Source organism: Halorubellus salinus (assembly GCF_020567525.1).
In the GTDB taxonomy this organism is placed as follows: Archaea; Halobacteriota; Halobacteria; order Halobacteriales; family Natrialbaceae; genus Halorubellus; species Halorubellus salinus.
Map to the genome: position 1 here is coordinate 388,452 of NZ_JAJCVI010000004.1, position 55,601 is coordinate 444,052.

Below are 55,601 nucleotides of genomic sequence, written 5' to 3' on the forward strand. Positions count from 1 at the left end.
GAAGCTGTTCACGGCTTCGCCCCCGACGGCGAGACTGCCGCCGTCGAGGTAGACGAGCGTCTTCCCGACGGCGAGCGCGAGGTTCACCGCGAGGACGAGTGCGCCCATGCGTCGCATCGTCGTCGCGTCGCTCATCACATCGGGCTACGGCGTGGGGTGTCAAGGGCGTGTCGACTCCACTGCCCGCACGAGCATACGGCCGCCGGCAGGCGGTCGTTTCGGGGGGAAGTTGCCCGCACGAGCATACGGCTGCCGGCAGGCGGTCGTTTCGGGGGAAAGTTGCCCGCACGAGCATACGGCTGCCGGCAGGCGGTCGTTGCTTGGTTGATCCGACCGCACGAGAGTACGCCGGTGGGGGGTGCGGTTTGGCGTGTTAGAACTGGATGGCGCCGTTGTCGGTGGTGGTGGCGTCGTCCTGGTCGCTGAAGGCGTCGTGGAGGCGGTCGTAGGTGTCGGTGACGGCTTCGACGATGACCTTGGTGTCGGAGATGACTGGCATGAAGTTGGTGTCGCCGGTCCAGCGTGGGACGAGATGCGTGTGGAGGTGGTCGCCGATGCTGCCGCCGGCGGCGCTCCCGCCGAGGTTCTCGCCGGTGTTGTAGCCGTCGGGCGCGAACGCGGTATCCATGGCGTCGATGGTGCGTTGCTTGAGGCGGGCGTGCGCGAGGAGTTGGTCGTCGTCGAGTGCGCGCCAGTCGCCTTCGTGCGCGGTCGGGATGACCATCGTGTGCCCGGGGTTGTAGGGGTAGTTGTTGAGCATGACGACGGCGTGGTCGTTGCGCGCGAGCACGAGGTTGCTGCGGGCGTCCTCGCGGTCGGGGAACTCGCAGAACACGCAGTCGACGTCCGGGTTCTTGTCGTCGCGTTCCACCCACTCGATGCGCCACGGCGCGAACACCTGGTCCATACCGCTTCGAGGTGTGGCGTTGATTTGAAAGCACGGCTTCATACGTGTGGGAATCTCGACAGTAACTATCTGGAAATTTGCTGGTAATCATTGACAACCGATTGAAACGCTATCCACAAACACTGGAAAAACGCCTCAGAAGTGGTTTTAGACGATTTAGGACTACCTCAGGCGCTGGAATGGTTTCATTGGCTCCTCGTCGGGTATTTTTCGCCCCCGCCCCCCGAAAACTGACGAATCGATTTATTACCAACCAGGGTAACATGTGGTCTGTAGATGGCAACGACTGACAACTCCTTCGACGGCCTGACGGAGCACTGCACCGACTGTGACACCGACACGCTGCACCAGGTGTCCGTGCAGATCCGTACTGAAAGTCTGAAGGAGGAAAATGCGGAGTTCTCGCGCGAACCCTACCGCGTGGCCGAATGCCAACGCTGTGGGAACCGCTCGAGCCAACGCATGAACAACGCTTAGACGCACAGGTGGGCACGGGGGTGTCCAAACCAATCAACTCGCCGCCGGCACTGGGGTGACGGCGGCACGCAGTTTCTTTGGGACTACGGACTAGAGAGCATACGCCGACCGCCAGGTCGGCGTTTCTGCTGTGTACTGATTAGAGAGCGTACGCCGACCGCCAGGTCGGCGTTTCTGCTGTGTACTGATTAGAGAGCGTACGCCGACCGCCAGGTCGGCGTTTCTGCGTTCTGGGGGGTCGTTATCGTGATCGGGTGGTGATCTCGCAGCCGTCTTCGGTGACGATGATGGTGTGTTCGCGTTGGCTGACGAGGCAGCCGTCTTCTTCTTTGAGGACGGGGTAGCCGTGGACGATGTCGTTCATTTTGAGGCGGCGGAGTGCCATCTCGGGGCGGGGGACGTCCAGCCAGCGGGTGGCGAACGGGAGGGTCTTGAAGTCCTCGGTGATCTGTTCGAGGGCCTGGCGTGCGGAGCGGTCGCGGACGCTGGCTTCGCGTTCGAGCGAGTAGATCTCTTCTTGTTGGCCTTCGGAGACTTTCCCGGAGCCGTCGGTCGCGAACGGTTCGATGGCGACGACGTCGCCGACCTCGAGGGTGGTGCCCTGGGAGACGCCGCGGTTCGGGATGTTCGGTGCGGTGTGTTGCTCCCAGTGCCCGAGGCCGTGTCCGGTGAGGTTCACGACCGGATTGTAGCCGTACGCCTCGATGACGTCCTCTATCTCCGCGCCGATCGTGCCGGTGTCGACGCCCGCTTCGACGACGTCGAGCGCGGCGTCGAGGGCTTCTTCGGCGGCTTCGACGAGGTCCTGGTTCCCGGAGAAGTCGACGGTGACGGCGGTGTCGGCGAGCCAGCCGTCGATGTGGACGCCGATGTCGAGTTTCACCATCTCCTCGCCGACGACGCGGTCGTCGTCGGGGCCGGCGGCGCCGTGTGCGGCTTCCTCGTCGACGCTGACGTTCACGGGGAACGCGGGCGTCCCGCCGAGTTCGCGGATGCGGTCCTCGGCCCACTCGCTTATCTCGAGGTAGCTCGTTCCGACCTCGAGGCGGTCGGCGGCCTCGTCGCGGACCTGCGCGAGTATCTCGCCGGCCTCCCGGTGCTTCTCGTACTTCTCGGCGTCGAGGTCGACGTCTGTCATACCCCATCGTTGACCCGTCCGCGAGAAAGAGGTTGCGTCTCCTCGCGTGCGTCTCTCCGCGTGCGTTCGCGGCCACGACCACGGACCGCGCACCCACGCCACCAGCCGCATGCTACTCGTTGACGAACACATTCTACATAGCTCCATAGAGTCGTCATAGCAACGCTTTACGTGCGTTCCCGATCATATAGGTCAAGACCGTGACAGCCGACCGATTCGACTTCGACGACACCGAGGGTGCCTGGCATCGACGCATCGACCTCGACGACTGGGACGACGTCTACGTCGTCGGGGACGTCCACGGCTGCTTCGACGCGATGAAGCGCCTGCTCGCGACGCTCGAGGTCACCACCGACGACCTCGTCGTGTTCGTCGGCGACCTCGTCCGGAAGGGCCCGGACTCGAAGGCGGTCGTGCAGACCGTCCGCGAGGCGGACAACATGCTCTCCATCCGCGGGAACAACGAGGAGAAGCTCCTGCGCGGCGAGAAGGAACTCCCCGAACTCTCCGCCGTCGACGTGGACTACATCCGGTCGATGCCGGTCGTCATCTCCTGGGACGACGGTGTCGTCGTTCACGGCGGCATCGACCCGCGCAAGCCCCTCGCCGAGCACGACGTCGACGACGTCCAGAACACGCGCTCGCTCACCGACGACTCCTACGGCCGGCCGTTCTGGTGGGACGAGTACGCCGGCGATCGCCGCGCGTTCTTCGGGCACACCGTCCTCTCCAGTCCCGTCGTCCGCGAGCACGCCATCGGCCTCGACACCGGCTGCGTGTACGGCGGCGACCTCACCGCGTACGACGTCCGGAACGACGAGGTCGTCGCGGTCGAACTCGACCGCGACGGCCTCTCCCGGAGCGACGACTCCATCGTCGACACTCGCGAACGGGTCGTCGCCTGAGTGACTCGCTTCTCGACCTCCGACGACGAAACCACCGAGAGCGAGCCAGGCACCAGCACGGACGACGAAGCCACCGAGAGCGAGCGTGTCGTCGGCAGCGACGATGCAAATAAACCCGAGGGCGACGAAACGATTGGCATGACTGCGGACGACGACGCGGCCACGACGACCCCTCGCTTCGAGTGCGCGTGCGGGTACGCGGCCGAGAGCCGGAAGTCCCTGACGTCCCACATCGGTGGGTCCGGCGGGACGAGCGAGTCCCATCACGTCGTCGACGCGCCCGCGGACGCGGACGTCGCGTCGCTCGACGCACCAGCGGACGTCGACGCGGAGGCGGGAAGCGGTGCGCGCGCCGACGGCGACGGCTCGGCCGCCCGAGCACCGGAACGACCCACCGACGACCCGGACGTCGTCGACCTCGACGACGACGCGCTCTACCTGAACCGCGAGCTGAGCGAGCTCGCGTTCCAGCGCAGGGTCCTCCACGAAGCCGTCGACGACCGCAACCCGACCCTCGAGCGCGCGAAGTTCCTGTCGCTGTTCACGTCGAACCTCGACGAGTTCTTCATGAAGCGCATCGGCGGCCTGAAACAGCAGATCGACGCGGGCGTCACCGAGCTCACGCCCGACGGCCGGACGCCGCGCGAACAGTGGCGCGAAGCCATCGAGCGCGCCGAAGCGCTGTTCGAGCGTCAATCGCGCTGCTATCGCGAGAGCGTCGAGCCCGCGCTCGCCGACGCCGGCATCCACGTCCTCGACCACGACGAGCTCGCCGCGGACCAGCGCGAATCCCTCCGCGAGTACTTCGAAGCGCAGGTGCTTCCGACGCTCACGCCGCTCACGTTCGACCCCGCGCACCCGTTCCCGTTCATCTCGAACCTCAGCCTCTCGATGGCCATCCTCACGCGGAAGTCACCGGACGCGGACGTGAAGTTCTCGCGCGTGAAGATCCCGCAGAACCGCCCGCGGCTCGTGCGCGTCGACGACAAGGACGCGGGCGACGACCACGCGGAGTTCGTGCCCCTCGAGCAGGTGATCGGCGCGAACCTCGACCTCCTGTTCCCCGACACCGCGGTCGAGGAGTGGTCGACGTTCCGCGTCACGCGCAACGCCGAGGTCCGTCGGAACGAGGAGGTCGCCGAGGACCTCATCGACATGATCGAGGAGGTGCTCCGCGAACGCCGGTTCGCGACCGTCGTCCGGCTGGAACTCGCGAGTGGGACGCCCGACCGCGTCCGCGACCTCCTCGTCGAGCACCTCGACGTCGACGAGCGCGAGGTGTTCGTCCGCGACCCGCCACTGGATTACCGCGACCTCATGCGACTGCACGGGCTCGACCGACCGGCGCTGAAGTACGAGGACTGGACGCCGAAACCGCACCCGCGGTTCACGCGCGTCCACGAGGACGAGGACCGGACGATCTTCGACGAGGTCCGCGACGGCGACATCCTCGTCCATCACCCGTATCACTCGTTCACGGGCACCGTCCACGAGTTCATCCACGAGGCCGCGCACGACCCGGACGTCCTCGCGATCAAGGCCGCGATCTACCGGACGGCGAAGGACTCGAACGTCATCCAGAGCCTCATCGAGGCGGCCCAGAACGGGAAGGAGGTCGCGGTGATGGTCGAGCTGAAGGCGCGGTTCGACGAGGAGAACAACCTCCGGTGGGTGAATCGACTGGAGGAGGAGGGCATCCACGTCGCGTACGGCACGCCGGGATTGAAGACGCACACGAAGACGACGCTCGTCGTCCGCCAGGAGGACGAGGACGTCCGCCTCTACAGTCACGTCGGCACGGGGAACTATCACTCGGAGACCGCGAAGACGTACGAGGACCTCGGGCTCCTGACCGCGGACCGGGACGTCGGTCAGGACCTCGTGAAGCTGTTCAACTTCTTCACGGGGCACTCGATGCACGACGACTACCGGCGCCTGCTCATCGCGCCGACGAACATGCGCGAGGCGTTCCTCGACCGCATCCGCCACGAGACCGCGGTCGCGCGCGACGGCGGAGACGCACGCATCATCGCGAAGATGAATCGCCTTGAGCACCCGGAGGTCATCAGGGCGCTGTACGAGGCGTCGATGGCGGGCGTCGAGTGCAAGCTGATCGTGCGTGACATCTGTCGGCTCCGCCCCGGTCTCGAGGGCGTGAGCGAGAACGTCGAGGTGCACAGTATCGTCGGGCGGTTCCTCGAGCACTCGCGAGTGTTCTACTTCGAGAACGACGACCCGGGGTTCTACATCGGGTCGGCGGACTGGATGGTGCGGAACCTCGACAACCGCGTGGAGGCGAACGCACCCGTGGAGGACCCGCGGTTGCAGCGCGAGCTGGCGCGCGTGCTCGAACTGAACCTCGACGACAATCGTCGTCGCTGGCGGATGCACGCCGACGGGTCGTACGAGCAGGTGCGGCCCGCGGCGGACGAACCGGTGCGGGACCTGCACGAGCGCATGATGGAGCGGGCGGAGGACGGCCTGGACGTGTGGGACGGGCCAGTGACGTTGTTCGACTGACGACGGCGACGACGGTGGTGCGGGCGCGTTCTTCCGTGAGCGGTGTCGTCAGTCGTCGTCGGCGATCCACGCGCAGTCCGGGCACGCGTCGACGCCCTGGACGTTGATCGTCTTCGTGCCGCACTCGGGGCAGGCCGCGCGGCGGTGCTGTGTCTGTTCGAGCATACGACCATAGTCGTCATCGACGATGATAAAGATAGGGTACGACACGCGTCGAAAACCGGTTCTGTGGCGTCGCAGTCGTGTGGTTTTCACCGTCTCGGTCGTTCTGGCGGCGACGCGACGGGACGGGACCGGTGCCGTCGGTCGAGGACGGCGACGACGATGCCTGGGCCGAGGACGGCGACGGCGAGCAGGGCGAGGAGTGCGGACTCCCGGACTGGCGAGTCGAGGAACAGGACGTTGTACCGCGCGAACCCTCCGGGTGCGGCGAACAGGATGCCGGCGAGTGCGAGGCAACCCGGCCACGCGAGGACCACCCAGCGCCGTCCGGTGCGACCGGGGAGCCCGTCGGCGTGGGCGGCGACGAGCCAGCCGACGGCAAGCGGTGCGGCCGCGAGCACGACCACGACCGCTGCGACGACGCTAGCGGCGAGGAAGCCGCCGAGGACGAGGAGCGCACCGACGGCCACCGTCGTCGGCACCGCCACCAGAATCCCGGCGACACGGTCGACGCGGGCGTCAGCGAGCCGTTCGACGGCGACGGCGATCACGGCGACGACGGGTGCAGCGAGCACGACCACGACCCCGGTCAGGATCGCCAGGAGCGGGAACCACTCGTACACGCCCACCAGTACGCGCGCTCGAACCATCAACCCGCCGCGGGACTGCGCTGGTCACTCGACGACGACGGCGGTCTGCATGAGCTCGGAGTTGTACGCACTGCCGGCGTTCCCGTCGGCGTCGAGGACGATGACGCCCGCCTGCGAGCCCGTGAGTTCGCCGAACTCGTCGATGGCGAGCGCGGCGGCGTCGTCGGCGTCCCGACCGGATTCGACGTGGCGGACGGCGCGGCGCGCGAGCGTGACGCGAGCGATGTCCTCGCCCGCGCCAGTGGCGCTCGCACCGCCGGCTGGCGCGCAGTAGAACCCGTTCCCGAGCTGGGGGACGTCCCCGACGCGCCCGGCGAGCGCGAACCACCGACCGCCCGTCGACGTCGCCGCAGCGATGCGATCGCCGTCGCGCGCCACCGCACCGACGGTGTCGTGGTCGGTGTGGTCGGCCCCGCTCTCGCTGGCGTGGTCGGTGTGATCGTCACCGGCGCGGTCGTCGGACTCGGGGTCGGCGTTCGCCGCGCCACCCCGCCCAAACCGGTCCGCGAGCCACGCGAGGTGCTCGCTCGGCGATCCCGTCGGCGGGTCCGCGTTCGCGTACTTCTCGCGCGTTCGGTCGGTGAAGAGGTCGCCGTCGGTGTCGACGCCGTAGTCGTCGGCGAGCGAGACGGCGTGCTCGCCGGAGACGAGGACGTGCGGGGTCTCCTCGAGGACGACGCGTGCCGCCGAGACGGCGTGCTCGACGCCCGGCATCGAGCACGCGGCGCCCGCGTCGCGGTCGCTCGTCATGACGCCGGCGTCGGTGCGGACGACGCCGTCGGACTGGACGGCACCGCCGATACCGGCGTTGAACCGGGGCGACGATTCGAGGACGTGGAGGGCTGCTTCCACCGCGTCCAGCGGTGTCGCTGCGTTCGCACCTTCGTTCGCGGCGTCGTCGAGTATCGCCTGTCGGCTCTCGGGTTCGTCCGGCGCACTCCCTGCGCCGCCGTGCACGATGACCTGCATGGCTTGGGACGCGGCCCCCCGGCGCTTAACGCTTGCCGACCTGGGTCCTGGCTGGAGGGCACGCGCACGGCCAGCTCCATCGCCTCCAGGACAGCGAGCGTGTCGCGGTCTCCCATGGTACCTGGCCCCAAAGTACTTGTGCCGTGCTAACTCTTGACTAAGACGTGATGCGGACAATACGCTTGCGACGACCGTGACGTCGTCCGCGCGACCACCGACGCAGCGGGCGGCACCTACGAACGCACCGACGACCGCCGACCGATGGGCCTCCGACACGCGATGCCCGCGGTGAACTGCCTGCACCGCGGTCACTCGAACCGTACCCGAACCGGCGCTTCCGCGACTCCCGCGGCGAATCACCTGCGCCGCGGCCGCCCGAACCGAACGCGAACGACCTCGAACCGAACGCGAACCAGACCGGTCACGCCCGCGGTGAACTGCCTACACCGCGGCCGACCCGCACCGCCCGCGACGAACGCCCGCACCGGACGCACCGATCACTCGAACCACACGCGACCCCGCGGTGGACTGCCCGCACCGCGGCCGACCCGCACCGCACGCCGACTGCCCCACGACGGAGACACAGACGTCGTGGCCGACGACGCACGTACCGTGCTGTCGCGGCGCAGGCCACGCCGCGACCGACCGGCACCGATCCGCGATCACGTACCGCGAGCCAACCCGAACCGCACGCACACCACCTTCCTGCTGCCGCCGGCAGAACCCTCGCAGCAGCCTCGCCGCGCCGACCCGTCGTGCTGAGTCCGTTGCCGCCGCGCCGACCCGTCGCCGTGCGCTGACCTCGTAGCCGTGCGCTGACCTCGTCGTCGCGCCGAGTTCGCCGTCGTCGTGCCGACCCGTCGCCGTGCGCTGACCTCGTCGTCGAACGTTGACCTCGTCGCAACGCCGAGTCCGCTGTCGTCGCGTCGAAACCGCTGTCGTCGCGCCGATTCCTCCTTGCGCTTCGCACCGTCAGCCCCGCAGTCGCCGTCCTCGTGCTTTCGCGCGAGCCGGTGCGCCGCCAGCGGAACCACGAACACGGTGGCAAAACTTTCGTCCCGACCACGTCGAGAACGCCCGCAAACACGCCGACGTCGCGGGTCTCGCAGCCAAATGATAGGCCTTTTAGGCGGGTGTTCCGACCATCTAGCCGAGTATGAGTCACGAGTACGAGAAGGTCGACGTGCCGTCGGACGGCGAGGCGATCGAAGTTGTCGACGAGGACGCTGACGAGCTGGACATCCCCGAGAACCCCATCATCCCCATCATTCACGGGGACGGCATCGGGAAGGACGTCGGACCGGCCGCGCAGAAGGTCCTGACCGCCGCCGCCGAGGCAACCGGACGCAACATCGAGTGGATGCGCGTCTACGCCGGCGAGTCCGCTCGCGAGAAGTACGACGAGAACCTCCCCGAGGACACCGTTCGCGCGATCGACGAGTTCCGCGTCGCGATCAAGGGGCCGCTCACGACACCCGTCGGCGCTGGCTTCCGGAGCCTGAACGTCGCCCTCCGACAGACGCTCGACTTCTACGCGAACGTCCGCCCGACGTACTACCTCGACGGCGTTCCGTCCCCGATGAAGAGCCCCGAGGAGATGAACATGGTGACGTTCCGCGAGAACACCGAGGACGTCTACGCCGGCATCGAGTGGGAGGCCGGCACCGACGAGGTCGAGCAGGTCCGCGACTTCGTCGAGGACGACATGGGCATGGACGGCATCATGCACGACGGCCCGATCGGTATCGGCATCAAGCCGATCACCGAGTTCGGCTCGAAGCGCCTCGTCCGCAAGGCCATCGATTACGCCCTCGAGCACGACCGCGACAAGGTCACGCTCGTCGGCAAGGGGAACATCATGAAGTTCACCGAAGGCCAGTTCACCGAGTGGGGCATGGAAGTGGCCGACGAAGAGTACCCGGACGACGAAGTGTTCGCCGCACCGGACTCGCTCTGGGAGACCGAGGACGAGATCGACATCCCCGAGGACGCCGTCATGGTGGAATCCCGGCTCGCGGACGCGATGCTCCAGTGGATGCAGCTCCGCACCGACGAGTTCGGTGTCCTCGCGATGCCGAACCTGAACGGCGACTACCTCAGCGACGCCGCGGGCGCCCAGATCGGCGGTCTCGGTATCGCACCGGGCGCGAACTTCGGTGACGCGCGCGTCCTCGCCGAGCCCGTCCACGGCAGCGCACCGAAGCGCGCCGGCAAGGACCAGGCGAACCCGAGCGCCCTCATCCTCTCCGGCGAACTCATGTTCGACTACATGGGCTGGAAGGACGCCGCCGACCTCGTCCGCGACGCCGTCGAGGAGACCATCTCCTCCGGCATCGTCACGTACGACTTCGCGCGCAACCTCGACGACGCCGAGAAGGTCTCCACGACCGAATACGCCGAGGAGGTCGTCGCAAATATCGAGAAGCTCTCGTAACGACGCGACCGCGGCCGCGGTTCTTCTCTCTCTTCGCCGCGCTCGATAGCCGACGGCTCGGTGGTTCGGTCGTCTCGGCACTGGGTCTCGCGATGCGTCGGCGGCTGTCGTTTCGAGTCGATGGCGCGTGGAGTCCGGTAGCGGTTTGGGCGCGCGGTCGTTCTGTGTGATTGATGGACGACGCGGCCGACGCTGGCGGGTTCGAGTGGCGCTGCGAGCACTGCGGGGAGCGGACGCCCAAGCACAATCCGCCGTGTTCGAACTGCGGGGGGATGTCCCTGGAGAAGGTGCCGTTGGACGGGGAGCGCGACGTGCGGGAGGCGGAGTCACTCCTGGGGACGTCGCGGCGCGCGCTCGTCGGGTACGGCGTGGCTGGCGCGGTCGCGCTGTTCGGTGGTGGGTACTTGGTGTGGGAGGAGTACACGCCGCCGGCGATACCGGACGCACCGGGGAGTGCGGAGCGCGCTGGCGGTCTCTCGCTGTCGGCGGTCGAGGACGCGATCCTGGATGGCGTGAACGCCGAGCGCGACGTCGACCTCGCGGCCGAGGGGCGGGTGGTCGACGCGGCGCGGTACGCGACCGCGTACACGGTCACGACGGGCGAGGACGGGAGTGCCCGCGAGCTGTTCGGGCGACTCCGGGACTTCCGACTCGGACAGTTCCAGTTCGTTCGACGGATTCTCACCGGCGCCGAGGACGAACGCGCGATCGAGGGGTTCGCGGACGCGGACGCCGTCGCGGACGCGTTCCTCCGGAACCTCCTCGGGGACGACGACGTGCGCGCGTTTCTGACTGCCGAACGCTTCGAGCACGGGAGCGCGGACGTCCACGTCTCGCCGAACGGCGACGTGTACGCGTCCGTCGTCGTCGCGAGCGGCGGCACGGGCGTGCTCTGAGCGCCGACGCCGCTCGGCGGTCCGGTGGCATGATGCGAGCGAAACCCCTTCGAGGGTTCCGTGCGTCGGTCCGCGCATGACTGACGTACGCGTGCAGGTTGCCGACGCGGAGGACGAGCGCGAGGACGCGTTCGCGGTGCGGCGCGTGGTGTTCGTGGACGAGCAGGACGTCGACGAGAGCCTGGAGTGGGACGACTGGGACGACGACCCGGCGACGACGCACGTCGTCGCGTACGACCGCGACCCGACGCGAGACGCCGCGCTCGCGGTCGCGGACGGCGTGCGGCCGGTGGGCGCGGCGCGGATCCGGCCGAAGGACCGCGAGGCGGCGGCCGTCGGGAAGGTCGAGCGCGTCGCCGTCCTCGAATCGTATCGTGGAACCGGCGTCGGGCGAGCGCTGATGGACGTGCTCGAGACCGAGGGCGGGGAGCGTGGGTTCGAGTCGTTCCTCCTGTACTCCCAGACGCAGGCGGCGGGGTTCTACGAGCGACTCGGGTACGAGCGCTTCGGCGACGAGTTCGACGAGGCCGGCATCCCGCACGTGAAGATGCGGAAGGACGCGACGAGCTGAGCGTTCGCGCTCGCGACGGAGGGAGGAGACTTACGCCGGTCGGGTGCGAAGCCGAGCGCGTGCCGTCTCGACGCGCCCTCCTCCAGGCCGTGGCGGCGAGCGCGCCAGCGCTCGCCCCGACCGGAGCCGATTCGACTCGAAGCGACGCCGTCGCGAGTCCGATGACCGTCGGTGTGGCCGTGCATCGCGTCCGGTCGATCCCCGACCGCACCTTCCGGCGCGTGGTGCGGGCGGTCGACCGGGGCGTCGAGCAGGTCGCGCGGAACGCAGACCGGGAACTCGACCGCGACGTCGAGTACGACGTCGTCGCGGGTGCGACCGCGCCCCGCGGAACCGTGGTGACGAACACGCGCGACGCGGTCTACAGGTCCACGGCGAACTGGCTCGACGCGACCGACCGCCGCGACCCCGACGCCCTCCACCTGATGCTCGTCGACGCACCCCTCCAGCAGTCCATCGGCTACGGCGGGAACCGCTCGCACGTCAAGTACGACGGGCCGGTGTCGTACGCGAACGTCGGCGCGACCGAACGGTGGGACGACGCGGCGGTCACGGACAACATGGCGGTCCACGAGGTGCTGCACGGGCTCGTGACGCCCTACGACGCTCGCCCCGTCATCGGTCGTGGCTGCGAGCACGACCTCGGCGCGGTCATCCCGGCGGGCGACGGCCGCGGCGCCATCGTGACGCCGCTGGCGACTGCGTACGCGGAGACGACCGTCGGTGGCGAAACCCAGTGGCCAGGGTCGGGCTGTCTCGGGCACTTCTCGCAGGACGTCGGCTACGACCCCGACTGGTGGGGGCACACGTACGCGCTGTCGCCGGCGACGCTCGCCGCGACCGCGCGCTACCTCGGCCGCATCTGACTCCCGTTCGCCGCCTCGAACGACACTAAGTAGCACGCGTACCTAGCGGGTGGTATGTCCCTCCCGCGCAGACGCGACGTGCTCGCGAGCGTCGGTGCGAGCGCGAGCGCGCTCGCCGGCTGTCTCGACCTCGGCCTCGGCGGTTCGACCGACGGCGACGCGGACGCGGTCGTCTCCCTCGACACCGTCGCCGACGGGTTCGCGGCGCCGGTCGCGGTCGCCTTCCGTCCCGGCGACGACCGCCCGTACGTCGTCGACCAGCCCGGGCGCGCGTACCGCGTCGACGACGACGGCCCCACCGAGGTCGTGGACCTCCGCGACCGCATGGTCTCGGTCGGGTCCGGCTACACCGAGCAGGGCTTCCTCGGGCTCGCGTTCCACCCCGACGGCGAGCGCGCGTACGTCCGGTACAGCGCCCCACGCCGGGGCGGGACGCCCGAGGACTTCTCGCACACGTTCGTCCTCGACGAGGTCCCCGTCACGGCCGAGGGCGCGCTCGCGGTCGACGACGAACGCACGCTCCTCGAGATACCTCAGCCCCAGGGGAACCACAACGCTGGCGACCTCGCGTTCGGCCCGGACGGCTACCTGTACGTCGCGGTCGGCGACGGCGGCGGGAGCGGCGACCGCGGTACCGGCCACGTCGACGACTGGTACGACGCGAACGCCGGCGGGAACGGCCAGGACGTCACCGAGAACCTCCTCGGGAGCATCCTCCGCATCGACCCGGACTCGCGGACCGACGGCAAACCGTACGGGATTCCCGAGGACAACCCGCTCGTCGACCGCGACGGCCTCGCCGAGCAGTACGCGTGGGGGCTCCGGAACCCGTGGCGACTGAGCTTCGACGGCGACCGACTCGTCGCCGCGGACGTCGGCCAGAGCCGCTGGGAGGAGGTGAACGTCATCCGGGCGGGCGCGAACTACGGCTGGAACGTCCGCGAAGGCCGGCACTGTTACGACGCCGACGACTGCCCGACGGAGACGCCCGACGGCGACCCGCTCGTCGACCCCGTCCTCGAGTACAGTCACGACGTCGGTATCGCCGTCGTCGGCGGCCACGTCTACCGCGGGAGCGACGTCCCCGCGCTCGACGGCAAGTACGTGTTCGCGGACTGGCGCCAGCGCCTCTTCCTCGCCGACCCCAGCGGCGACGAGTGGACGCGCGAGGACCTCGCGGTCGCCCCCGGCGGCGGCATCGAGCGGTTCGTGCTCGCGTTCGGCACCGACCACGACGGCGAACTCTACGTCGCCACCGACGGCAACAGCGGCCCCGGCGGCGAAAGCGGCCGCCTCTCGAAGTTCGAACCAGCCGACGGCGCCGACCGCTCGCCGACCGACACCACTGCCGCACTGACGAGTAGCGTCACGACCGCACTCACCGGCACCCCGCTCCCGCCGACGACCGACGACGGGAACGGCGACGACACCGGCGCCGGCCAGGAGAGCGACGCCACGCCCGGCTTCGGCGTCCTCGCCGGCCTCGCCGCGATCGCCGGCACCGCCGCTACCAGGATCAGGAATCGGTGAGAACGCCGTCGCGACCGACCGCGGGACGCCCGGTCAGTCGTCGTCCGTGAACGCACCCAGCGGCGACTCGTTCGCGCCGGCATCGTCGTCGTTCGCGAGCATCGCCGCCACCGCCGCCGGCATCCCGTCCGCATCGAACTCCGGGTCGAACAACTGCAGGGCGGTGTTGATCGTCGACCAGTCGTCCTCCGCCGCCGCGTCCCGCAGGCTCTTCGTCGGCGCGGACAGCAACTGGGAGACCAACGCGTCGGCCATCGACTCCACGACCGCCGCCTCCTCGTCGTCCAGGTCGAGCTTCGACAACGCCGTCTCGACCTCGCGAGCCTTCATGCGCTCGGCGGACTCGTACATCGCCGCGATGACCTCGTCCGCACGCTGGCGCTTGAACTGCTCCAGGAGGTTCGCGAGCTCCGCGTCCACGATACGTTCGACCGCTTCGGCGGCCTCCCGGCGGTTCTCGCGGGTCTCCTCGGTGACGTCCTCGAGCGCGTCCAGGTCGTACACCGTCACCGACTGGATGTCGCCCGCCGCCGGGTCGACGTCCCGGGGCTGCGCGAGGTCGACGACCGTCACGTCGCCCGCGTCGGCGAGCGCGCTCGCGCCCACGACGAGGTCGTCGCTCGACGTCGCCGACAGCACCACGTCCACGCGCGACAGGACCGTGTCGACCGCCGACAGCGGCACCGGCTCGGTCGGCACGTCCAGTTCGTCGACAACGTGCTCGGCGTTCGCGACCGTTCGGTTCGCGACGACGAGCCGGCCGACGCCCCGGTCGGCGAGTGCACGCGCCGCCAGCAACCCCATCTCGCCGGCGCCGACGACCAGCGCGGTCGCGCCCTCGAGTTCGCGTTCGGCGGCGACGCGCTCGGCCGCCGCCGACCCGAGCGAGACGACGCCCTCGTTCACGTCCGTCTCCGTCCGCGCCCGCTCCCCGACGTGCACCGCCTTCAGGACCGCGTCCTCCAGGACGTCGGCGACCGTTCCGACCTGCTGGGCGGTCTCCAGGGCGTCCCGGACCTGCCCGAGCACCTGGTCCTCGCCGAGCACGAGCGAATCCAGGCCCGACGCCACCCGCAGGAGGTGCTCGAGGCTCTCCTCGTGACCCATCTCGACGCGCGCCTCGTCGCTCGCGTCCGCGCCGTACTCGGCGAGTGCCGCGCGACCCGCTCCGGCGTCGCCCGTCACGACGTACGCCTCCGCGCGGTTGCACGTCTGGAGGACGAACGCCTCCTCGACGCCGTCGGTCGCCGCGAGCGTCCCGAGCACCGCAGCGGGCTCGCGCGTACTCGCCGCCGCGACGTCGTCGACGCTCCCCGTGCTGTGAGTGACGCGAACGCCCGTGATGACGCCTGTGTCCTTCATTATTTGAGGAGTTCGGGTGCGACGTCCGCGAGGACGTCGTCAATCAGTTGTCGTGGCTTGGCGTTACCGGTACGTAAAGTTGTCCAAACGTCCGGCGACCGCACGACGGCACGCACCACGTCCCGGCGTCGTTCCGGGTCGACGCCGCGACCCTGGAGGTCGTCGCGGAGCGCGCCCGTGAGTTCCGCCATCGCGCCCGCGCCCGCGATGTCGTCCTCTACCTGCTCGCGGAGGTACTTCGAGAGTGCGGGACTGGCGCCGCCGGTCGCGATGGAGACGACGACCGGGTCGTCACGGACCGTCGCGGGCACGACGACGCTCCCGGGGTCGCGCTCGCCGTGCGTGTCCGTTCGATTCACGAGCACGCCGCGCTCCCTGGCTTCGCTCTCGACGTGCGCGTTCACCGCCGCGTCGTCGGTCGCCGCCACCGCCAGCGCGGGGTCGACGCGCTCGAACCACGCCGGGACGTCGTCGGGCGCGACCTCGCTCCGGACGCGCTCGGCGCCACCGAAGTCCGCGTCCGCGAACCCCGGCGACACGACGACGACGTCGGCCTCCGTCGCGAACCGTCGGGCTTTCCGCGCCCCGACCGACCCACCGCCGACGACGAGCACGCGCTCCCCCGTGAAGTCGTGGTAGAGCGGTATCACGACGTCACCTCGAGCGAGCGCATCGACGTCACCTCGAGCGAGCGTATCGACGTCACCTCGAGCGAGCGCATCGACGTCACCTCGACGCGTCCGCGGACGCCTGTTCGTCCATCTCGGCTGTCTCCTCCTCGCTCGGCTCCGCGTCGTCGTCCGCTTCCACGTCGTCGCCCGCTTCTGTACTGGCGTCCGCGTCGCCGCCGGCGTCAGCGTCGGTGTTCGCGTCCGCGCGCTCGTCCAGTCGGATGCCGGTCTTCTTCAGGATGCGCGTCGAGAACAACGTGTCCCAGTCCTCGTCGCCGACGTCCCAGTACTCGCTCATGACGTCGCGGACCTGCTCGACGCGCTCGGCGCTCTCTTCCTCGCTGCGGCCGTGCGTCATCGCGAAGAAGTTGTACGGCCACACCCCATCGTGGCGCGGTCGCTCGTAGCAGTGCGTGACGAAGTCGAGGCTCGCGACCGCGGGCCCGACCTCGCTCACGAGGTCGTCCGGGACGTTCCACACCGTCATCCCGTTCTCCGTGTACCCGAGCGCGTAGTGGTTCGGGACCACGCCGACGCGCCGGATCTTCCCCTCGACCTCGAACCGCCGGAGCGTCTCCAGGACCCACTGGACGTCCACGCCCAGCGCGTCCGCGACGTCCCGGTACGGCGTCGACGTCACCGGCAGTCCACCCTGCACCTCGAGCACGAGGTCGCGCTCGGCGGGCGTCAGCGTCGACCGCCCCGAGGGGTCCGGGCTCGGCCCCAGGCTCGACAGGTCGACGTCGCCCTCGGGAACGGGGCCGTCGACGAGGAACTTCGCCTCCACGCGGAACTCCGTCAGCTTCGGGAGGTTGTACGTCTCCTGTCCGGTCTCCGCCTCGATCTCCGCCAGAACCTCCTCGACGCGGTCGGCGTCCGCGACGCTCACGACGAACCACACGTTCAGGTGCGGATGCTCGCGCTCGTAGTTGTGCGCGACCTCCAGATGTCCGTTCACCGCCTCCACGACCTCGTCGAACCGCTCCTCGGGCGCGTGCATCGCGACGAGCGTCGCCGCCCCACCGATCTCCTGGGCGTTCACGAGCGGCCCGAACCGCGACAGCACGCCCTCGTCGTCGAGCGTCCGAACGCGCTCCAGTAACCCGTCACCGTCGATGTCGATGGCGCGCTCGCGCAGCGCCGCCGCTGCCGACTCGAACGGCCGCTCCACGACGGGGAACCCGCCCTGGAACGCGTTCACGACCGCTCGGTCCACGTCGTCCAGCTCGTAATCGACGTCTCCCCGTCCCATTTGCTAGGCGGTCAGGTCCGCGAGCGTATAAGGAACGCGGGTCTTCCGAGTCCGTGAAAACCGGCGTCGCGGACCCGGACTCGCCGCGCTCGGCGCTGGTGCGGTACTCTCAATCGCGGCGGACGCGACGCTCACCGTCGCGCGCTGACCTCGAAGAAGCAACCGCGACGGCCCGTTACTCGTCGCCGCGGACGCCCGTGACGTCGAACCCGAGGTCCTCGATGCCGGCGACGATGGCGTCGTGGTCGGCCTCGGCGAGATAGTACATCACGATGTCGAAGCTCCCCTGGCGGAGGAGCTGCTGGCACTCCCACACGAACTCCTCGTCGTCGATGGTGAGGCCCTGGTGCTGGTTCGAGGAGAAGTTCGGGTCGTCGTTCCCGCTCTCGACGTAGACGTCGTTCGGGTCGTGGCCACTGTGTTCGGCGATGACGTCCGCGGCGTCGAGCGTCGCCTGCATCATCTGGACGTCCGCCTGCCCGTCGTACTCGGTGTGGACGACGACGCCGTTCAGGTCGACGTCGCCCGGTTCCAGGAGCGCCTTCGTCCGCCGGTAGAGGTCGTCGTCGAGCGTCTCACTCATACAACCGCACTTCTCGACCGTCGAGTAAACGTGTCACGATTCCACGCCGCCGCGACGACCGGACGGCACCGTCGCTATCGACCGTGAGGACCGGGACGCCCGGCGAGCGCGAGGCGCTCGGGGCGTCGAAAATATTCGCAGTCCGCTTCGCGAGAGGAGACGAGATCACCGCCGCCGCCCGGAACCGCTACCGCAACTGGTGGTGAACCGACTTAGAGGCGCTCGAGGTTCTCGGCGCGCGGGCCCTTGTCGGCCTGCACGATGTCGAACTCGACCTCCTGCCCCTCTTCGAGGTCCGGACCGCCGATGTCCTCCATGTGGAAGAACACGTCCTCGTCGGATTCGTCAGTATCGATGAAACCGTAGCCACCAGTGTCGTTGAAGAAGTCAACCTCGCCTTTCGCCATTGCAGTCGAACCGAGCACGGCCTCGCATATAAATTTGTCCGATGGCGCGCGAGAGACCGGTTCGTCCGGGAGCTGCCCGCAGCGGTGCGTTCGGGCCGCGTGAACGCGGCCCGGTGGCGGCGCGGTATCGGGCTCGGGCGGCCAGGTGCGCTCGCGAGACGGTGGCAGGGACCGGTGTCGTCGTCTGCAAGCAGAAGACACATATCCGCGGTCGAATAGGATGCTAGCAGATGCGAGCGTGGCTTCGCGAACGCGTCCGGGCGGGGTACGAGCACCTGCTCCGCCGGGAGATCTCGGGGTCGCCGACGCACGTCGCCGTCATCCAGGACGGGAACCGTCGGTACGCCCGACAACGCGGCGGTGACGCCCCGGACGGGCACCGGGCGGGCGCGCAGACGACCGAGGACGTCCTGTCGTGGTGTCAGGACCTCGGCGTCGAGGAACTGACGCTGTACGCGTTCTCGACGGAGAACTTCGACCGGCCCGACGAGGAACTCGAACCGCTGTTCGACCTGCTCGCGGAGAAGCTCCGGGAGTTCGCGGACGCGGAGAGCGTGCACGACAACGAGGTGTGCGTGCGCGTCATCGGCGACCACGCGATGCTCCCCGAGCGCGTGCGGTCGGCGGCGCGGTACGCCGAGGAGCGCACGCGCGAGTACGACGAGTTCGTGCTGAACGTCGCGCTCGCGTACGGCGGCCGGAACGAGCTCCTGCACGCCGCCCGCGGCGTGGTCGACGACGTCGCCGCGGGCGAGCTCGATGCGAGCGACGTGGACGTCGCGACCGTCGAGGACCGCCTGTACGACTGTCCGGTGCGCGACGTCGACCTCATCATCCGCACGGGCGGCGACGAGCGGACGTCGAACTTCCTGCCGTGGCACGCGAACGGGAACGAGGCGGCGGTGTTCTTCTGTGCGCCGTACTGGCCGGAGTTCTCGAAGGTGGACTTCCTGCGCGCCATCCGCACGTACGAGAACCGCGAGCAGTCCTGGCGACGGACGCGCGCTCGCCGCGCGCTGGCGCTCGTTCGCGCGTTCGGGAACGCGGAACTGGAGGAGGCCCGGCAGGTCGCCGACCGGTTCCGGGACGCGCTCCCGCGACGCGAGCGCGCGGACGCCGAGGACGTCACGACGACCGAGCCCGCAGACTGAGCCTCTCGGCGACCGATTCTCTCGGCGACCGATTCAGCGGACTGATCCGCTCAGTCGCGGAGTGAGAGGGCGACGAGGACCCCACCGGCGAGCGCGAGCGCCGCGCCACCCGGTGCGGGCGTCGTGGGGGCTCGCGCGAGCAGCGTCGCGGCGACGGCGGCGAGGGTGCAGACGGCGAGCGTCCACGCCGTCCGGCGGGCTTCGAGCGGCCACGTCCCCGCTGCCGGGGCGTGCGAGTGGAGGGAAGCGCTCCGTTCGCCGGCGTCGTACGCCCCGACGACGAGAGCGGTGCCGGCGAGGACCGCGACGTCACCGAGGCCGGTGAGGACGCCCGCGAGCGTCGCGGCCAGCAGCGCGAGCGAGCCGATGCGACGCGCTCGCGGTCGGTCCTGGAGGACGCCGGCGGCGTGTGCGACGGCGCCACCGGCAGCGACGGTCGTCGTCCACGCGGCGGTCGCGGCGACCGCGACCGCGAGCAGGTTCGCGCCCACCGCGAGCGCGACGCCCGGGCGCGTCGCGCGCCACTGCGCCGGGGGGTCGTCGTCGCGGGTCACGGCCGCCACCCCGCGCGGTCGAGGGCGGTGGCGAGCGGTTCGTCGCCCCAGTCGACGACGGCGAGGCCGCGCCGCCGAAGGTCGCGGAGGCGCGCGCGGCGTTCGAGTGCGGCGAGCCGACCGCCGGCGTCCGTGCGGGCGGTCGGGTCGGGGCTGCAGACGCCGACGTCGTGTCCGGCGGCCGCCATGCGCGTCGCCGCGTCCGTTATCGCGTCGTCGCACGCGGGCGTGCACAGGCAGACCTGTGCGCCCCGTGGAAGGCGTGCGCGGAGGGCTTCCGCGAGTTCGCGGCCGTCCGCGTCGAGCGGTTCGGGGGCGGTCGCGACCCCGGGGACGCCGTCGAGGAACGCGCGGACGCGGTGGGCGTGCTCGCGGCCGACGCCCGGGTCGAGCGTCGGGTAGCCAGGTGCGAGTGCGACGACGCCGACGTGCGCGAGGTCGAAGCCGCCGGCGACGAGGCGTGCCGCGTCGACACCGCGACGGATGGCGCTCTCGCCGACGCCGGCGGCCTCGTGGGCGCCGCCGGGAGCGAGGTGCGCTCGCTGGCGGGCGTCGACGACGAGGACGACCGTCGGTGCGCGGCGTTCGCGGTACCTGACGGTCGCGAGGTCGCCGGTGCGCGCGTACCGCCGCCAGTCGACGCGCGCCGCCGGGTCGCCGCGGCGGTACTCGCGGAGCGAGTCGAACGCGATCCCGTCGCCCGCGTCGTCGCTCGGTCGACGACCGGGGCGACCGCTCGCGGGCGGGGCGACCGAGACCGCGTCCGCGTCGGGGAGCGGTGCGGTCGGCGCGACGGTCGTCTCGTCGACCGCGGCCCTGCCCGCGGTCGCGACGCTCCCTGTGGCGTCGTGGACCGCGAGGAGCGGGTCGTCGAACGCGTGCTCGCCCGCCGGGACCGCGACGTCGTACCGCATCGTCGCCGTCTCCCCGGGCGCGAGTGCGGCGGCGAGCGCGCGACTGCCGTCGACGACGTCGACGCCGTCCGGCGGTGCGTCCACGACGCGGACGTCCGGGAGGCGCGCGTCGCCCGCGTTCCGCGCCGCGAGCTCGACCGTCACCGTCTCGCCGGGCGCGGGGTCCGGCGGGTGGACGACGCGGTCGACGTCCACCTCGGGCGTCGGCGCCGTCGTTGCGCGCCCGAATGCGGGCACGACCGCGACGACGACCGCCGCGAGCAGGAGGACGGGGGTGTTCGCGAGCGCGCCGACCGCGGCGACGAGCGCGGCCACCGCGAGCGCACCCCGGTACCGTCCGGTCCGCGTCGCCTCGAGTCCGGCGCCGAGGCGGGTGCCGTCGGTCATGCGTCGTCCTCCACGCGGTCGAGTTCGGCGAGTGCCCGCCGGACGCGTCGCGCGTACGGCGGGGCGCCCGAGCGCAACGCCGCGACCTGGTCGCGGGCGGACAGCGGCGGTACCGGCCCGTCGACGAAGCACGCCGCCGCGACCGGGTCGTCCGTCCACGCGCCCGACGCCAGCAGCTCGCGGGCGGTCGCCGCGTCGACGTCTCGCTTGGCGACGAGGACGTCCACCGCGAGCGCCTCCAGGCGGTCGTGGAGCGCGCACCGGCCGTCGGCTGCGTCCGCGCGCCGCCCGACGACGCGCAGGTCCGCTATCGCCCGGGACGCCGCCGCCCCTGGACGCCGCGGCCGCGCCTGCTCCGGCGGCGCGGCGACCGTCGGCGCGTCCTCGTCGCCCGCGTCCCGGTAGAGCGCCACGCCGGCGACGCCCATCGCGAGGACCGCGACCGCGACGAACCCGTACGCGCCACCGGGGAGGACGGGACCGACGACGCCCGCGAGCCGCCCGATGCCGAGCGCGACGCAGACCGTCCCCGCCGCGAACAGCGCCCGGTTCACGCGTCACCACCGCCGCGTTCGCGGCCGTTCCGCTCCATCTCGTCGCCGTCCGCCTCCACGTCGACTGGCGTCTGTGCGTCCCCGGGCGCCGCCGCGTCGTCGACCGCTCGGGCGGCGAGCGAGCGCGCGCGCTCGGCCTCGCGGGCCGGGTCGGCGTCGCCGTAGCGGACGCGCTCGAACACCGCTGTCAGGCGCTCGAACGCGCTCGCGTCCACGCCCTCGGCGTCGGCCGCCCGGACGAACTCGCGGGGCGTTCGCGCTGCCGGGGCGGGGAGCGACACCGATGCGACGACGCGCTGCCAGGCCCGACCGACCTCGTCCGACGCCTGCCGCGCGGCCGGATGCACCGCCACCGACCGCGCCCCCTCGTCGCCCTCGCCGTCGTCGTCCGTGCCGCGGTCGGTCGCGTCCGCTGCCCGCGACGCACCGTCGTCGCCCCTGCGGCCGAACGCCCGCCAGACGCCCATCGCGGCGGCCAGCGCGAGCACGCCCGCGAGCACCACGCCGAGCGCCCCACCGGTCGCGGTCGACGCCACGTCCCCGACCGCCGATAGCGCCCCGGTCGTCGCCGGCCCGAGCCACGCGTAACTCCCCGCCGCGACCACCACGACGCCCGCCGCGACGGCGACGGTGCGGCGCTGGCGCGGCACGAACGCGTACCCGGCCGCCAGCGCCAGGCCGACCACCGCCACGAGCAAGCGGTCGCGCGTCGCGCTCGACACCGGGTTCTCGACCGCTCGCTCCACGCCACCGTCACTGCTAGCGCCGCTCGATGGCGGCCCGTCCGCGCGCTCGTCGGGAGCGCCCACAGCGGGTGCATCACCCGGTGCGGGCAGCGACCCCGCCGCGAGCCCGAACGCTACCACGAGCACGACCGCAGCCAGCATCGTCCGCGTCCGACGCATACCGCCACGTTCGTCCACCAGCCCCCTAAACTACACCCGGCGTTTTCGCGGCGAGCAAACGCCACCCGGGTCCGACGCCCCAATGATTATGCCGCCCGCACTCGATTGTTGGCGCATGGCAGACGTCCTGGCAGACGACGAGGTCGAGGAGCGACTCCCGGAGGGCTGGTCGATAGACGGGGACGAGATTGTTCGCACGTTCGAGTTCGACGACTACATGAAGGGCGTGAACTTCGCGCAGCTGACCGGTGAGATCGCCGAAGCGCAGTACCACCACCCCGAGATCCGCATCCGCTACAAGGAGGTGGAGGTGCGCGTCACCAGCCACGAGGCGGGCGGCATCACCGAGAAGGACCTCGAGATGGCGGAGATCCTGAACACCGAGACCGCCTGAGGGACGGTCTCGGGGAGTCGAGCGATGGATGGGGCGTACGTGTTCCGGGTGCGGTTCCGCGTCGACGCGAGCGACGCGGTGACCGTCGCGCCCGACGCGTTCGAGACGACGCTCCGGTATCGGGCGCCCGAACCCGGCACCGACGGGTGGCTGTTCTTCCGCGACAACCTCTGGCGTGGCGAGGTGAACGACCGCGAGCACGCGCGCCGGTTCGTCGAGGACGAACTCGGCGTCACGGTCGAGACCGTCGACTTCCGGAGCCTGCGCGCCGACCGGGCGTACGTCGACGCGCTCCGCGACGCCATCGCCGACGACCTCGGGGCGTTCAACGCCGACGGCGTCGACGAGGTCGTCTCGAAGTACCTCGGGAGCAGCATCGACGTGGTCGACGACCCCTGGCGGTAGCGTGTCGCGGCGTCGACGACCCCTGGGCGTAACCTGTGGCCGTATCGCACGCTCCCCGAAGACACTTAGCGGACCGAACGCCTAGTACTGGTTCCCGATGGTCGCCGACTCGTACGACTTCTGGCTGTTCGACCTCGACGGCACGCTCGTCGACGCGGAGTGGGCGTACACGCGCGACGTCTTCGACCGCGTCGGCGACCGCCTCGGTCGCGCGTTCAGCGACCGCGAGGCGTACGTCCTCTGGCACGGACTCACCGGCGCGCGGAACCGACAGTTGCAGGCGTGGGGCGTCGACCCGGAGGCGTTCTGGCCGGCGTTCCACGCCGAGGAGGACCCACGGCTCCGCGCGGAGCACACGTTCCTCCACGACGACGCGCGGTTCGTCGGCGATCTCGACCGACCGGTCGGCCTCGTCACGCACTGTCAGCGGTTCCTCGCCGAACCCGTCCTCGACCACCTCGACGTCGCGGACTGGTTCGACGTCGTCGTCTGCTGCGACGACGACACCGGGTGGAAGCCCGACCCCGCGCCCGTCGACCTCGCCAGAGCGGGCCTCGGCGTCGACGCCGACGAGGTCGGCGTGCTCGCTGGCGACGGCAGCAACGACGTCGGCGCGGCGTGGAACGCGGGCCTCGACGCCATCCACGTGGAACGTCACGGGGCCGACCGCCGCGGGCACTGCGTGCGCGGCGACCATCGCGTCCCGCACTTCGGCGCGCTCGACGGTATCGACGCTGCAGCGGCTCGCGACGCGACCAGTCACCTGCCCGCGTTCGACGACCGACCGTGAGCGCGCTGGTCGACGCCCCGTCGGCCGCACTCGGCGTCGACGTCGTCGACGTCGGCGCCCCTCAGGCCACCGGGTCGGCCATCGCGGACGCTCGCACTCGCGTCTCCCCGCATTCCGGGCAGTGCACGCTCGACATGTCCGCCTTCGGCGACTCGAACGTCGCCTCGCAGTTCGGACACCAGTACTCGTACGTTCGCTCCTCGCGCCCGAACAGTCCCTTGAGCCTGTCGACGAGTGACATGTGTATCGTTCGCACCTACCACGAGATGCGACTTAAGCCCCGTCGACCGGTCACGCCAGTTCACGGACGGTACGACCCGGTTACACGCACGAAACCGGAGCTTACGTCGCCGGAGTACGAACCCAGCGATCACGTCGCCGGAAGGCGGTGTCGGCGAGCGTTCGACCGGCGAGGCGCGAACGAACGCCGCCGCGACCGAACCACGGTCGTGCGAGTCGTTGTCGAACCGCTACCCGTGGGTTTTTCGACCCAGGGCTCCTACGGCCGTTCATGTCCGCGCTCCGAGAGGCGTTCGCAGACCTACCCGACGCCGTGTTCGCTGACCTCCTCGAGAGCGACGACGGCTACCTGCTCGTCGTCGACCTTCCCGGCGTCACCGCCGACACGCTCGACGTCGTCGCACGCGACGGCCGCGTCTCCATCGAAGCGCGACGCGAGAAGGACGTCCCCGCCGAGTTCCGGTACGAGCGCGAGGACCGGTCGCTGTTCCTCGACGTCGACCTCCCGCTCCCACCGGACGCCAACCCGGACGCAGCCGATGCCAAGCTATCGCGGGGCGTCCTCGAACTCTCGATCCCGAAGCGCACGTCGACCGACGAGACCCGTATCGAGATCCGGGACGCCTGACTCGAGGTGAGAAAGGCTGGTCAACCTACGGGCGTACTGGCGGTTCCTCGTCGTTGCACGCCAGTTCCTGCCGCTCCTGCTCGCGTACGCTCGCGACCGCCGACGTTACCTCCTGTTCGGGGGGCGTCGTCGCGTCGACGAAGCGACCCAGATCGACCGTGCCGAGCGCCTGCTGGACTCGCTCCTGAAACTCGGCCCGACGTTCATCAAGCTCGGTCAGCTCCTCTCGACCAGGCCCGACGTCCTCCCGCCCGCGTACATCGACGTCCTGTCGTCGCTCCAGGACGACGTCCCGGCGGCGGACTGGGCGAACGCGAAGCAGGTGCTCGAGGCGGAGGTCGGCCCCATCGACGAGGCGTTCGCGGAGTTCGACACCGACCCGATCAGTGGCGCGAGCCTCGGTCAGGTGTATCGCGCGACCGTGAACGGCGACGACGTCGCCGTGAAGGTCCGGCGTCCGGGCGTCGAGGACCTCGTTGAGGCGGACCTCCGGGTCATCCGGTGGAGTCTCCCCATCCTCCTCTACTTCGTCGGTGACGCGCAAGCGTTCAGTCTCGAGAACCTCGCCGACGAGTTCGCGAAGACCATCCGCGAGGAGATGGACTACGAGCGCGAGGCGCGGATGCTCGAGGAGATCAAGCTGAACTTCCAGGAGAGCGACGAGATACGCATCCCGGCGGTCGTCGACTCGCATTCCGGGCCGCGCGTGCTCACGATGGAGTACCTCCCCGGGACGAAGATCAACGACATCGAGAAGCTCGACGAGAAAGGTATCGACCGCGAGCGCGTCGCGGAGACGCTCCAGCGCGCGTACCTCCAGATGATCATCGACGACGGCGTCTTCCACGCCGACCCGCACCCGGGGAACCTCGCGGTGCTCGACGACGGCGCTATCGTCTTCTACGACTTCGGGATGAGCGGGCGCGTGAACGAGTTCGTCCAGGAGAAGATCGTGGAGTTCTACGTCGCGGTCGCGAACCAGGACATCGACGCCATCCTCGATTCGCTGGTCGCCATCGGGACGCTGAGTCCGGAGGCGAACCGGGACGTGATGGGTGACGTGATGGAGCTCGCCATCGCGGACGCTCGCGGCGAGGACATCGAGCAGTATCGCGTCCAGCAGATAATCGGCCAGATAGAGGACTCCATCTACGAGTTCCCCTTCAGGCTGCCGCCGAACCTCGCGCTCGTCCTCCGCGTGGCGACGGTCGTCGAGGGCGTCTGCGTCACGCTCGACTCGGAGTTCGACTTCATCGAGACGGCGACGACGTACCTCACCGAGCAGGGGTACCGCGAGGAGACGGTGCGCCAGTACCTCTCGGACGCCGGCGACCAGTTCCAGGACGCCGCGCAGTCGCTCGTGCGCGTCCCGCCGAAGCTCGAGGACACGCTCGACACCGCCCAGCGCGGGAACCTCACGGTCCAGGTGGAGCTCGGCGACGACAAGCGCGTCATCGACAAGCTCGCACGCCGACTCGTCTCCGGGCTCGTGTTCGGGTTCAGTCTCCTGTCGACGGCGTACCTGTACGCGGGCGGGGACTACTACGCGACCGGGGTGTCGGGCGTCATCGGACTCGCCGGTGCCTTCTTCCTGTGGCGGTCGTTCCGCTCGAAGAAGAGCATCCGCGCGAGCCCGCAGTTCACGCGCCAGGAGATGAAGAAACGCCGCGGGAACGACTGACTGGCGTCCGGGCCGTCGGGTGGTCGTCGACGCGTCGGGCGTCGCAGCGTTCCAAACCGTTTATAGCCACGTGGGAAGAACGGCCGTGCATGGCTACGCAGCAGCAGGAAGTTCGCGACCTTCAGGAGGGCTCGTACGTCATGCTGGACGACGCTCCCTGTAAGATCAACGCGTACTCGACCGCAAAGCCCGGCAAGCACGGAAGCGCGAAGGCGCGCGTCGAAGCCGTCGGCGTCTTCGACGGGAAGAAGCGCTCGATGAGCCAGCCCGTCGACCAGAAGTGCTGGGTCCCCATCATCGAGCGGAAACAGGGCCAGGTCGTCTCCGTGGAGTCGTCCACGGTCGTCCAGGTCATGGACCTGGAGACGTACGACACGTTCTCGATGAAGGTCCCCGAGGAGCAGGAGCTCGACCCCGACGACGAGATCGAGTTCCTCGAGTTCGAAGGCCAGCGGAAGATCCTCTGAGGGCGGGTCGAGGATGTTCCCGGGTGCGGGCGTCGACCGCGAGGACGCGGCGTTCGTCGTCGTGGGCGCGCCACTGGACGCGTCGACGTCCTTCCAGCCCGGGACGCGATTCGGTCCCGACCGCGTCCGCCGGTACGCGCGCGGGTTCGACGATTACGACCACGCGACCGGCACGCACTTCTCCGATTGCGCGGTCGCCGACCACGGCGACGTCCGCGCGTGGGACGACGCCGACGAGTACCTCGAGTACCTCGAGGGCGTGTGTACGGACGTCGTGTGGGACGACGCGGTTCCGGTCGTCGTCGGCGGCGAGCACACGGTGAGCGTCGCGGGCGTTCGCGCGGTCGACCCGGACGTGTTCGTGTGTCTGGACGCGCACCTGGACCTGAAGGAGTCGTTCGACGGGAACGAGTTGAGTCACGCGACGGTGACGCGGCACGCGCTCGACGTCGCCGACCGTGCGGTCGTGCTCGGGGCGCGTGCGGGGAGCGAGGCGGAGTACGAGCGTGCGAGCGGGCGCGACGTCGAGGTCGTCCCGCCGGAGGCGGTGCCCGCGTGGGAGCCGTCGTTCGACGCCGACGCGTCCGTGTACCTGTCGGTGGACGTGGACGCGGCGGACCCGGCGTTCGCGCCGGGGACGGGGACCCCGGAGCCGTTCGGGTTGACGAGCCGCGAGTGCCGGGACGCGGTGCGTGCGGTCGCGGCGACCGGTCGCGTGCGCGGGTTCGACGTCGTCGAGGTGAACGACCGCGACGACGGGCAGGCGGCCGTCCTCGGCGCGAAACTGCTTCGTGCGTTCGTCCACGAGGCAGCTCTGGCCGCAGAGAACGCGTGAGGCGAGCGTTCGACGCCACCAGGCGACCTGTCTGCTCGAGGGAACGTCCAGTCCGTTTCGCGGGTCCTCCTAACCTGTTGTGTAAGTCAGTTATTTCCGGATAGCGCGCTAATCCCTATACGGAGAGACGCCACCACCGCGGGGTCCTCGCCGGAGAACACACGATGCACGACGAACACGTCAAGGAAGGGAAAGCCATCCAGCGAGAGACGGGGAAGACCTTCCATATCGCGACGCGATTGCTCCCCGAACGCATCAGGCACCCGACGTACGTCCTCTACGGGTTCTTCCGCATCGCGGACGAGGTCGTCGACGACCCGGACGGGCTTTCGCGCGAGGAGCAGTCGCGTCGCCTCGAGGAGCTCCGCGCGCAAGCGCTCGGCGAGAAACCCGCCGACGACCCCGTACTGGAGGCGTTCGCGGAACTCTGCGAGACGTACGGTATCGACGACGAGTGGGTGAACGAGTTCCTGGACGCGATGGCGTCGGACATCGACACGGACCGCTACGAGACCTACGAGGCCCTCGAGGACTACATGCGTGGGTCGGCGGCGGCGGTCGGCGTGATGATGACGGACATCATGCACCTCGACGACGAGGCGTACGAGCAGGCGCTCCCCCACGCGATCAAGCTCGGCGAGGCGTTCCAGCTCTCGAACTTCGTGCGGGACGTCCACGAGGACGTCGTCGACCGGGACCGCGTGTACCTCCCGGAGGCGACGCTCGAACGGCACGGCGCGGACGTCGAGGACGTCAAGCGCCTGGAGTTCACGCCGGAGGTCAGGGACGCGATCGCCGAGGAGACGGCGCGCGCGGACGCCCTCTACCGCGAGGGCGTCGCCGGCATCCGGTACCTCCCCGAGGACTGCCAGCTCGCGGTGCTCCTGGCGGCGGTCCTGTACGCCGAACATCACCGCGTCGTCCGCAAGCGCGACTACGACACCGTCACCGTCGACGTCGACCTCCCGCTCTGGCGGAAGCTCGCGTGCCTCGTCCGCACGCGCTGGCACTGGCAGTGGAACAAGGACCCCGAGGCCGTGTTCCGGCGGGTGTCCGCGGTACCGTACGGCGACGAGCACGCTGACGGGCATCACGAGGGCGAGCACCACGGCGACGACCGCGACGGCGGTCGCGGCGCGCTCGGCCGAGTGCGTGGCTGGCTGCCGTCCTGGTAGTCGAGTCGAGACCTGCTTCCTGGCGACGACGGTGGTATACGCGAGACTTGCTTGGCGGTGACTGCGGTGGTATAGCGTTCGATAGCGAGTGCTGTCCTGGTCGAACGGCGTCCGGTTCAGCGTTTGACGACGCGGACGAGTGCGCTATCGCCGACGGCGAAGTCGAAGCGGTCCGTGCTGAGGAGGCCGACGCCGAGCGCGACGGCGATGACGACCGGTATCCAGTTCCCGTAGAGGGCGTTGATGCCGCCCCAGAGGAGGATGAAGGAGACGAGGTCGTCGAGCATGAACTCGCACTCGCGGAGCCTGGCTTTGAGGCCGGTGCGGTCGAGGCCCTGGTCGAACGCGAGGACGGCGACGGTCGCGGACAGCACCCAGCCGCCGTAGTTCGACCAGGGGACGCCGTAGTACCCGCAGGAGGCGGTGGCGGCGCACTCGTACGCCCAGAACTTGACGGCGACGGCGCCCGGGTCGAGGACGAGGTCGGTAGCGAGCACGGCGCCGACGGTCGCGGCGAGCCGGACGGCGGTGTTGTCGGCGCGGTCGCCGAGCAGGAGGAGCGTGAGGAGGTACGCGTTCAGGACGAGCGGGAAGAAGAACACGGGGAGGGCGACGGGGATGACGCCGGCGAGCATCGGTCCGAGGGGAACGGTGTACTCGAACGCGCCGTACGGCCAGCCCGTGGTCGTGCCGACGTACTCGATGCCGTACGCGTAGACGGTGAGGAGCGCGAGCGCGACCGCGGCTTTCCTGTCGACGAGCGGGCCGACGCCCGCGATGAGCGGGAGGCGCATCACGAACACGCCGAACAGCACGAACAGTGGGTTGTACGCGAGGAACGAGAGCGCGTCGGGGTACCAGCCTTCGGCGCTCGCGACGAGCGAGACGGCGCCGACCAGGGGGAAGACGACCGCGATGGTGAACCGGTGCTCGCGGACGAGTTCGTCGAGGCGCGCCTGCACCTGCTCGCGAGTCGATGGGGTGCGGGTCGCGTCGGCGAGCGACCGCGACCGCCCGGGGTCCTCAGACGCCATTCGTGAGCCTCCAGAGGGCGCCGAGCGTCAGTACCATGCCGACCACCGTATTCAGGTAGGGGAACCACCAGTACGCGCGGTCGACCGCGACCGACGACCGCGCCACCCACGCGACGAACACGGGGTAGACGGCGAGGACGACGCCGAGGCGGTAGTCGACGGCGGCGAACGCGAGGGCGGCGGCGGCCCAGACCGCGAAGCAGTACGCGTACGTCCGGGATTCGCCCAGCCGGGTCGCGGTCGTGTCGATGCCCGCCGCGCGGTCCGGTCCGATGTCGGGGATGGCGCTGAAGGTGTGCATCGCCATCGTCCACAGCCACGCGCCGGCGAGCGCCAGGACCGGGGGATGCTCGCCGAGGACGGCAGCGTACGCGGCCGCACCCGGGAGGATGTACAGGCCGTTCGAGAGCGAATCCAGGAACGGCGTCGTCTTGAACCGCAGCGGCGGCGCGGAGTACTCGGTCGCGAGCACGGCGTACGCGGCGAGGTACGGCCACGCCACCGCGGGCGTGAGCGCCGCGACCGGGACGAGCGCCAGCCCCGAGACGGCGACGACCGCGACCACCCACGCGTCACCCGAGAACCGCGCCTCCCGGCCCTCCTTCTTCGGGTTCTCGACGTCGACGTCGCGGTCGAAGACGTCGTTGATCCCGTACAGGTAGACGTTCGCGGGCACGAGGAAGTACGCGAACAGCGCGATGGCGACGGGCGCGAACAACTCGGGGACCTCGCGGGCGCCGTACGCGACGCCGACGACGACCGGGCCGGCGAGGTAGAACCAGAACCGCGGCCGCGAGAGCGTGAAGAGGTACGCGACCCCCTCGAAGACGGCGGTCGTCGTCGACTCGTGGGTCCCCTCGGCGGTCATTCTTCGCGAGCGGTCGGGGCGCCGGCGTCCTCGCGGACGGCGTCCGCGGTCAGTTCGCCGCTGATGAGGCACATCGGGACGCCGATACCGGGCGTCGTGTACCCGCCCGTGTAGTAGAGGCCGTCGACGGACTCCGAGCGACGCGACGGCCGGAAGAGCGCGGTCTGCTTGAGGGTGTGCGCGAGGCCGAGCGCCGACCCTTCGTAGGCGTTGTAGCGTTCGGCGAAGTCGCTCACGGTGAACGTCTCCTCGACGACCATGCGGTCCCGGAGGTCCGTGCCGGTGTTCTCGGCGATGTCGTCGAGCACGACCTCCCGGTACTGTTCGCGAGTCTCCTCGGTGTCGTCGAGGCCGGGTGCGATGGGGACGAGCACGAACAGGTTCGAGTGCCCCTCGGGCGCGACCGAGTCGTCTGTCTCGCTGGGCACGCAGAGGTAGTACGCCGGGTTGTCGGGCCACGCCGGGTCTTCGAATATCTCGTCGAAGTGCTGCTCCCAGTTCGTCGGCAGCACGAGCGTGTGGTGTTCGAGTTCCTCGACGTCGCCCTCGACGCCCATGTACATCAGGAACGCCGACGGCGCGTACGTCCGCGAGTCCCAGTAGTCGGCGTCGTAGTGCCGCTTGCCCTCGTCGAGGAGTTCCAGTTCGGTGTGCGCGTAGTCCGCGTCGCTCACGACGACGTCCGGGAAGAACGTCTCCCCGGGCTCGGTCGTCACCTTGAATCCGCCGCGGCGACCCATGATCTCCGTGACCGGCGTGTCCGTGACGTACTCCACGCCGAGTTCCTCGCCCAGGCTCGCCATCCCGTCGACGACGCCACCGAGGCCGTCCTCGGGGTACCAGACGCCGAGGTTGAAGTCGACGTGACTCATCAGGTTGTAGAGCGCGGGCGTGTTGTTCGGCGACCCGCCGAGGAACACGAGCGTGTACTGCATTATCTGCTGGAGCTTCGGGTGGTCGAAGTACTTCTCGACGTGGTCCTGCATCGACCCGAGCATCGTCAATCCGCGCGCTTGCTTCGCGACGTCGGGGTCGAGGAAGTCCCGCACCGTCGCGCGGTCCTCGTACACGAAGTGCTCCATCCCGACGTTGTAGTTCTCCTCGCTCTGCTCGAGGTACCGCTCCAAGGCCTCGCCCGCGCCCTCCTCGTAGGATTCGAAGACCTCCTTGGAGCGTTCCAGGTCGGGCGTGATGTCGACGCGGTCGCCGTCCTTGAAGAAGATGCGGTAGTGCGGGTCGAGGTGCTCGAGCCCGTAGTAGTCCGTGGGCGTGCGGTCGAAGTGCCCGAAGAACCGCTCGAAGACGTCGGGCATCAGGTACCACGACGGCCCCATGTCGAAGCGGAAGCCGTCGCGTTCGAGGACCGACGCGCGGCCGCCGAGGCCGTCGTTCTTCTCGACGACGGTGACGTCGGCACCGGCGTCGGCGAGGTAGCACGCTGTCGACAGGCCGCCGAACCCGCCGCCGACGACGAGCACGGAGGTTCCGGAGAGTCCGTTCATGACTGCACGTAGTAGCGAGACGACCTTAAATAGCGGCCACGACTCGGTAGGTGTGCGAACCGCGGGCACGCGCTGGCGCGCGGCGGGTACCGACAGCGGATACCCGCGGTTGCTGGCTGGAGGCGGTCACGTCAGGTCCCGGAGGGGACCCGTGGCGTGGCGTCGTCCTCGTCGACGGAGTCCGGGTCGGTGGAGTCCCGTCGGGCGGGGGCGTCGGCGTCTCCCGGGGTGGCCGTCGTCCGGAACTCGAAGCGCGCGCCGCCGTCGGCCGCGTCGACGACGTCGACCGTCCAGTCGTAGGTCTCGGCGACCTCGGCGACGATGGCGAGTCCGAGGCCGGTGCCGTCCTCGTTCGAGTACCCGCGGTCGAACACGGCCTCGCGTTCGTCCTCGGGGATGCCGGGGCCGTCGTCCTCGATGGCGAACCCGTCGTCGTCGCCGAGGCAGGTGACGCGGATCGTCGGGTCGGGGCCGGCGTGCTCGGCGGCGTTCCGATAGCAGTTCTCGAACACCTGCCGGAGGGCGCTGCGTTCCGCGTCGACGGTGCAGTCGACGTCGACGACGACCTCGCCGTCGCCGATGTCGACGGTCGAGAGGGCGTCGGTGGCGACGCCGGCGACGTCGAGTTCGGTGACGGCGTCGGGGTCGCGTTCCGTGCGTGCGAGTGCGAGCACCTGTTCGATGAGCGTCTCGATGCGGGCGTGACACGTCCTGACGTCGTCGAGGTGGTCGAGGTTCCCGGTCTCGGTGGCGAGTTCGACGTAGCCGCCCGCGACCGCGAGCGGGTTCCGGAGGTCGTGACTGAGGATGCTCGCGAACTCCTCGAGGCGCTCGTTCTGCTCTCGGAGTTCGGCGTTGGCGTCCCTGAGTTCGGCGTTGAGGTCGCGGAGGCGTTCGGTCTGTCGGCGCTGTCGGAGGTAGAAGTGCGTGGGGACGACGCCGAACCACGTGCCGATGGCGGCGATGCCGTAGCCGACGTAGAACGCGTCCGCGACGCCGCCGAACGGCTGGTCGATGCCGGCGTAGAACGCGGCGACGAGGACGAGGTAGCCGGTGGCGGTGACGACGCCGGCAGCGGCGACGCGGCGGCAGTGCGTCGCCGTCTCGGTCCGGGCGAGGTGGACGCCGAACGCGGCGAGTGCGAGGAACGCGAGGACGGAGACGACGAGCGTCGACCCGACGAGTGCCGCGACGGCCCGAGCGAGAGGCGCGGTGCTGGCGACGGCGTGTACAGCCACGGCGGCGACCCCGGCGAACCCGAGCACGGCGACGCCGTACCGTCCGCTGTCCCCCTGCGTCCCCCCTGACACGAACACCAATTGAATACATACCGATAAATCCTCCTGGCATGATTTTCCATGCCACGATTGGTCGGTGACCGGGTGTGGCCACCGGTCGAACGAGCACCGCGTGGACGCCGAGGCACGCGATCGACGTCGGACGCGTGCCGCGACCGGTGGTTTCCTATCGACCGTTCCCGTACGTGTGAGTATGCACGGGACGACGGCGGTCGTGACGGGTGCGACGAGCGGTATCGGACGAGCGGTCGCCACGGCGTTCGCCGAGTCGGGCGCGTCGGTCGCCATCTGCGGTCGAGACGCGACGGCGGTCGGCGAACTCGTGAACGACCTCGAAGCGCTCGGTGACGGGGAGGTCACCGGGTTGCGCGCGGACGTCCGCGACGAGTTCGACGTGGAGCGCCTCGTCGAGACGGCGTCGCGGACCGGCTCGGCGGGCATCGACGTCGTGGTCGCGAACGCGGGCGTCTTCCACGGGACGCCCGGCGAGGCGTCCATCGGCGAGACGTCGTATACCGCGTTCGACGAGGAGTTCCGGACGAACGTCCGCGGTGCGTTCGCGACGTTCAAGGAGTCGCTCCCGCACCTGAACGAGGGCGCGCGCCTGCTGCTGCCGACCGGGTCGGTGGCGCGGGACGCGAAACCCGGGCTCGGCGGGTACGCGCCGTCGAAGGCGGGCGCGGAGGCGGTCGTCCGCCAGTTCGCCGCGGACACCGAGTACGTCGCGGGCTGCGTCGACCCGGGGAAGGTCGAGACGGACCTGTCCGGCCCGGGCGGCCGAGCACCCGAGGACGTCGCGGCGATGTTCGTGTGGGCGGCGACCGAGTGCGACGCCGACGACCTCGACGGCGCCGTCGTCGACCTGAAGGCCTGGAAGACCGCGACGCGCTGAGCGCGCTCGCGGGGTCGAGACGGCTTCGCTCGCCGAGCGCACGCGACCGACGGTATTATTAACGAACGACGTGATGTTGTTAACGAGAATGGTTACTAACTCCGAATCGAGGGTTAACAACGTCGCGGGCGTGCCGACGGTCGGCGTCGCCGCCGTCGTCGCGTTCCTCGCACTCACCGCGTGGGCCGCGACCGTCGCCGCCGACGGCCGCCCCGAGATCTGGAAGGTCGTCGGCATCGCGTGGACCGCGTTCGTCGCCATGGCGGTCGCCATCCCCCTCGGCGCGCGCGCCGACGGCGGCCACGCCCACGGCCTCGTCTGGGCGTACGGCCTCGCCGCCGGCGCCATGGTCACCAGCGCCGCCGTCTTCCTCCTCCCCCAGGCCTTCGGCCTCCACCCGCGCTGGGGCGGCTTCGGCGTCGCGAGCGGCGTCGTCCTCGGGTTCGGCGCCCACACCGTCGGCCACCGCCTCACCCACGAGACCAGCTTCGACCACACGAGCCTCGAGATATCCGCGCACGCCCTCGCCGCCGGCGCCATCATCGGCATCGTCTACGGGAACATGCCCGGACTCGGCGCGTTCCTCGGCGTCGCCATCGTCTCCCACAAGGGCCCCGCCGGGTACGCCGCCGCCCGTCGACTCGCGAGCGACGGCGGCAACCCCTGGGTCCTCCTCCTCCCCGCCGCCGGCGTCGGCCTCACCGCCATCCCCGGCTCCATCGTTGCCCTCCCACCCGACCCCGTCCTGAACGCGCTCGTGTTCGGGTTCGCCGCCGGCGTCTTCCTCCACGTCGCCATGGACTTCCTCCCCACCTGCGAGATCGGCGGCGACGTCTACGACGTCGCACACACCACCGACCACGCCCACGAACTCCTCGACAGCCTCCGCCTGCACGCCGTCGCCTCCACGCTCCTCGGCGGCCTCGTCGTCTTCGTCGCGTGGTTCGTCGTCGCCTGACTCCGAGAGCGCCCAGTCCTTCTCGACGTCGAACGAGTTACAGATCCGCTACAGTTCGCGGTCGCTCGACGGATCGTCGAGCTCCCAGAGGACCTCCGGCAGGAACGCGTCCAGGTGCTCGACGACCTTCCGCTCTGAGACGTTCATGCCCTCGCAGTGCTCCCACGCGGACTCGCGGACGTCGACGTGGATGTCGCCGTCCTCGACCGACACCGCGAGCGGGTACACCGAGCACCGCGTCGGCTTCCAGTCGTGCTCGGCGTGCAGCGAACAGAGGCCGTCGTCGCGCAGGAACACGCACGCCTCGCCGTCCTCGCCCACGTGCTCGTCGCGGTCCTTCGCCTCCTTCCGCACGAAGTCCTCGCCCCGGAACTGCGTCGTCGTGTCGTCCAGGCTCGCTCGCTCCGCGAGCTCGTAGAAATCCTGCTCGTAGAGGAGGACGCCGTGCGTACAGCACCACGTGCACTCGTCGACGCACTCGAAGGTCAGGTCGGGGTCGAACTCCACGACGGCCTCCCGACCCGGATGCACCTCGACGCGACGGGAGCCCGTACTCATCGCGTCGAACGACGCCGCGAACGCGGAAGTGTCCTTCCCTTCCGCACGCACCAAACAATTTAGGAGTCACGAATGAGGGGCCAGAGAGCCGTTGCTAGCACGAGCGCACGAAGCGCCGCTATCATGCCCGGAACTCACTCGCTCCCGATGGACGTGACCGTCGACCTCGCGACGACGGACGCAGCCGTGCTCGTCGTCGACGACGACGAGGACCTGGCGGACACGTACGCGCTCTGGCTCCGCGAACACGTCGACGTCCACGTCGCGTACTCGGGGACCGACGCGCTCGACGTCCTCGCGACCGAGTCCATCGACGTCGTCCTCCTTGACCGCCGGATGCCGTCGATGTCCGGCGACGCGGTGCTCGCCGAGATGCGGTCTCGCGGCCACGACCAGCGCGTGTCGATGGTGACCGCCGTCGAACCGACGCTCGACATCGTCTCCCTCCCCTTCGACGAGTACCTCGTCAAGCCCGTCGGCCGCGACCCGCTCGAATCGACCGTCGAATCCCTCCTCGCGCTCGCCGAACACGCCGACGCGTTCCAGGCGTACTTCTCGCTCCAGTCGAAGCTCGCCGTCCTCCAGGCCGGCCCCGAGTACCGCACGCAGGACGACCCCGAGGACCTCGACGCGCTCCGCGAGCGCGTCGTCGCCGCCCGCGAGCGCGCGGTCGACTCCCTCGAGGACGTCCGCCGCGACGAGGACGCCGACGGCACCACCCTCGTCACCGACACCGGGTGACCGCGCGACGACCACCCGCGACGACCAGCCGAGTCGACCACCTGCGACGACCAGCCGAGTCGACTACCCGCGACGACCACCCGCGACGACCATCCGCGACCGTACCTCCCTAAGCAGCAAGGCTCCATCGTAAGGACTCACCGCGAGAGATTACCGGGTGGCCGCGGACCAGTGACGGACGGTCCGCGACCGATTCCCCCCAATCGTCGGTGGGCGCTCCGACCCCCTCGAGCACCCCACTGACGTTCCCCCTCATTCCCACCGAGCGACCTACCCGGTGTTCTTCATGCCGGCCGCGATGCCCTTCACCGTCAGGCGAAGCGTCCGCTCCTCCGCTGGCGTCCGATGGGTCTGGTCGAGGAGGTCGACCTGCAGCAGGTGCAGCGGGTCGACGTAGGGATTCCGACGCGAGAGGCTCTCGCCGAACCACTCGCGCTTGTACACCGTGTCGCGATCCGTGATCTCCTTCACGAGCTCGCACGCACGCTCGTACTCACCTTCGAGCCGCGGGAGGAACCGCTCGCGGAGCTCGGGCGTCGCGAGTTCGGCGTAGTAGCTCGCGATCTCCATGTCGGTGCGAGCGAGCGCGACCGCCGCGTTGTCCAGGAGCGTCGTGAACACCGGCCACGAGTCGTACATCTCCTGGAGCGTCTCGAGGTCGCCGCCGCCGGCGCTCGCGGTTTCACCGCTCGCGCGGTCGGCGGACTGTGAGCCCGCCAGGTACTCGTCCAGCGCGGTCGCGAGCCCGTACCAGCCCGGGAGGACGCATCGCGACTGCGTCCACGAGAACACCCACGGGATGGCTCGCAGGTCCTCGACCTTCCGCTCGCCGGTCCGCGAGGCGGGCCGCGAGCCGAGGTTGAGGTCCTCGATGACCGTGATCGGCGTCGCCTGCTCGAAGTACGACACGAACCCGTCGGTCTCGAGGAGGTCGCGGTACTCGTCGCGCGCGACGTTCGCCATCCCCGCCATCGCCGCCTCCCAGTCGTCCGCGGCCTGCGGTTCCGGCTGCTCGATGGCGCGCTTGCGGGACCGGAGCTGCGCGGAGAGGAGCTGTTCGAGCGAGCGCTCGGCGACCTGCGGGTTCGCGTACCGCTCGGCGAGCACCTCGCCCTGCTCGGTGAACTTCACCATCCCCGACACCGCGTCGCTCGGTCGCGCGAGCAACGCCGCGCCGATGGGGCCGCCACCCCGGGAGATGGAGCCGCCGCGTCCGTGGAACAGACGGAGCGTGACGTCGTGGTCGTCGCAGACGTGCGCGATGCGACGCTGGTTCTCGTGGAGCCGCCAGTTCGCCGCGAGGAACCCGTTCTCCTTGTTCGAGTCCGAGTACCCGAGCATCACCTCCTGGACGTTCCCGCGCGCCTCGATGGCCGCAGCGTAGGCGTCGTTCTCGAAGAGCGTCCCCATGATGTCTCGCGCGTTCTCCAGCGCGCTCTCGGTCTCGAGCAGCGGGACGACGTCCACGCCCGAGTACGCCGGGAGCGAGACGACGCCCGCCTGGTCCGCGAGGAACAGGACCTCGAGGACGTGACTCGGGCGTTCGGTCATCGAGATGGCGTACGTGTCGATAGCGTCCGCACCGTACTCGCGCTGCCAGTCCGCGAACGCGTCGAACCGTCGGAGGACGCGCTCGGTGACGTCCGAAACGTCGTCGACGTCACCGACGTCGACGACCGGTTCGTCCTGGAGGATGGCGTCGGTCAGGGTGTCGACGCGCTCGTCCTCGCTCATCGCCTCGTAATCGATGCCCTCGCGAGCGAGCGCCTCGCCGACCGCTTCGGTGTGGTTCTCCTGGTGGTCGCGCAGGTCGAGGCCGGCGAGCGTCAACCCGAACGTCTCCACCTCGCGGACGAGCGGCTTCACGTGCGCGTCGACGATGGCTTCCGCGCCGTTCGTGCGGAGGCTCTCGGCGAGCGTCTCCAGGTCCGCGATGAGGTCGCTCGCGTCGTCGTACCCGCCGGGGCGGACGTCGCCGACGCGGTCCACGCGCTCGCGCATCATCTTCAGCTTCTGCCGGTAGGGTTCGCCGGGGTAGCGTTCCTCGGTCTCGCCCGCGATACCCGGCAGGCGCTCGCGGTCCGCGGCGAGCCCCGCCCGGAACGCGTCGGTCGGCGGACAGCGCTCGCCGTCCTGACTCACGACGCCCGACAGCGCCTTCAACCGGTTCCGGTAGCGTTCGAGCGCGACCGACCGCTGGCGTTCGAGCGTGCGCTCGGTCACGTCCGGCGTCACGAACGGGTTGCCGTCGCGGTCGCTCCCCGCCCACGACCGGAACTCGAGCAGCTTCGGGACGTCGAGGTCCTCGACGACCGCGTCGTCGAGTTCCCGTTCGAGCGTGTCGTAGACGTCGCCGACGACGTCGAACAGCGTGTTCTGGAGGTACCACTGGACGTTCCGCGCCTCGTCGTCCGGCGTCGGCGGCCCCTCGCGGACCTGCGGGGTCTGCCAGAGCGACGTCACCTCCGCCTCGATGTCGCGCCAGACGCGCGCGTCCTCGAGGTCGGTGAGCGAGCGTTCGTCGAGCGTCTGGACGTGCCCGGCGATCGACCGGAGCTTCGCCTTCACGGTCTTCCGGCGTGCCTCCGTCGGGTGCGCGGTGAACGTCGGCTCGACGAGGACGTCAGCGAGCGTCTGCTCGACGACGTCCACGTCCGCGTTCCCGAGTTCGTCGGCGGCTGCGGGGAGCGAGTCCTCGAGTTCGTCGGTCTGCCGGCTCCGGCGGACCGTCCGGACGCGTTCGCGTTCCTCCGCGAGGTTCACGAGTTCGAAGTACGTCGTGAACGCGCGAGCGACGTCGCTCGCGCGCTCCGGGTCGAGCGCCTTGATCGTCTCGACGAGTCGTTCGCGCGAGTCCACGTCCCCGCGTCGGTAGCCGATCGCGCGCTCGCGGACGTCCTCGACGGTCTCGAACGCCGCGGTCGACGCCTGGGCCTCCAGGACGTCGCCGACGAGTTCGCCGAGTTCGCGGACGTCCTGCCGGACGTCCCGTTCGTGCAATGCCATACCACCACGCACGCGCTCCGGTTCCATCAAACCCGACGCCACGCCGAAAAATTGCCACTCGAATCGTAGTAATTAATTATCTGTTTCCAGTTGGGGGCGGCGAGCCACCGCTCAGTTGTACCCGCGCCACTTCTTCCCGCACTCCGTACACTTGAAGAACCGCGTCGGCGGCTCGTCCGCACTCGCCGTCTGCTGGATGTAGTACCACGCCTCCTCGGTCCCGCACTCGTCGCAGCGCACGTCCGTCGCCGTCGGCTTCCCCTCGAAGTCCGCGTTCTCCTCCGTCTCGATGACCTCCGCGTCCGACTGGGCGTCCGTCGACACGTACTCGCTCTCGTCGCCCCCGCGGGACTCGGTCGCCTCGCAGGACGAACACACCCACTCGTCGCCGTCGGTCTTCATCATCGACCCGCACTCGTCGCAGAATTGCATACGTACCCTGGACCTTCGAGGTACTCGATTGTAACGTCTTCGCGACGACGCCCCGCACCGCCCTGGGCTACTCCGCGGTCACGTCCCGCACCAGGTGCCCTACCCGGCCGCCACGTTCCCCGCCGTCTACGGCTTACTCCGTCGTCACGTCCTCGAGGCGTTCGTCCTCCAGGACGACCGGACAGTCCGCGACCTTGAAGTGCTCCATGTCCACCTGCTCGAGGATGTCCGTCCCCTCGTGCGAGCACCCGACGTCCGGCGGCTCGGCGAAGTACGGACACTGCGAGCAGTACTTGCGCTTCTGGACCTCCCGGATCTCGCGCTCGCCACGCGGTTCCACGGTCGGCTCGTCGGTCTCCACCTGCGCCCAGAGCTCGTCCGCGTCCAACTCGCCGACGTCCACCTCGTCGAACAGCGCCTCGTCGGCCTTCGTCTTCCGCTCGCGACGCCCCTCGACCCCGGCCGCGATGTCACCGAGCGGCCGATCGCGGTCCTCGTCGGGTACTCCCGGAACGTCCTCGACCACGGTCTCGTCGTCGCCACGGTCGACCGCGGCCCCTTCGTCGCCAGCGTCGTCGTCGGCCAGCGACGCGTCGCTCTCCTCACCGCCCGTCGCAGCGGCCGTGGGCGACTCCTCCGGGAACAACGTCGGCGGCGCCGCATCGTCGTCCTCGCCCTGGACGCGGTCACGCAACCCACCGAGGGGCTCTCCCGTCGACGCATCCGACGCTCCACTCGCGGCCTCGTGGTCGTCGACGGCCCCGGTCCCGTCACCGTCGTCCATTCCCTCGTCGAACGTCCACCCGGCCTCGTCGTCGCCGTCCTCGACCTCGGTTCGCTCGTCGCCCGTCTCGACGTCCGGCACGTCGGGACGCTCGTCGTCCCCGGTCATTCCGGCGCCTCCTCGGCTTGCTCCGCGAGCTCCTCGGCGAGGTCCGCGTTCAGGTCGTCGTCGTGGCCCTCCGGGAGCGCCGGCGGGTCCCCAGTGACGAGGCGGTGCGAGGAGAACAACCCGGAGCGCTTCTCCACGTCGTTGAACGTGCTCGCACAATGCGGGCACTCCGGCATCGACAACAGGGAGACGTCCACGGGCGACTCGCACTCCTCGCACTTGGCCGTCCGGATGCCCTCGCGGTTCGCCGCCAACTTGAGCGTCTCCGCCTCCGCACGACGGGACTCCTGGAGACTCAACCGCTTCACCTCCGAGCGAACGTCCACGAGCACGCGAGCGAGCGTCCCCGTCTTCGTCTCCAGCTCGTCGGCCGTCTCGGTGAGGTACTCGAGGACGTCCTCGAAGTTCTCGAACCCCGCGTCCAGGTCGTCCTCGACGCGGTCGACGGTCTCGGAGAGGTCGGCGACGTCCGCCGCCATCGCGTCCACGCGCTCCTCGAGGTCCCCGTGCCCGTGGTCCGCTGGCGCCTTCGCGTCCGCCTCGCGTTTGACCTGCACCACGCGCTTGCGGACGTCGCTCAGGAGGTCCTCGAACCCCTCGCGTTGCTCGTCGAGCGCGTCCTCGAACGCCGCTGTCTCGACGTACGCTTCGAGCGCTTCCTCGTCGACGACCCCGTCGAGGTCCTCGGCCGTCAGGACGCCGTCCTCTGCGTCGCTCTCCGTCATCGAACGGAACGCGGCGACGAGCTCTCGGATCACGTCCTCGCGACTCCGGTCCATCTCGACGGCTTGCTGGTCGAGCCACTCCTCGAGGTCCGGCGGGAGTCGAATAGAGACGTTGACGTGCTCCTCGCTCGCCATTCGCCTGGATTTCGGTCTTAAGGTGCTTAAGGGTTGTTGCAAAATCAACTGGTGTGGCGAGGACGACGCGGTTGCTTCCGGCGGTTCCCCGTCAGCGGATCTTCCGGACGTCGCTGATGTCGAACCCGGCGTCGCTGATGTCGGTCTCGAACTGGATGATGTTCTCCTCTTCGAGGCGCGACAGCACGCCGCGGAACTGCTTGACGACGAGCGTTCGCGCACGCTCGCTGCCGCCGGACTCCCACTCGAACAGCAGCGAGCCGTCCGTCGACTCCATGAGCCCGCCGAGTTCGCGCTCGGAGAGCGCTTCGGTGTTCACGAGCAGGAGGACGAGCCCACCCCACTCGTAGCTCGCCTTCTTCAAGCCCTTCATGAGGAGCGTGATCTCGTTCCAGTCCATCTCGTCGCTCGCCGCGGACACGAGGTCGGTGACGGAGTCGACGACGACGAGACTCCCGCTCGCGTGGTCGTTCATGTACTCGCCGACGGCGTCCATGGTCCCGCGGCGGTCGTTCCGGTTTCCGAGTTCCGTTATCTTCCGCGTCTCCTTCGCGTACCACTCTCGGGGCACCTGCGACAGCTGGAAGTACTCCGTGGAGAAGTCCGCGAACGAGATCGCTTCGGCGGCCGCGTCGACGATGTCGTCGTCCATCGCGAACTGCATCTCGGAGACGATGGCGTCCCGCTCCTCGGTGAACGACAGGTAGTGGATGTCGTCGGGGACGACGGCGTTCCCGTGCAGGCCGCCGTAGTAGAGGTCGAACAACTCGGCGTTGGCGTGGGCCAGCCCGTTCATCGCGACGCTCGTGTACACGAACTCGCGAGCGCCCGCGCCTACCTCGCCGGCGAGGAGGACGACACTCCCCGGCGGCGCACCGCCGTCGATCATCGAGTCGAGCCGCGAGATACCGAACGGGAGCCGCTCCATGCACGCACCGTGGAGAGCAGGTGGTAACTGTCTTACGGCACTACGGGCCGCACGAGCGTACGGCGTCCGGCAGGACGCCGTTTCTGATGTCGTTTGCTCGCGCGAGCAGACGGCTGTTGCGAGGTGGTCGTTCTGGAGTGTCCGTGGTTGGTTAGGCGGACTTGGTGGTGCGGCGTGCGCGGCGGCGGAGGTCTGCGAGCATGACGAAGCCGACGCTGGTGAGGACGACGCCGGTCGAGAAGGCGTCGTCCGGGGTGAGGCCGACGTTGTCGAGGGACGTGGCACTGAGTGCGAAGGCGAGGACGCCGATGGTGAACAGCGCGGACGCGAGGAGTTGGAGGCGGGTGTTGGTGTCCATGCGATAGTGACGCCTCGCGACATAATGAATGCGTACGTCGGGGAGCGGTCCGCGTGCCTGGTCTCGGGGTGCTGTGGGGTTCTTATTCGATCCGTGCACCGTCGCTGGCGGGTGCGACCGCCATCGTCTCGCCGTCGACGCCGGCGGCGTCGAGCGCGCGGTGGGCGGCGTCGAGCGCGTCCTCGACGTGCGCGGTGTCGGTGAGTGCGTACACCGCTGGCCCCCACGAGCTCTGGCCGACGCCGCCGACGGCGTCGCTCCGCGAGAGCGCTTCGACGACTTCGCCGACGGGCGGGCGGAAGACGCCGCCTTGCTCGTCCGCGTACCACGCGCCGTTCTTGCGGCCGAGTTCGGCCATGCCGTCGGCGAACCGCTTGCGGTCGTCGGTCGCGGCGGCGGGCAGGAGCGTGCGTGTGAGGGTGCCGGCGACGGCGTCGGCGACCGCGGGGTCGGCGCGCTCGACGACGCTGCGCATGCTCGCCGCCTCCTCGCTGCCGCTGCGGCCGGCGTCGCCCTCGGGAACGACGAGGACGAACCGCCAGTCGGCAGGGAGCGGGTGGCGCGCGACCACTGGCGGCGTCTCCCACTCGCCGCGGGCGGGTTCGTCGGTCGTGAACCGCGCGGTGGGGTGGCCGGCGTCGACGACGAACCCACCGGCTTCGAACGTGGCGACGCCGACGCCGCTGCGGCCGCCGCGACCGAGGACGGGGGCGTGCTCGCGCGGCGTCGGGTCGACGTCGTTCGCTCGCGCGACGGCGGCGTACGTCGCGAGCGCGAGCTGCGTGCCGCTCCCGAGGCCGACGTGTCGGGGGAGCGCGCGCTCGACGGTGACGTGCGCGCCGGGGACGTCGAGGGCGTCGACGGCGCGCTCCGCGTACCGGCGCGCTGCGTCGAGGTCCGCGCGTTCGTCGCCGCCAACTACTGGCATCGCGTCCGCCGCTGCGTCCACCGAAACCGCGTCCGCGGCGACGGCGCTGACCGCGACGCGGGGCTCGGCGAGGCCGACGCCGACGCCACCGTAGAGGCGGTCGTGCGCGAGCGACAGGTTCTGGAACCCGAAGTGCAGGCGCGCACCCGCCGAGACCGTGACCATACCCGAACGTTGGGGCGGGAGGTGCAAGGGGTTTCGGCGGTGGCAACCACGTCCGGTGACGGAACCCGAGTCACTCGTGGTCGTCGAACCGCCCACGGTCGCCGGCGCGCGTCGCGGTCCAGCCCAGCCAGCACCCGCCGACGACGAGGAGTACGACGCCCGCGAGCACCGGCGTCAGGCTCGCCCCGCAGCTGTTGCAGCTCTCCTGCCAGCGTATCGCCCACGCGGAGAGTGAGACGCCGTCGAACGCGACGCCGGTGTCCCTCGCGCAGCCCACTTGCGTGCACGCCCCGCCCAGGACGGTGACGGCGAGCACGACGACGCCAGCCGCGGCCGTCGCTGCCGCGGCCAGTGATTCCCGCACCGAGCGCGTTCCGCTCCGACGAACCGGTCGCACGCCACCGCGTTCTCGCGGCGGGGACGAATGTCTTGATGCCATCCCGGGACCGAATCGGTTCGCTCGCCGACCGCCGTGACAGCAACGTCTGTCGAGGGGGCCGGAGTTAAGGCGGGCGGGCGCTTCACCCGGGACATGAGCGAACACGACAAGCCCGAGAACCTCCGGAGTCGCGAGGTCACCGAGGGCACCGAGCGCGCCCCACACCGAGCGATGTTCCGCGCGATGGGATTCGACGACGACGACCTCTCCGCGCCGATGGTCGGCGTCGCCAACCCCGCCGCGGACGTCACGCCCTGCAACGTCCACCTGGACGACGTCGCCGACGCCGCCATCGAGGGCGTCGACGCGTCCGAAGGGATGCCCATCGAGTTCGGGACCATCACCATCTCTGACGCCATCTCCATGGGCACGGAGGGCATGAAGGCCTCGCTCGTCTCGCGGGAGGTCATCGCGGACTCGGTGGAACTTGTCGCGTTCGGCGAACGCCTCGACGCGCTCGTCACCGTCGCCGGCTGCGACAAGAACCTCCCCGGGATGCTCATGGCGAGCATCCGCACCGACCTCCCGAGCGTCTTCCTCTACGGCGGCTCCATCATGCCAGGCGAGCACGACGGCCGCGAGGTCACCATCCAGAACGTCTTCGAGGGCGTCGGCGCCGTCGCCGAAGGCTCGATGAGCGAGGACGAGCTCGACGACCTCGAGCGGTCGGCGTGCCCGGGCGCTGGCTCCTGTGGCGGGATGTTCACCGCGAACACGATGGCCTCCATCTCGGAGGCGCTCGGGATGGCGCCGCTCGGGTCCGCGAGCGCGCCCGCCGAGTCCGACGCGCGCTACGACGTCGCCGAACGCGCCGGCGAACTCGCGCTCGACGCCGTCCACGCGGACCGCCGCCCCAGCGACATCCTCTCGCGCGAGAGCTTCGAGAACGCCATCGCGCTCCAGGTCGCCATCGGCGGCTCCACGAACGCGGTCCTCCACCTGCTCGCGCTCGCCGCCGAAGCCGGCGTCGACCTCGACATCGACGACTTCGACGAGATCAGCCAGCGCACGCCGAAGATCGCGAACCTCCAGCCCGGCGGGACGCGCGTGATGAACGACCTCCACGAACTCGGTGGCGTCCCGGTCGTCCTCCGCCGCCTCCACGACGCCGGCCTCATCCACGGCGACGCCGCCACCGTCACCGGCCGCACCATCGCCGAGGAACTAGAGCACCTCGAGGCGTCCGGCCACCTGCCCTCGCGCGACGCGGTCGAAGCCGCGGACGCCGACTTCCTCTACAGCGTCGACGACCCCTACCAGGCAGAGGGCGCCATCCGGGTCCTCAAGGGCAACCTCGCACCCGACGGTAGCGTCCTGAAGGTCACGGGCGACGACGCCTTCCACCACGAGGGCCCCGCTCGCGTCTTCGAGAACGAGGAGGACGCGATGCGGTACGTCCAGGAAGGCGACATCGAGAGCGGCGACGTCATCGTCATCCGGAACGAGGGCCCCCAGGGCGGCCCCGGGATGCGCGAGATGCTCGGCGTCACCGCCGCCGTCGTCGGCGCCGGCCACGAGGACGACGTCGCCCTCCTGACCGACGGCCGCTTCTCGGGCGGCACGCGCGGCCCGATGATCGGGCACGTCGCGCCCGAATCGTTCGTCGGCGGCCCCATCGGCGCGATCGAGGACGGCGACACCGTGACCGTCGACGTCCCAGACCGTACCCTCGAGGTCGACCTCACTGACTCCCAGATAGCGGAGCGCCTCGACGCCCGCGAGACGCCCGACCCCGCCTACACCTCCGGCGTCCTCGCGAAGTACGGCCGCGACATGGACTCGGCCGCCAACGGCGCCGTCACGAACCCAGCCGCGAAGCGCGACGAGTAGGACTCGACACGGCCCCCGCGGCCGTGCCGATTCCGCGGAGGCTAAAGCCCGCGAGCCCCAAGCACGAGCAATGAGTCTGGAGGGGGACTGGCGCGACCGCATCGACGACGTGGACGCTCGCCTCATCGACGAGTACCAGAGCGACTTCCCCGTCGAAGCACGCCCGTTCCGCGCGGTCGCCGACGCCATCGGCACCACCGAAGCGGACGCGTTCGAGCGGACGACCGAACTGCTCGAGGCGGGGGTCTTCCGACGGTTCGGTGCCGTCCTCAACCCGCCCGTCATCGGGTCGTCGACGCTCGCCGCCGTCAGCGCGCCCGATGACCGCTTCGACGAGATAGCGGAGACGATCAACGCCTACCAGCAGGTGAATCACAACTACCGCCGGGACCACGAGTGGAACATGTGGTTCGTCGTCACCGCCGGCTCCCGCGGGAAACGCGACGCGATACTCGCCGAGATCGAGGCCGAGACCGGCTGCGAGGTCCTGAACCTCCCGATGCTCACGGACTACTACATCGACCTCGAGTTCCCCGTCGTCAACGACGACCGGTTCGCGCGCGAGAGCCTCGACTCGACGGACGTCTCAGCGACCCGCATCAGCGAGAACGCGACCGGCGACCTCTCCGCGTTCGACGCCGCCCTCCTCCTCGCCATCCAGGACGGCTTCCCCGTCTCGCGGACGCCGTACCGCGACCTCGCCGACGACCTCGCCGCGACCGGCGACCACGGCGACGTCGCCGTCGACGACGTCACCGCCGCCATCGAACGCCTCCGGGACGCGAACTGCATCAAACGCATCGGGTGCGTCGTCAACCACGTCGTCACCGGGTTCCGGAACAACTGCATGGTCGTCTGGTCGGTTCCCGACGACGAACTCGACGCGCGCGGCGAAGCCGTCGGCGCACTCCCCTACGTCACGCTCTGCTATCACCGACCGCGCAGACCCGAACTCGACTGGGAGTACAACCTCTTCACGATGATCCACGGTCGCGAGGCCGACGTCGTCGACGCGAAGATCGACGAACTCGCCACCGACCACCTCCCCTACGAGCACGAACGCCTCTACTCCACGGAGACACTGAAGCAGACCGGCGCGCAGTACGAAGACCTCATGAACTAGCCCGCGAGCGGTCCCGGCGCCGACGACCGCGACCGGTACGCTTCACCGAATCCATTCGTTCCGACCGACGCAACTCGTTCAGACCGACGCAACTCGCCCCGATCGACGCGATGCAGGGCCGCGACCGAACCGTTACTTCCGCGACGCGACGAGGATCATCGGGCCGACGAACAGGAGGCCGAGCCCGAGGAACTTGTACTGGATCGGTGCGAGCGACCCGGGCGTGAGGACGAAGATGGCGCCGAACGTCACCATCGTCAACCCGACGAGCTTCATCGACTTCAGCGGCAGCGCGCCGAGGACGGACACGATCAACAGCAAGAGCAGCGCCTGCCCAACGTTGTACTGGAGCAGGAAGTTGTCGACGATCTGGAGCGCGATGTCCATCATTCCTAGGTCGTAACTCGCCACGAAGCGGTCTTAATCGTAACGATACCGCGACCACGTTCGTCGGTCGCCGTCAGGGGACTCACGCGGTCGGCCCGGTGAGCTCGAGCGATCGAATCCAGCGATGCCAGAACAGGGTGACGATGGCCGAGAACCCCCACGTCCACGCGATCGTCCCCAGGAGCGAGTAGCCCGCGGCGGTGAGCGCGAACTTCGCGAGTCCCGGGACGACGATACCGGCGAGGACGGTGAGCCCGACCTGTATGCGCTCGTCGCCGAGCGTCGCTACGTCCATACGCGACGATTGGACCGAACGTGCCTCAACCCATCGGTCGCGGTCCGACCACGACCCGACTCACTCGACGCTCTCGGTCCTGGCGTCGGCCGCACAAAGGGGTGGACGCACGGGACGTACGAACCATGGAGCGTGCACGTGCGTCCAGTGAGACGTAACGGACCGGACACCCTTAATTCGCACGGGGGTCCTGTAAGTGGTCCGCACAGCCGCGGAGACGGCTGATTCGGTTGCGTGTTCCGTCCGCCGGTTCGACGGCCGGCGGTCGGTGTTCGGCCGCTCCCGTCACCGCTGCTCGCCGCCGCTTCGCGCGTCCGGGAGCGCGGCCGCGAGCGCCTCGACCGGCGTCGGCGGGTACGCGTCGGCGTCCTCGCGCGCCGCGAGCTGCGTCCGACAGGACGCCCCGGGTGCGATCACCGAGTCCGCGTCGCTCGCGTCGACCTGGTCGTAGAGGATGTCCGCGATGGCGGAACTCATCGCCTCGTGCTCGCGCTCGTACCCGAAGCTCCCCGCCATCCCACAGCACCCCGAGTCGAGCGCGTCCACGCGGTAGCCCGCGCGCCGGAGTACGCCGACGGCGTGGTGGTCCTTCTTCGTCGCCTGCTGGTGGCAGTGCCCGTGGTACGCGACGTGCTCGCCGGAGTCGGCCGAAGCGTCGTGCTCGCTGGGGTCGCGCCACGCGACGCGGTCGTCGAGCGAGAACGCGTTCAGGTACTCGCAGACGCCGTACGTCGCCCCACTGACTGCCTCCATCGCGGCCACGCTTTCCGCGTCCCTCGACGTCGACGCGCTGTCGGCGTCTGCGCCGAGGAGGTCGTGGTAGTCCGACTGGAGCATCACCGCGTCCGAGGGTTCGACGACGACGACGTCGCGCCCCGAGCGCACGTACGGCGCGAGCGCCTCGACGACCTCGCTCGCGGTCTCGCGCGCCTGGTCGAGGAACCCCATCGAGTGCGCGGGCCGCCCCGTGTCCGTCACGTCGCCGGGGACGACGACGTGCACGCCCGCGGCCTCCAGGACGCGCACCGCCGCCTTGCCTGCACCTGGGTTCGTGTAGTTCGTGTACGTGTCCGGGAACAGGACGACCGACCGCGTCGCCTCGCCCGGCGCGACCGCGCTCCCGCCGCGCGCCTCGAACCAGTCGCGGAACGTCGTCCGTTCGAACGACGGGAGCGGTCGCTCCGTGCCGATGCCGACGGTGCGCTCCAGGAGCGTCCGCGCCCCTGGGGCCTTCGCGAGCCAGTTCGACACCGGCGCGAGCGCACTCCCCACTCGCGCGAGCGCGTCGACGTTCGCGAACGCCTTCTCGCGGAGCGACGCCCCCTCGCGCTCGTGGTGCGCGTGCGTCACCTCCGCCTTCAGCTTCGCCATGTCCACGCCGCTCGGGCAGTCGCGCTTGCAGCCCTTGCAGCCCACGCAGAGGTCGAGGACCTCCTCGCGGAACTCGTCGCTCAAGTGGGCGTCCTCGGGGAGGTCGCCCTGCATCGCCTCCCGGAGGAGGTTCGCACGACCGCGCGTGCTCGTCACCTCCTCCTCCGCGGCGCGATACGTCGGACACATCGCGCCACCGGTCGTCTCCTGCGGGCCACGACACCCACCGCAGCCGTGACAGAGCTCGACCATCCCCTGCAGGCCGTTCTCGTTCTCCCACGCGAGCGCCGGCTCGAACCCCACGTCGAAGTCGTCGCCGGGACCGCTCCGCAGGTGCTCGGTCATCTCCACGTCCCCACACACCTGTCCGGGATTCAGTCGCCACTCGGGGTCGAACGCCGACTTCACCTCCTGGAAGCGCTCCCAGACCTCGTCGCCGAACAGCTTGTGGTTCCACTCCGTTCGCGCCCGGCCGTCGCCGTGCTCGCCGCTGACCGACCCGCCGTACTCGACGACGAGATCCGTCACGGCGTCAGCGATCGAGCGCATCGTCTCCACGCCCTCGATCGTCTTCGTGTTCACGAGCGGCCGGACGTGCAGCACGCCGGGGCCGGCGTGCGCGTAGAACGACGCGAACGTGTCGTGCTCGTCGAGCACGCGCTGGAAGGCCGCGACGTACTCCGGGAGGTGCTCGGGCGGGATGGCGACGTCCTCGATGAACGACGCGTGCTTCGCGTCCGACGTCCGCGACAGCAGAATCGGGAGGCCGCTCTTGCGGAGCTTCCAGAACCGCTCGCGCTCGCTCGCCTCGTGCGCCTCCAGGCCAGCGACCGCCCGCGGCTCGTCGCCGGTCGTCACCGCACCCGCACCCGGGTCGCCCGTCGCGTCCGCGTTCGGGACGCGGTCCGCGAGCAGTTCCGCGACCGCGCGCTCGCCCGCCGCGTCGTCCTCGGCGTAGAACTCGACGAGGAGGACGTCGCTCGCACCCTCGGGGAGCATCCCGACGACGTCAGCGAACTCAGGCGTCTCCCGCGCCAGCTCCAGGAGGACGTCGTCGACGAGTTCGACCGCCGCCGGGTCGTGCTCGAGGATGGGCGCGACGTCCCGCATCGCCTCGACGAGGTCGTCGTAACACAGGAGCGCGACCGCCTTCGTCTCCGGGACCGGCTCCAGCGCGATCTCGACCTCGGTGACGACCGCGAGCGTCCCCTCGCTCCCACACAGCAGCTTCGCGAGGTTCACGACGTCGCCCTCGCCGTCGGGCTCGCCGACGCCGCGCTCGCCGCCCGCGTAGTCCTCGACGAGCCAGTCCAGGTTGTACCCCGACACCGACCGCTTCAGGTCCGGGTAGCGCTCCCGGAGCAGGTCCGCGTCCTCGTCCAGTATCTCCAGTACCTTCGCGTAGATGCCCGCTTCGAGGTCGTCGCCCGCCGCCTTCTCGCGTGCCTCCGCGACCGATACCGCCCCGAACTCCGTGACAGTGCCGTCCGCGAGCACCACCTCGCAGGACTCGACGTACGCGTCCGTCTTCCCGTACTTCAGCGAGTGCGACCCCGTCGAGTTGTTCCCGACCGCCCCACCGAGCGCGGACTTGTCGCCCCACGCCGGGTCCGGCGCGAACTTCAGGTCGAACTCGGCGAGCCGCCGGTTCAGGTCCCCGAGGAGGACGCCGGGTTGCGCGACCGCACGCCGCCCCGCCGGGTCGACGTCGCGGACCGCGTTCATGTGCGTCGTGAAGTCGAGCACCACCGCCTCGTTCACCGTCTGCCCCGCGAGACTCGTCCCGCCACCACGCGGCAACACCGCGATATCCTCGTCCGCACAGAACGACAACACAGCGGCCACGTCCGCCGTACTCGACGGAAACACGACACCGACCGGTGTCACCGAGTACAGGCTCGCGTCCGTCGCGTACAGCTCGCGCGAGTACTCGTCGAACCGCACCTCGCCCTCGACGCGCTCGCGTAACGCCGACGCCAGCTCCGGGCGCTCGACGCGGTCGCTCGCGTAATCGTACCCCGACGCCTCGTCGCGCGCTCGCCCAGGCGCGTTCGGCTCCGTCGCCATGACAGACGCGTCGACTCGCGACGCCTTAACCGCCACGCCGCACGGCCACGCGACCGCCAGCGATAGCGACGGCGCTCGGCCGTCAGTCGTCCTCGTGACGACGGCGCCGCGCCAACCCGACGAGCTCCAGGCCCGCCCGCTCCAGCGAGTCGTAGTCGTCGGCGGCCACCGCGAGCTGCGCCGCCTCCAACGCCTCACGAACGTCGTCTTCCGCACTCATACCCAGTCAATACGGACGGAACGACCCTAAACCCACGCCATGCACGGTGAAAGTGAAAACCGCAAGACAGCGACCCAACACACCAGAGACCAAACACACCTAATCGGCCAGTAATTTAGACAGAACCATTATGTCAACGCGAGGCGTCAGACGCGTCCAGATGGGAACACTCGACCGCGTGATGGATGCCTTCAGCGAGGACGACGCGCGCCCCGAATACGCGTGCCTCGCATGCGAGAACGGGTACGACGTCCAACACCACGTCTGCCCCGAATGCGGCGGCTACAGCGTCGAACGCATCGACTGGTAGCACGACGCCACCGCACCCCGACCCACCCCCCGGAACCCGCCAAGTCGCTACGCTCCTCGTTTACGACAGCAGCGAAGCGAGCAGACTCGGATCCTGAACCACGGTCACTCCACTCGCCACGCTCGCTTCGCTCCCTGATTCAAATCACTCGGTTGTACTTCTCCCGCGAACGAACGACTCGCTACGCTCGTCGTTTTGTGTTCGTCGCAGAAGTGGGCAGACTCGGATTTGAACCGAGAACCTCCACCTTATCAGAGTGGCGCTCAACCTGATTGAGCTATCCGCCCGAACGCATCCCGAGATAGATGGGTGATGAATAAAAGGGTTTCCTTCTTGCAGTTCGGGTGCGAGTCAGTCCCGGTCGTCGTCGGCGTCGCGGACGTCCTCGACGTCCACCTCGAACGAGTCCTCGTCGAGGTCGATGGTGTCGTCGTCGCCGTCGTCGTCCTCGCGCGCCCCGCCGGCGAACGGCCCGCCGGAGCCGTCAGCGTCCCCACCGAAGCCGCCGCCGAACGACCCGCTGACGGAGAACCCGCCCGCGCCGCCAGCGCCACCGCCCGACGCGTCCTCCGGGTTCGGGAACCCGAACGTCCACGCGTTCCCCGACGCCATCCCGCCAGTGCGCTTGTCGAGCTGCGGGACGACCACGTACTTCTTCAACGCCATCCGGAGCGGGACGCGCGAAAGCGGCAGCGTCAGCGCGATCCCGATCGCGTCCGTGACGAGCCCGGGCGTCAGGAGGAACGCGCCCGCCGCGATGAGGAGGCCGGCGTCCATGAGCTCGTTCGTCGGCGGGTTCCCCTCGGCGAGCGAGCGCTGTATCTTCGCGAGCGTCCGCCGCCCTTCCATCCGCACGAGCAGCATCCCGATGAGCGCGGTCAGGACGACGAGCGCCACCGCCTGCACGCCTCCGAGCGTCCCCGACGCCACCAGCGCCACGAGGACGATGGAGTCCAGGAGCGGGATGACGAGCAACGCGGCGATGTACCGGAGCATACCTCCGCCTAGCGCGTCCGGCTTCAAAGCCCTTTATCTCGGCGCGCTCGAACCCGGCGTATGGACGAGTCCGCCGAGGAGACGAAGGTCGAGTGGCGCGAGTGGGGCGAGGAGGCGTTCGCGGTCGCGGACCGCGCCGGGAAACCCGTGCTCCTGTCGCTCTCGGCGACGTGGTGCGCGCACTGTCACGAGATGGACCGGGAGACGTACGACGAACCGCGTATCGCGGCGAACGTCAACGACGGGTTCGTGCCCGTGCGCGTCGACGCCGACCGCCACCCGCGGGTGCGAGAGCGGTACAACATGGGCGGGTTCCCGTCGACGGTGTTCCTCGCGCCCGACGGGAACGTGCTCTCGGGCGCGGGTTACCTCGGCCCGGACGGGTTCCGGCAGGTGCTCACGAGCGTCCGGAAGGCCTGGAACGCGAAGGGCGTCGACGCCGGGACGGTGCCGCGAGCGCTCCGCGAGGGACTCCCGCCGGCCGGCGAGTTGACGCCGGAGGTCGAGAAGCAGATGCTCGGCCAGCTCGTCGACTCGTTCGACGACGAGCACGGCGGCTGGTCGGATAACGCGAAGTTCCCGCTGCCCCGGACCGTCGAGTTCGCGCTGAAGCGCCAGCGCGACCAGGCGGTGCGGACGCTCGACGCGGTCGACGCGCACCTCCGGGACGACTACGACGGCGGGTTCTATCGGTTCGCCGAGAACGCGAACTGGTCGAACGTGCACCACGAGAAGCTCCTGGACTCGAACGCCGCGCTGATTCGAACGTTCGCGAACGCGTACTGCTACACGGGCACGGAGGCGTACCGGGAGGCGGCGAGCGCGGGCGTGGACTACCTCGCGTCGACGCTCTGGACGGGCGAGGCGTTCGCGGGGAGTCAGGCCGCCGACGAGGACTACTACGCGGGGTCGGCGACCGACCGCGAGGACGCCGAAGCGCCGCCCGTGGACCAGACGGTGTTCGCGGACCGGAACGCGCTCGCGGCGGACGCGCTCCTCGCGTTCGCGGCGTACACGGACGACGAACGGGCGCGGTCGTACGGGACTCGCGCGCTCGACTTCGTCGGAGAGGCACTCGTCGACGACGATGGGGCGGTCACGCACTACGTCGCGCCCGGCGACGGAGCGGGCACCGTCGAGGGTGGAGCGTCGGACGGGACGCGCGGCGAGGTGGGCGTGCTCGCGGACCAGGCGCGCGTGCTCGGTGCACTCCTCCGCGCTCGCCAGGTGACGGGCGCGGACGTCGTCGACGAGGCGCGTCGCGTCGCCGACTGGACTATCGACGAACTCGGCGACGACGACGCGTTCCGCGACGGCCCCGCGTCCGGCGCGGGCTTGCTCGACGAATCGCTGTACCCGCTCGACGGGAACGTCGAGTTCGCCGACGCGCTGCTCTCCCTCGCGGTCGTCACGGGCGAGGACGAGTACCGCGAGATCGGCCGGCGTGCGCTGGAAGCGTTCGGCGGGGCCGCCGACCGCTTCGGGGTGCGCGTCGCCGCGTACGCCGCGACCGCGTCCCGGTACCTGGAGTCGCCGCTCTCGATCCGCGTCGGCGACGACGCGGGGAGCGACCTGCATCGCGCCGCACTCCGGATGGCCGACCACGAGAAGGTCGTCGTGCCCGCCGCTGCGGACGTCGCGGCCGGCGAGGCTACGGTCGCTCGGGGCGACGACGTCGCGGGTACCGCGAGCACGCCCGCGGACCTCGCCGCCCTCGTCGCCGAGACGGTTTAAACGCCAGCTTCGGGGTCGCTGAGTGCTCT

General features: G+C 69.9%; 55 protein-coding genes, 1 tRNA gene and 2 pseudogenes (1 of these 58 only partly in view). 24 read left to right on the forward strand and 34 right to left on the reverse strand.

The genetic code is table 11. The annotated features are described in order from the left end of the window. Positions 1-135, reverse strand: partial view of a cation diffusion facilitator family transporter gene (locus LI336_RS13160; RefSeq protein ID WP_227133593.1) — the start only. It extends 789 nt beyond the left edge of the window; 135 of the gene's 924 nt are visible here — the first part of the coding sequence; its start codon is at positions 133-135; the stop codon falls past the left edge of the window. 238 nt (positions 136-373) lie between these two features. Further along, positions 374-907, reverse strand: coding sequence for an HIT family protein (locus LI336_RS13165; protein ID WP_227133594.1), 534 nt, complete (start codon positions 905-907; stop codon positions 374-376). A 276-nt stretch (positions 908-1,183) separates the two neighbouring features. Here LI336_RS13165 and LI336_RS13170 point away from each other — a divergent pair, with 276 nt between their 5' ends. Continuing rightward, positions 1,184-1,384 (forward strand): DUF7835 family putative zinc beta-ribbon protein, encoded by a 201-nt coding sequence (locus LI336_RS13170; RefSeq protein WP_227133595.1) that lies wholly within the window; start codon positions 1,184-1,186, stop codon positions 1,382-1,384. Positions 1,385-1,625: 241 nt separating this feature from the next. On the opposite strand, the gene map is transcribed toward LI336_RS13170, so the two are convergent. After that, complete coding sequence (gene map / locus LI336_RS13175; RefSeq protein ID WP_227133596.1) at positions 1,626-2,522, reverse strand: type II methionyl aminopeptidase; 897 nt, start codon at positions 2,520-2,522, stop codon at positions 1,626-1,628. A gap of 200 nt (positions 2,523-2,722) precedes the next feature. Here map and LI336_RS13180 point away from each other — a divergent pair, with 200 nt between their 5' ends. After that, positions 2,723-3,427, forward strand: coding sequence for a metallophosphoesterase family protein (locus LI336_RS13180; protein ID WP_227133597.1), 705 nt, complete (start codon positions 2,723-2,725; stop codon positions 3,425-3,427). 138 nt (positions 3,428-3,565) lie between these two features. Continuing rightward, positions 3,566-5,947 (forward strand): polyphosphate kinase 1, encoded by a 2,382-nt coding sequence (gene ppk1 / locus LI336_RS13185; protein WP_227133598.1) that lies wholly within the window; start codon positions 3,566-3,568, stop codon positions 5,945-5,947. Positions 5,948-6,198: 251 nt separating this feature from the next. Here ppk1 and LI336_RS13190 read toward each other — a convergent pair whose 3' ends face one another. Both LI336_RS13190 and LI336_RS13195 read right to left on the reverse strand, forming a co-directional pair. Then, entirely contained in the window at positions 6,199-6,732 is a 534-nt protein-coding gene (locus tag LI336_RS13190) for a hypothetical protein (RefSeq protein ID WP_227133599.1), read from the reverse strand. A gap of 51 nt (positions 6,733-6,783) precedes the next feature. Next, on the reverse strand, positions 6,784-7,728 hold the full coding sequence (locus tag LI336_RS13195; RefSeq protein WP_227133600.1) for an isoaspartyl peptidase/L-asparaginase: 945 nt from the start codon (positions 7,726-7,728) through the stop codon (positions 6,784-6,786). A gap of 1,156 nt (positions 7,729-8,884) precedes the next feature. On the opposite strand from LI336_RS13195, the gene icd reads away from it, so the two are divergent. From icd to LI336_RS13220, 5 genes and pseudogenes are all read left to right on the forward strand, one after another. Continuing rightward, entirely contained in the window at positions 8,885-10,162 is a 1,278-nt protein-coding gene (icd, locus tag LI336_RS13200; protein WP_227133601.1) for an NADP-dependent isocitrate dehydrogenase, read from the forward strand. A gap of 173 nt (positions 10,163-10,335) precedes the next feature. Beyond that, positions 10,336-11,058: a hypothetical protein gene (locus LI336_RS13205; RefSeq protein ID WP_227133602.1), complete on the forward strand. Its 723-nt coding sequence runs from the start codon at positions 10,336-10,338 to the stop codon at positions 11,056-11,058. A gap of 76 nt (positions 11,059-11,134) precedes the next feature. Beyond that, on the forward strand, positions 11,135-11,629 hold the full coding sequence (locus tag LI336_RS13210) for a GNAT family N-acetyltransferase (protein WP_227133603.1): 495 nt from the start codon (positions 11,135-11,137) through the stop codon (positions 11,627-11,629). Between the two features lie 59 nt (positions 11,630-11,688). Next, complete coding sequence (locus LI336_RS13215; RefSeq protein ID WP_227133604.1) at positions 11,689-12,495, forward strand: hypothetical protein; 807 nt, start codon at positions 11,689-11,691, stop codon at positions 12,493-12,495. Positions 12,496-12,549: 54 nt separating this feature from the next. Then, positions 12,550-13,797: pseudogene (locus LI336_RS13220) on the forward strand (PQQ-dependent sugar dehydrogenase); the annotation flags it as partial. A 261-nt stretch (positions 13,798-14,058) separates the two neighbouring features. On the opposite strand, the gene hemA reads toward LI336_RS13220, so the two are convergent. From hemA to LI336_RS13245, 5 genes and pseudogenes are all read right to left on the reverse strand, one after another. Further along, the gene (gene hemA, locus LI336_RS13225; protein ID WP_264475423.1) at positions 14,059-15,387 is read right to left on the reverse strand and encodes a glutamyl-tRNA reductase; all 1,329 of its coding nucleotides are present in this window, start codon (positions 15,385-15,387) and stop codon (positions 14,059-14,061) included. Next, on the reverse strand, positions 15,387-16,037 hold the full coding sequence (locus tag LI336_RS13230; protein WP_227133606.1) for a precorrin-2 dehydrogenase/sirohydrochlorin ferrochelatase family protein: 651 nt from the start codon (positions 16,035-16,037) through the stop codon (positions 15,387-15,389). Before LI336_RS13230 ends, hemA begins: the two co-directional genes overlap by 1 nt. Before the next feature lie 208 nt (positions 16,038-16,245). Then, positions 16,246-17,310, reverse strand: a pseudogene (gene ahbB / locus LI336_RS13235) (siroheme decarboxylase subunit beta); the annotation flags it as partial. Between the two features lie 175 nt (positions 17,311-17,485). After that, positions 17,486-17,893 (reverse strand): DUF5778 family protein, encoded by a 408-nt coding sequence (locus tag LI336_RS13240; RefSeq protein WP_227133608.1) that lies wholly within the window; start codon positions 17,891-17,893, stop codon positions 17,486-17,488. Positions 17,894-18,105: 212 nt separating this feature from the next. Beyond that, entirely contained in the window at positions 18,106-18,300 is a 195-nt protein-coding gene (locus LI336_RS13245; RefSeq protein ID WP_227133609.1) for a cold-shock protein, read from the reverse strand. Between the two features lie 230 nt (positions 18,301-18,530). Here LI336_RS13245 and uppS point away from each other — a divergent pair, with 230 nt between their 5' ends. Continuing rightward, on the forward strand, positions 18,531-19,451 hold the full coding sequence (gene uppS, locus LI336_RS13250) for a polyprenyl diphosphate synthase (protein ID WP_227133610.1): 921 nt from the start codon (positions 18,531-18,533) through the stop codon (positions 19,449-19,451). Between the two features lie 50 nt (positions 19,452-19,501). On the opposite strand, the gene LI336_RS13255 is transcribed toward uppS, so the two are convergent. From LI336_RS13255 to LI336_RS13270, 4 genes are read right to left on the reverse strand one after another with little or no spacing between them, the layout of a single operon-like run. Continuing rightward, a complete protein-coding gene (locus LI336_RS13255) occupies positions 19,502-20,005 on the reverse strand; it encodes a DUF7519 family protein (protein WP_227133611.1) in 504 nt (167 codons plus the stop codon). Beyond that, positions 20,002-21,306 (reverse strand): DUF58 domain-containing protein, encoded by a 1,305-nt coding sequence (locus LI336_RS13260; protein WP_227133612.1) that lies wholly within the window; start codon positions 21,304-21,306, stop codon positions 20,002-20,004. The genes LI336_RS13255 and LI336_RS13260 overlap by 4 nt, the downstream gene beginning before the upstream one ends. Continuing rightward, a complete protein-coding gene (locus tag LI336_RS13265; protein ID WP_227133613.1) occupies positions 21,303-21,860 on the reverse strand; it encodes a DUF7269 family protein in 558 nt (185 codons plus the stop codon). Before LI336_RS13265 ends, LI336_RS13260 begins: the two co-directional genes overlap by 4 nt. Beyond that, positions 21,857-22,765 carry a DUF4129 domain-containing protein gene (locus LI336_RS13270; RefSeq protein ID WP_227133614.1) on the reverse strand — a complete coding sequence of 303 codons (909 nt, stop codon included), beginning with the start codon at positions 22,763-22,765 and terminating at the stop codon, positions 21,857-21,859. The genes LI336_RS13265 and LI336_RS13270 overlap by 4 nt, the downstream gene beginning before the upstream one ends. Before the next feature lie 115 nt (positions 22,766-22,880). Between LI336_RS13270 and LI336_RS13275 the strand changes: the two genes are divergently transcribed. From LI336_RS13275 to LI336_RS13285, 3 genes are all read left to right on the forward strand, one after another. Next, positions 22,881-23,159 (forward strand): 4a-hydroxytetrahydrobiopterin dehydratase, encoded by a 279-nt coding sequence (locus LI336_RS13275; protein WP_227133615.1) that lies wholly within the window; start codon positions 22,881-22,883, stop codon positions 23,157-23,159. Between the two features lie 24 nt (positions 23,160-23,183). After that, positions 23,184-23,564, forward strand: coding sequence for an LWR-salt protein (gene lwrS / locus LI336_RS13280; protein ID WP_227133616.1), 381 nt, complete (start codon positions 23,184-23,186; stop codon positions 23,562-23,564). 97 nt (positions 23,565-23,661) lie between these two features. Continuing rightward, entirely contained in the window at positions 23,662-24,354 is a 693-nt protein-coding gene (locus LI336_RS13285; RefSeq protein ID WP_227133617.1) for an HAD family hydrolase, read from the forward strand. Positions 24,355-24,415: 61 nt separating this feature from the next. Here the strand turns inward: LI336_RS13285 and LI336_RS13290 are convergent, their stop codons facing one another. Then, positions 24,416-24,595 (reverse strand): FmdB family zinc ribbon protein, encoded by a 180-nt coding sequence (locus LI336_RS13290; protein ID WP_227133618.1) that lies wholly within the window; start codon positions 24,593-24,595, stop codon positions 24,416-24,418. 270 nt (positions 24,596-24,865) lie between these two features. Here LI336_RS13290 and LI336_RS13295 point away from each other — a divergent pair, with 270 nt between their 5' ends. The 5 genes from LI336_RS13295 (at position 24,866) to LI336_RS13315 (ending at position 29,380) form a co-directional block, all read left to right on the forward strand. Next, positions 24,866-25,222, forward strand: coding sequence for an Hsp20/alpha crystallin family protein (locus LI336_RS13295; RefSeq protein ID WP_227133619.1), 357 nt, complete (start codon positions 24,866-24,868; stop codon positions 25,220-25,222). A 16-nt stretch (positions 25,223-25,238) separates the two neighbouring features. Beyond that, complete coding sequence (locus LI336_RS13300; protein ID WP_227133795.1) at positions 25,239-26,903, forward strand: AarF/UbiB family protein; 1,665 nt, start codon at positions 25,239-25,241, stop codon at positions 26,901-26,903. A gap of 89 nt (positions 26,904-26,992) precedes the next feature. Continuing rightward, a complete protein-coding gene (locus LI336_RS13305) occupies positions 26,993-27,370 on the forward strand; it encodes a translation initiation factor IF-5A (protein WP_227133620.1) in 378 nt (125 codons plus the stop codon). Positions 27,371-27,383: 13 nt separating this feature from the next. Further along, positions 27,384-28,205, forward strand: a complete 822-nt coding sequence (gene speB, locus LI336_RS13310; protein WP_227133621.1) for an agmatinase — start codon at positions 27,384-27,386, stop codon at positions 28,203-28,205. Between the two features lie 164 nt (positions 28,206-28,369). Continuing rightward, positions 28,370-29,380 (forward strand): phytoene/squalene synthase family protein, encoded by a 1,011-nt coding sequence (locus tag LI336_RS13315; protein ID WP_227133622.1) that lies wholly within the window; start codon positions 28,370-28,372, stop codon positions 29,378-29,380. Positions 29,381-29,496: 116 nt separating this feature from the next. Here the strand turns inward: LI336_RS13315 and cruF are convergent, their stop codons facing one another. The 4 genes from cruF to LI336_RS13335 form a co-directional block, all read right to left on the reverse strand. Beyond that, complete coding sequence (gene cruF / locus LI336_RS13320; RefSeq protein ID WP_227133623.1) at positions 29,497-30,414, reverse strand: bisanhydrobacterioruberin hydratase; 918 nt, start codon at positions 30,412-30,414, stop codon at positions 29,497-29,499. Beyond that, positions 30,404-31,282, reverse strand: coding sequence for a prenyltransferase (locus LI336_RS13325; RefSeq protein WP_227133624.1), 879 nt, complete (start codon positions 31,280-31,282; stop codon positions 30,404-30,406). Before LI336_RS13325 ends, cruF begins: the two co-directional genes overlap by 11 nt. Beyond that, a complete protein-coding gene (gene crtID, locus LI336_RS13330; protein ID WP_227133625.1) occupies positions 31,279-32,784 on the reverse strand; it encodes a bifunctional phytoene desaturase/3,4-desaturase in 1,506 nt (501 codons plus the stop codon). Before crtID ends, LI336_RS13325 begins: the two co-directional genes overlap by 4 nt. 131 nt (positions 32,785-32,915) lie before the next feature. Then, positions 32,916-34,094: an ATP-binding protein gene (locus LI336_RS13335; RefSeq protein WP_227133626.1), complete on the reverse strand. Its 1,179-nt coding sequence runs from the start codon at positions 34,092-34,094 to the stop codon at positions 32,916-32,918. A gap of 181 nt (positions 34,095-34,275) precedes the next feature. On the opposite strand from LI336_RS13335, the gene LI336_RS13340 reads away from it, so the two are divergent. After that, positions 34,276-34,974 carry an SDR family NAD(P)-dependent oxidoreductase gene (locus LI336_RS13340; protein WP_227133627.1) on the forward strand — a complete coding sequence of 233 codons (699 nt, stop codon included), beginning with the start codon at positions 34,276-34,278 and terminating at the stop codon, positions 34,972-34,974. A gap of 88 nt (positions 34,975-35,062) precedes the next feature. After that, complete coding sequence (locus LI336_RS13345) at positions 35,063-35,932, forward strand: ZIP family metal transporter (protein ID WP_227133628.1); 870 nt, start codon at positions 35,063-35,065, stop codon at positions 35,930-35,932. Between the two features lie 48 nt (positions 35,933-35,980). On the opposite strand, the gene LI336_RS13350 is transcribed toward LI336_RS13345, so the two are convergent. Further along, positions 35,981-36,490 carry a YkgJ family cysteine cluster protein gene (locus tag LI336_RS13350; RefSeq protein WP_227133629.1) on the reverse strand — a complete coding sequence of 170 codons (510 nt, stop codon included), beginning with the start codon at positions 36,488-36,490 and terminating at the stop codon, positions 35,981-35,983. Between the two features lie 123 nt (positions 36,491-36,613). On the opposite strand from LI336_RS13350, the gene LI336_RS13355 reads away from it, so the two are divergent. Then, positions 36,614-37,231, forward strand: a complete 618-nt coding sequence (locus tag LI336_RS13355) for a response regulator (protein ID WP_227133630.1) — start codon at positions 36,614-36,616, stop codon at positions 37,229-37,231. A 270-nt stretch (positions 37,232-37,501) separates the two neighbouring features. On the opposite strand, the gene ppc is transcribed toward LI336_RS13355, so the two are convergent. The 8 genes from ppc to LI336_RS13395 all read right to left on the reverse strand — a co-directional run bounded on the left by ppc (position 37,502) and on the right by LI336_RS13395 (position 45,197). Next, on the reverse strand, positions 37,502-40,237 hold the full coding sequence (gene ppc, locus LI336_RS13360) for a phosphoenolpyruvate carboxylase (RefSeq protein WP_227133631.1): 2,736 nt from the start codon (positions 40,235-40,237) through the stop codon (positions 37,502-37,504). 111 nt (positions 40,238-40,348) lie between these two features. Continuing rightward, positions 40,349-40,669 carry a transcription factor S gene (locus tag LI336_RS13365; RefSeq protein ID WP_227133632.1) on the reverse strand — a complete coding sequence of 107 codons (321 nt, stop codon included), beginning with the start codon at positions 40,667-40,669 and terminating at the stop codon, positions 40,349-40,351. Between the two features lie 133 nt (positions 40,670-40,802). After that, positions 40,803-41,561, reverse strand: coding sequence for a DUF8135 domain-containing protein (locus LI336_RS13370; RefSeq protein WP_227133633.1), 759 nt, complete (start codon positions 41,559-41,561; stop codon positions 40,803-40,805). Then, complete coding sequence (locus LI336_RS13375) at positions 41,558-42,421, reverse strand: hypothetical protein (protein ID WP_227133634.1); 864 nt, start codon at positions 42,419-42,421, stop codon at positions 41,558-41,560. Before LI336_RS13375 ends, LI336_RS13370 begins: the two co-directional genes overlap by 4 nt. Positions 42,422-42,512: 91 nt before the next feature. After that, positions 42,513-43,349, reverse strand: coding sequence for an RAD55 family ATPase (locus LI336_RS13380; protein WP_227133635.1), 837 nt, complete (start codon positions 43,347-43,349; stop codon positions 42,513-42,515). A 151-nt stretch (positions 43,350-43,500) separates the two neighbouring features. Then, positions 43,501-43,707: a hypothetical protein gene (locus LI336_RS13385; protein WP_227133636.1), complete on the reverse strand. Its 207-nt coding sequence runs from the start codon at positions 43,705-43,707 to the stop codon at positions 43,501-43,503. Positions 43,708-43,789: 82 nt separating this feature from the next. Further along, positions 43,790-44,800, reverse strand: coding sequence for a beta-ribofuranosylaminobenzene 5'-phosphate synthase family protein (locus tag LI336_RS13390; protein ID WP_227133637.1), 1,011 nt, complete (start codon positions 44,798-44,800; stop codon positions 43,790-43,792). Positions 44,801-44,870: 70 nt separating this feature from the next. Beyond that, positions 44,871-45,197, reverse strand: coding sequence for a hypothetical protein (locus tag LI336_RS13395; protein ID WP_227133638.1), 327 nt, complete (start codon positions 45,195-45,197; stop codon positions 44,871-44,873). A 135-nt stretch (positions 45,198-45,332) separates the two neighbouring features. On the opposite strand from LI336_RS13395, the gene ilvD reads away from it, so the two are divergent. Next, positions 45,333-47,069 (forward strand): dihydroxy-acid dehydratase, encoded by a 1,737-nt coding sequence (gene ilvD / locus LI336_RS13400; RefSeq protein WP_227133639.1) that lies wholly within the window; start codon positions 45,333-45,335, stop codon positions 47,067-47,069. Between the two features lie 70 nt (positions 47,070-47,139). Next, the gene (gene ahbB / locus LI336_RS13405) at positions 47,140-48,192 is read left to right on the forward strand and encodes a siroheme decarboxylase subunit beta (RefSeq protein WP_227133640.1); all 1,053 of its coding nucleotides are present in this window, start codon (positions 47,140-47,142) and stop codon (positions 48,190-48,192) included. Between the two features lie 132 nt (positions 48,193-48,324). On the opposite strand, the gene LI336_RS13410 is transcribed toward ahbB (LI336_RS13405), so the two are convergent. From LI336_RS13410 to LI336_RS13425, 4 genes are all read right to left on the reverse strand, one after another. After that, positions 48,325-48,582 carry a DUF8006 family protein gene (locus LI336_RS13410; protein ID WP_227133641.1) on the reverse strand — a complete coding sequence of 86 codons (258 nt, stop codon included), beginning with the start codon at positions 48,580-48,582 and terminating at the stop codon, positions 48,325-48,327. A 79-nt stretch (positions 48,583-48,661) separates the two neighbouring features. Then, positions 48,662-48,874, reverse strand: coding sequence for a DUF7996 family protein (locus LI336_RS13415; protein ID WP_227133642.1), 213 nt, complete (start codon positions 48,872-48,874; stop codon positions 48,662-48,664). Between the two features lie 285 nt (positions 48,875-49,159). Further along, positions 49,160-52,312 (reverse strand): FAD-binding and (Fe-S)-binding domain-containing protein, encoded by a 3,153-nt coding sequence (locus LI336_RS13420; protein WP_227133643.1) that lies wholly within the window; start codon positions 52,310-52,312, stop codon positions 49,160-49,162. Positions 52,313-52,394: 82 nt separating this feature from the next. Further along, complete coding sequence (locus tag LI336_RS13425; RefSeq protein ID WP_227133644.1) at positions 52,395-52,532, reverse strand: hypothetical protein; 138 nt, start codon at positions 52,530-52,532, stop codon at positions 52,395-52,397. Between the two features lie 160 nt (positions 52,533-52,692). Between LI336_RS13425 and LI336_RS13430 the strand changes: the two genes are divergently transcribed. Then, positions 52,693-52,842: an FmdB family zinc ribbon protein gene (locus tag LI336_RS13430; protein WP_227133645.1), complete on the forward strand. Its 150-nt coding sequence runs from the start codon at positions 52,693-52,695 to the stop codon at positions 52,840-52,842. 213 nt (positions 52,843-53,055) lie between these two features. Here LI336_RS13430 and LI336_RS13435 read toward each other — a convergent pair. Both LI336_RS13435 and LI336_RS13440 read right to left on the reverse strand, forming a co-directional pair. Next, a tRNA-Ile gene (locus LI336_RS13435) sits at positions 53,056-53,129 on the reverse strand. A 64-nt stretch (positions 53,130-53,193) separates the two neighbouring features. Further along, entirely contained in the window at positions 53,194-53,838 is a 645-nt protein-coding gene (locus tag LI336_RS13440; RefSeq protein WP_227133646.1) for an FxsA family protein, read from the reverse strand. A 60-nt stretch (positions 53,839-53,898) separates the two neighbouring features. On the opposite strand from LI336_RS13440, the gene LI336_RS13445 reads away from it, so the two are divergent. Next, complete coding sequence (locus LI336_RS13445) at positions 53,899-55,572, forward strand: DUF255 domain-containing protein (protein WP_227133647.1); 1,674 nt, start codon at positions 53,899-53,901, stop codon at positions 55,570-55,572. Positions 55,573-55,601 lie beyond the last annotated feature (29 nt).

Bases quoted from the DNA above. Each gene is read 5' to 3' on its own strand.
- LI336_RS13305 (WP_227133620.1), top strand. From the start codon at position 26,993: ATGGCTACGCAGCAGCAGGAAGTTCGCGACCTTCAGGAGGGCTCGTAC.
- LI336_RS13210 (WP_227133603.1), top strand. From the start codon at position 11,135: ATGACTGACGTACGCGTGCAGGTTGCCGACGCGGAGGACGAGCGCGAG.
- cruF (WP_227133623.1), bottom strand. From the start codon at position 30,414: ATGGCGTCTGAGGACCCCGGGCGGTCGCGGTCGCTCGCCGACGCGACC.
- LI336_RS13370 (WP_227133633.1), bottom strand. From the start codon at position 41,561: ATGACCGGGGACGACGAGCGTCCCGACGTGCCGGACGTCGAGACGGGC.
- LI336_RS13350 (WP_227133629.1), bottom strand. From the start codon at position 36,490: ATGAGTACGGGCTCCCGTCGCGTCGAGGTGCATCCGGGTCGGGAGGCC.
- LI336_RS13365 (WP_227133632.1), bottom strand. From the start codon at position 40,669: ATGCAATTCTGCGACGAGTGCGGGTCGATGATGAAGACCGACGGCGAC.
- map (WP_227133596.1), bottom strand. From the start codon at position 2,522: ATGACAGACGTCGACCTCGACGCCGAGAAGTACGAGAAGCACCGGGAG.
- ahbB (WP_227133640.1), top strand. From the start codon at position 47,140: ATGAGTCTGGAGGGGGACTGGCGCGACCGCATCGACGACGTGGACGCT.
- LI336_RS13410 (WP_227133641.1), bottom strand. From the start codon at position 48,582: ATGATGGACATCGCGCTCCAGATCGTCGACAACTTCCTGCTCCAGTAC.
- ilvD (WP_227133639.1), top strand. From the start codon at position 45,333: ATGAGCGAACACGACAAGCCCGAGAACCTCCGGAGTCGCGAGGTCACC.
- LI336_RS13295 (WP_227133619.1), top strand. From the start codon at position 24,866: ATGTCCGCGCTCCGAGAGGCGTTCGCAGACCTACCCGACGCCGTGTTC.
- LI336_RS13315 (WP_227133622.1), top strand. From the start codon at position 28,370: ATGCACGACGAACACGTCAAGGAAGGGAAAGCCATCCAGCGAGAGACG.
- hemA (WP_264475423.1), bottom strand. From the start codon at position 15,387: ATGAAGGACACAGGCGTCATCACGGGCGTTCGCGTCACTCACAGCACG.
- LI336_RS13290 (WP_227133618.1), bottom strand. From the start codon at position 24,595: ATGTCACTCGTCGACAGGCTCAAGGGACTGTTCGGGCGCGAGGAGCGA.
- LI336_RS13445 (WP_227133647.1), top strand. From the start codon at position 53,899: ATGGACGAGTCCGCCGAGGAGACGAAGGTCGAGTGGCGCGAGTGGGGC.
- LI336_RS13355 (WP_227133630.1), top strand. From the start codon at position 36,614: ATGCCCGGAACTCACTCGCTCCCGATGGACGTGACCGTCGACCTCGCG.
- LI336_RS13260 (WP_227133612.1), bottom strand. From the start codon at position 21,306: ATGACCGACGGCACCCGCCTCGGCGCCGGACTCGAGGCGACGCGGACC.
- LI336_RS13340 (WP_227133627.1), top strand. From the start codon at position 34,276: ATGCACGGGACGACGGCGGTCGTGACGGGTGCGACGAGCGGTATCGGA.
- LI336_RS13385 (WP_227133636.1), bottom strand. From the start codon at position 43,707: ATGGACACCAACACCCGCCTCCAACTCCTCGCGTCCGCGCTGTTCACC.
- LI336_RS13205 (WP_227133602.1), top strand. From the start codon at position 10,336: ATGGACGACGCGGCCGACGCTGGCGGGTTCGAGTGGCGCTGCGAGCAC.
- ppk1 (WP_227133598.1), top strand. From the start codon at position 3,566: ATGACTGCGGACGACGACGCGGCCACGACGACCCCTCGCTTCGAGTGC.
- LI336_RS13285 (WP_227133617.1), top strand. From the start codon at position 23,662: ATGGTCGCCGACTCGTACGACTTCTGGCTGTTCGACCTCGACGGCACG.
- LI336_RS13270 (WP_227133614.1), bottom strand. From the start codon at position 22,765: ATGCGTCGGACGCGGACGATGCTGGCTGCGGTCGTGCTCGTGGTAGCG.
- icd (WP_227133601.1), top strand. From the start codon at position 8,885: ATGAGTCACGAGTACGAGAAGGTCGACGTGCCGTCGGACGGCGAGGCG.
- LI336_RS13165 (WP_227133594.1), bottom strand. From the start codon at position 907: ATGGACCAGGTGTTCGCGCCGTGGCGCATCGAGTGGGTGGAACGCGAC.
- LI336_RS13170 (WP_227133595.1), top strand. From the start codon at position 1,184: ATGGCAACGACTGACAACTCCTTCGACGGCCTGACGGAGCACTGCACC.
- LI336_RS13195 (WP_227133600.1), bottom strand. From the start codon at position 7,728: ATGCAGGTCATCGTGCACGGCGGCGCAGGGAGTGCGCCGGACGAACCC.
- crtID (WP_227133625.1), bottom strand. From the start codon at position 32,784: ATGAACGGACTCTCCGGAACCTCCGTGCTCGTCGTCGGCGGCGGGTTC.
- LI336_RS13325 (WP_227133624.1), bottom strand. From the start codon at position 31,282: ATGACCGCCGAGGGGACCCACGAGTCGACGACGACCGCCGTCTTCGAG.
- LI336_RS13375 (WP_227133634.1), bottom strand. From the start codon at position 42,421: ATGGCGAGCGAGGAGCACGTCAACGTCTCTATTCGACTCCCGCCGGAC.
- ppc (WP_227133631.1), bottom strand. From the start codon at position 40,237: ATGGCATTGCACGAACGGGACGTCCGGCAGGACGTCCGCGAACTCGGC.
- lwrS (WP_227133616.1), top strand. From the start codon at position 23,184: ATGGATGGGGCGTACGTGTTCCGGGTGCGGTTCCGCGTCGACGCGAGC.
- uppS (WP_227133610.1), top strand. From the start codon at position 18,531: ATGCGAGCGTGGCTTCGCGAACGCGTCCGGGCGGGGTACGAGCACCTG.
- speB (WP_227133621.1), top strand. From the start codon at position 27,384: ATGTTCCCGGGTGCGGGCGTCGACCGCGAGGACGCGGCGTTCGTCGTC.
- LI336_RS13380 (WP_227133635.1), bottom strand. From the start codon at position 43,349: ATGGAGCGGCTCCCGTTCGGTATCTCGCGGCTCGACTCGATGATCGAC.
- LI336_RS13425 (WP_227133644.1), bottom strand. From the start codon at position 52,532: ATGAGTGCGGAAGACGACGTTCGTGAGGCGTTGGAGGCGGCGCAGCTC.
- LI336_RS13245 (WP_227133609.1), bottom strand. From the start codon at position 18,300: ATGGCGAAAGGCGAGGTTGACTTCTTCAACGACACTGGTGGCTACGGT.
- LI336_RS13430 (WP_227133645.1), top strand. From the start codon at position 52,693: ATGGGAACACTCGACCGCGTGATGGATGCCTTCAGCGAGGACGACGCG.
- LI336_RS13415 (WP_227133642.1), bottom strand. From the start codon at position 48,874: ATGGACGTAGCGACGCTCGGCGACGAGCGCATACAGGTCGGGCTCACC.
- LI336_RS13390 (WP_227133637.1), bottom strand. From the start codon at position 44,800: ATGGTCACGGTCTCGGCGGGTGCGCGCCTGCACTTCGGGTTCCAGAAC.
- LI336_RS13420 (WP_227133643.1), bottom strand. From the start codon at position 52,312: ATGGCGACGGAGCCGAACGCGCCTGGGCGAGCGCGCGACGAGGCGTCG.
- LI336_RS13345 (WP_227133628.1), top strand. From the start codon at position 35,063: ATGGTTACTAACTCCGAATCGAGGGTTAACAACGTCGCGGGCGTGCCG.
- LI336_RS13275 (WP_227133615.1), top strand. From the start codon at position 22,881: ATGGCAGACGTCCTGGCAGACGACGAGGTCGAGGAGCGACTCCCGGAG.
- LI336_RS13440 (WP_227133646.1), bottom strand. From the start codon at position 53,838: ATGCTCCGGTACATCGCCGCGTTGCTCGTCATCCCGCTCCTGGACTCC.
- LI336_RS13240 (WP_227133608.1), bottom strand. From the start codon at position 17,893: ATGAGTGAGACGCTCGACGACGACCTCTACCGGCGGACGAAGGCGCTC.